Source organism: Pseudomonas sp. P2S-1, assembly GCF_057197725.1.
In genome coordinates this window covers 2567545-2623907 of sequence record NZ_CM170068.1, presented here as the reverse complement: position 1 = coordinate 2623907, position 56363 = coordinate 2567545, and the positions used below count along the sequence as shown (strand labels likewise).

The 56363-nt window shown below is 64.1% G+C and carries 48 protein-coding genes, 1 tRNA gene and 1 pseudogene (1 of these 50 running past the window's edge); 29 read left to right on the top strand and 21 right to left on the bottom strand.

What is annotated here, in order from left to right:
* Positions 1-1329, bottom strand: partial view of an MATE family efflux transporter gene (locus AC2CQI_RS11590; RefSeq protein WP_484580234.1) — the 5' portion only. It extends 39 nt beyond the left edge of the window; the window shows 1329 of its 1368 coding nt (coding positions 1-1329); it begins with the start codon at positions 1327-1329; its stop codon lies beyond the left edge, outside the window.
* A gap of 228 nt (positions 1330-1557) precedes the next feature.
* Here AC2CQI_RS11590 and pdxB point away from each other — a divergent pair, with 228 nt between their 5' ends.
* Positions 1558-2697, top strand: a complete 1140-nt coding sequence (gene pdxB / locus AC2CQI_RS11585) for a 4-phosphoerythronate dehydrogenase PdxB (protein ID WP_484580233.1) — start codon at positions 1558-1560, stop codon at positions 2695-2697.
* A gap of 181 nt (positions 2698-2878) precedes the next feature.
* Here pdxB and AC2CQI_RS11580 read toward each other — a convergent pair whose 3' ends face one another.
* Positions 2879-3049, bottom strand: a complete 171-nt coding sequence (locus AC2CQI_RS11580) for a PA1571 family protein (protein WP_178391987.1) — start codon at positions 3047-3049, stop codon at positions 2879-2881.
* A gap of 191 nt (positions 3050-3240) precedes the next feature.
* Here AC2CQI_RS11580 and AC2CQI_RS11575 point away from each other — a divergent pair, with 191 nt between their 5' ends.
* The 4 genes and pseudogenes from AC2CQI_RS11575 (at position 3241) to AC2CQI_RS11560 (ending at position 8790) form a co-directional block, all read left to right on the top strand.
* Positions 3241-5004, top strand: a complete 1764-nt coding sequence (locus tag AC2CQI_RS11575; RefSeq protein ID WP_484580232.1) for an ABC transporter transmembrane domain-containing protein — start codon at positions 3241-3243, stop codon at positions 5002-5004.
* 100 nt (positions 5005-5104) lie between these two features.
* Positions 5105-5932, top strand: a pseudogene (locus AC2CQI_RS11570) (hypothetical protein); the annotation flags it as partial.
* 159 nt (positions 5933-6091) lie between these two features.
* Positions 6092-6859 (top strand): methyl-accepting chemotaxis protein, encoded by a 768-nt coding sequence (locus AC2CQI_RS11565; protein ID WP_484580607.1) that lies wholly within the window; start codon positions 6092-6094, stop codon positions 6857-6859.
* Positions 6860-7203: 344 nt separating this feature from the next.
* Positions 7204-8790, top strand: coding sequence for a malate:quinone oxidoreductase (locus tag AC2CQI_RS11560; RefSeq protein WP_484580231.1), 1587 nt, complete (start codon positions 7204-7206; stop codon positions 8788-8790).
* A 166-nt stretch (positions 8791-8956) separates the two neighbouring features.
* On the opposite strand, the gene AC2CQI_RS11555 is transcribed toward AC2CQI_RS11560, so the two are convergent.
* Together AC2CQI_RS11555 and AC2CQI_RS11550 are read right to left on the bottom strand one after the other, a co-directional pair.
* Positions 8957-9033 (bottom strand) — tRNA-Pro (locus tag AC2CQI_RS11555).
* A 79-nt stretch (positions 9034-9112) separates the two neighbouring features.
* Positions 9113-9334: a YgdI/YgdR family lipoprotein gene (locus tag AC2CQI_RS11550; protein WP_484580230.1), complete on the bottom strand. Its 222-nt coding sequence runs from the start codon at positions 9332-9334 to the stop codon at positions 9113-9115.
* 193 nt (positions 9335-9527) lie between these two features.
* Here AC2CQI_RS11550 and moaB point away from each other — a divergent pair, with 193 nt between their 5' ends.
* Together moaB and AC2CQI_RS11540 are read left to right on the top strand one after the other, a co-directional pair.
* Positions 9528-10067 (top strand): molybdenum cofactor biosynthesis protein B, encoded by a 540-nt coding sequence (gene moaB / locus AC2CQI_RS11545; RefSeq protein WP_484580229.1) that lies wholly within the window; start codon positions 9528-9530, stop codon positions 10065-10067.
* Positions 10060-11277 (top strand): molybdopterin molybdotransferase MoeA, encoded by a 1218-nt coding sequence (locus tag AC2CQI_RS11540; protein ID WP_484580228.1) that lies wholly within the window; start codon positions 10060-10062, stop codon positions 11275-11277. Before moaB ends, AC2CQI_RS11540 begins: the two co-directional genes overlap by 8 nt.
* A gap of 93 nt (positions 11278-11370) precedes the next feature.
* Here the strand turns inward: AC2CQI_RS11540 and AC2CQI_RS11535 are convergent, their stop codons facing one another.
* The gene (locus AC2CQI_RS11535) at positions 11371-12606 is read right to left on the bottom strand and encodes a glycosyltransferase family 4 protein (RefSeq protein WP_484580227.1); all 1236 of its coding nucleotides are present in this window, start codon (positions 12604-12606) and stop codon (positions 11371-11373) included.
* A 192-nt stretch (positions 12607-12798) separates the two neighbouring features.
* Here AC2CQI_RS11535 and yegS point away from each other — a divergent pair, with 192 nt between their 5' ends.
* Complete coding sequence (yegS, locus tag AC2CQI_RS11530) at positions 12799-13698, top strand: lipid kinase YegS (protein WP_075803054.1); 900 nt, start codon at positions 12799-12801, stop codon at positions 13696-13698.
* On the opposite strand, the gene AC2CQI_RS11525 is transcribed toward yegS, so the two are convergent.
* The 3 genes from AC2CQI_RS11525 to AC2CQI_RS11515 all read right to left on the bottom strand — a co-directional run bounded on the left by AC2CQI_RS11525 (position 13682) and on the right by AC2CQI_RS11515 (position 16149).
* Positions 13682-14335 (bottom strand): response regulator, encoded by a 654-nt coding sequence (locus tag AC2CQI_RS11525; protein WP_075803055.1) that lies wholly within the window; start codon positions 14333-14335, stop codon positions 13682-13684. The two genes, yegS and AC2CQI_RS11525, sit on opposite strands and share 17 nt — an antisense overlap.
* Positions 14332-15222: a sensor histidine kinase gene (locus AC2CQI_RS11520; RefSeq protein WP_484580606.1), complete on the bottom strand. Its 891-nt coding sequence runs from the start codon at positions 15220-15222 to the stop codon at positions 14332-14334. Before AC2CQI_RS11520 ends, AC2CQI_RS11525 begins: the two co-directional genes overlap by 4 nt.
* Before the next feature lie 510 nt (positions 15223-15732).
* Complete coding sequence (locus AC2CQI_RS11515) at positions 15733-16149, bottom strand: hypothetical protein (protein WP_075803057.1); 417 nt, start codon at positions 16147-16149, stop codon at positions 15733-15735.
* A gap of 367 nt (positions 16150-16516) precedes the next feature.
* On the opposite strand from AC2CQI_RS11515, the gene AC2CQI_RS11510 reads away from it, so the two are divergent.
* Both AC2CQI_RS11510 and AC2CQI_RS11505 read left to right on the top strand, forming a co-directional pair.
* Entirely contained in the window at positions 16517-17452 is a 936-nt protein-coding gene (locus tag AC2CQI_RS11510; RefSeq protein WP_075803058.1) for a chemotaxis protein CheV, read from the top strand.
* 48 nt (positions 17453-17500) lie between these two features.
* Positions 17501-18304 (top strand): MOSC domain-containing protein, encoded by an 804-nt coding sequence (locus tag AC2CQI_RS11505; protein ID WP_484580226.1) that lies wholly within the window; start codon positions 17501-17503, stop codon positions 18302-18304.
* Positions 18305-18417: 113 nt separating this feature from the next.
* Here AC2CQI_RS11505 and AC2CQI_RS11500 read toward each other — a convergent pair whose 3' ends face one another.
* Positions 18418-20343 (bottom strand): transglycosylase SLT domain-containing protein, encoded by a 1926-nt coding sequence (locus AC2CQI_RS11500; RefSeq protein WP_075803060.1) that lies wholly within the window; start codon positions 20341-20343, stop codon positions 18418-18420.
* Positions 20344-20516: 173 nt separating this feature from the next.
* Between AC2CQI_RS11500 and AC2CQI_RS11495 the strand changes: the two genes are divergently transcribed.
* Positions 20517-22439, top strand: coding sequence for an ATP-binding cassette domain-containing protein (locus AC2CQI_RS11495; RefSeq protein ID WP_075803061.1), 1923 nt, complete (start codon positions 20517-20519; stop codon positions 22437-22439).
* A gap of 36 nt (positions 22440-22475) precedes the next feature.
* On the opposite strand, the gene AC2CQI_RS11490 is transcribed toward AC2CQI_RS11495, so the two are convergent.
* Positions 22476-22919 (bottom strand): universal stress protein, encoded by a 444-nt coding sequence (locus AC2CQI_RS11490; protein ID WP_075803062.1) that lies wholly within the window; start codon positions 22917-22919, stop codon positions 22476-22478.
* Positions 22920-23029: 110 nt separating this feature from the next.
* Between AC2CQI_RS11490 and AC2CQI_RS11485 the strand changes: the two genes are divergently transcribed.
* The 7 genes from AC2CQI_RS11485 (at position 23030) to AC2CQI_RS11455 (ending at position 31405) form a co-directional block, all read left to right on the top strand.
* Positions 23030-23467, top strand: a complete 438-nt coding sequence (locus AC2CQI_RS11485; RefSeq protein ID WP_484580225.1) for a hypothetical protein — start codon at positions 23030-23032, stop codon at positions 23465-23467.
* 477 nt (positions 23468-23944) lie between these two features.
* Entirely contained in the window at positions 23945-26092 is a 2148-nt protein-coding gene (gene fadB, locus AC2CQI_RS11480; protein ID WP_484580224.1) for a fatty acid oxidation complex subunit alpha FadB, read from the top strand.
* A 31-nt stretch (positions 26093-26123) separates the two neighbouring features.
* Complete coding sequence (gene fadA, locus AC2CQI_RS11475; protein WP_075803065.1) at positions 26124-27299, top strand: acetyl-CoA C-acyltransferase FadA; 1176 nt, start codon at positions 26124-26126, stop codon at positions 27297-27299.
* A 76-nt stretch (positions 27300-27375) separates the two neighbouring features.
* Positions 27376-27627: a DUF1653 domain-containing protein gene (locus AC2CQI_RS11470; RefSeq protein WP_009404614.1), complete on the top strand. Its 252-nt coding sequence runs from the start codon at positions 27376-27378 to the stop codon at positions 27625-27627.
* Between the two features lie 100 nt (positions 27628-27727).
* Entirely contained in the window at positions 27728-30337 is a 2610-nt protein-coding gene (gene topA / locus AC2CQI_RS11465; RefSeq protein WP_075803066.1) for a type I DNA topoisomerase, read from the top strand.
* Positions 30338-30595: 258 nt separating this feature from the next.
* The gene (locus tag AC2CQI_RS11460) at positions 30596-31117 is read left to right on the top strand and encodes a DUF6586 family protein (RefSeq protein ID WP_075803067.1); all 522 of its coding nucleotides are present in this window, start codon (positions 30596-30598) and stop codon (positions 31115-31117) included.
* Between the two features lie 51 nt (positions 31118-31168).
* Positions 31169-31405: a hypothetical protein gene (locus AC2CQI_RS11455; protein WP_009404620.1), complete on the top strand. Its 237-nt coding sequence runs from the start codon at positions 31169-31171 to the stop codon at positions 31403-31405.
* A gap of 67 nt (positions 31406-31472) precedes the next feature.
* Here AC2CQI_RS11455 and sulA read toward each other — a convergent pair whose 3' ends face one another.
* Together sulA and lexA are read right to left on the bottom strand one after the other, a co-directional pair.
* A complete protein-coding gene (sulA, locus tag AC2CQI_RS11450) occupies positions 31473-31946 on the bottom strand; it encodes an SOS-induced cell division inhibitor SulA (protein ID WP_484580223.1) in 474 nt (157 codons plus the stop codon).
* A gap of 12 nt (positions 31947-31958) precedes the next feature.
* Positions 31959-32573 (bottom strand): transcriptional repressor LexA, encoded by a 615-nt coding sequence (lexA, locus tag AC2CQI_RS11445; RefSeq protein WP_075803069.1) that lies wholly within the window; start codon positions 32571-32573, stop codon positions 31959-31961.
* Between the two features lie 217 nt (positions 32574-32790).
* Here lexA and AC2CQI_RS11440 point away from each other — a divergent pair, with 217 nt between their 5' ends.
* Genes AC2CQI_RS11440 through nagZ form a run of 3 tightly spaced genes read left to right on the top strand, consistent with a single transcriptional unit; the run spans position 32791 to position 35097 of the window.
* Positions 32791-33504, top strand: coding sequence for a TetR/AcrR family transcriptional regulator (locus AC2CQI_RS11440; protein ID WP_075803070.1), 714 nt, complete (start codon positions 32791-32793; stop codon positions 33502-33504).
* Between the two features lie 44 nt (positions 33505-33548).
* The gene (locus AC2CQI_RS11435; RefSeq protein ID WP_075803071.1) at positions 33549-34073 is read left to right on the top strand and encodes a L,D-transpeptidase; all 525 of its coding nucleotides are present in this window, start codon (positions 33549-33551) and stop codon (positions 34071-34073) included.
* 25 nt (positions 34074-34098) lie between these two features.
* Positions 34099-35097, top strand: coding sequence for a beta-N-acetylhexosaminidase (gene nagZ, locus AC2CQI_RS11430; RefSeq protein ID WP_178391989.1), 999 nt, complete (start codon positions 34099-34101; stop codon positions 35095-35097).
* A gap of 105 nt (positions 35098-35202) precedes the next feature.
* Here nagZ and AC2CQI_RS11425 read toward each other — a convergent pair whose 3' ends face one another.
* The 3 genes from AC2CQI_RS11425 to mfd are packed head-to-tail and all read right to left on the bottom strand — an operon-like array spanning position 35203 to position 42532.
* On the bottom strand, positions 35203-38496 hold the full coding sequence (locus AC2CQI_RS11425) for a DEAD/DEAH box helicase (protein ID WP_484580222.1): 3294 nt from the start codon (positions 38494-38496) through the stop codon (positions 35203-35205).
* Positions 38497-38499: 3 nt separating this feature from the next.
* Positions 38500-39072, bottom strand: a complete 573-nt coding sequence (locus AC2CQI_RS11420; RefSeq protein WP_484580221.1) for a CsiV family protein — start codon at positions 39070-39072, stop codon at positions 38500-38502.
* Positions 39073-39082: 10 nt separating this feature from the next.
* Complete coding sequence (mfd, locus tag AC2CQI_RS11415; protein WP_075803075.1) at positions 39083-42532, bottom strand: transcription-repair coupling factor; 3450 nt, start codon at positions 42530-42532, stop codon at positions 39083-39085.
* 169 nt (positions 42533-42701) lie between these two features.
* Between mfd and AC2CQI_RS11410 the strand changes: the two genes are divergently transcribed.
* The 3 genes from AC2CQI_RS11410 to sthA all read left to right on the top strand — a co-directional run bounded on the left by AC2CQI_RS11410 (position 42702) and on the right by sthA (position 46936).
* The gene (locus AC2CQI_RS11410; protein ID WP_075803076.1) at positions 42702-44165 is read left to right on the top strand and encodes a glyceraldehyde-3-phosphate dehydrogenase; all 1464 of its coding nucleotides are present in this window, start codon (positions 42702-42704) and stop codon (positions 44163-44165) included.
* A gap of 183 nt (positions 44166-44348) precedes the next feature.
* On the top strand, positions 44349-45371 hold the full coding sequence (locus AC2CQI_RS11405; RefSeq protein WP_484580220.1) for an FAD:protein FMN transferase: 1023 nt from the start codon (positions 44349-44351) through the stop codon (positions 45369-45371).
* Positions 45372-45541: 170 nt separating this feature from the next.
* On the top strand, positions 45542-46936 hold the full coding sequence (gene sthA / locus AC2CQI_RS11400; protein WP_075803078.1) for a Si-specific NAD(P)(+) transhydrogenase: 1395 nt from the start codon (positions 45542-45544) through the stop codon (positions 46934-46936).
* Between the two features lie 42 nt (positions 46937-46978).
* Here the strand turns inward: sthA and AC2CQI_RS11395 are convergent, their stop codons facing one another.
* Positions 46979-47701: a glycerophosphodiester phosphodiesterase gene (locus tag AC2CQI_RS11395; RefSeq protein WP_484580219.1), complete on the bottom strand. Its 723-nt coding sequence runs from the start codon at positions 47699-47701 to the stop codon at positions 46979-46981.
* 37 nt (positions 47702-47738) lie between these two features.
* Positions 47739-48326 (bottom strand): PilZ domain-containing protein, encoded by a 588-nt coding sequence (locus AC2CQI_RS11390; protein ID WP_075803080.1) that lies wholly within the window; start codon positions 48324-48326, stop codon positions 47739-47741.
* 94 nt (positions 48327-48420) lie between these two features.
* Here AC2CQI_RS11390 and AC2CQI_RS11385 point away from each other — a divergent pair, with 94 nt between their 5' ends.
* From AC2CQI_RS11385 to AC2CQI_RS11375, 3 genes are all read left to right on the top strand, one after another.
* A complete protein-coding gene (locus AC2CQI_RS11385) occupies positions 48421-49671 on the top strand; it encodes a lipoprotein-releasing ABC transporter permease subunit (protein ID WP_484580218.1) in 1251 nt (416 codons plus the stop codon).
* Between the two features lie 7 nt (positions 49672-49678).
* Positions 49679-50362, top strand: coding sequence for a lipoprotein-releasing ABC transporter ATP-binding protein LolD (gene lolD / locus AC2CQI_RS11380; protein ID WP_178391988.1), 684 nt, complete (start codon positions 49679-49681; stop codon positions 50360-50362).
* A gap of 80 nt (positions 50363-50442) precedes the next feature.
* Positions 50443-51687 (top strand): lipoprotein-releasing ABC transporter permease subunit, encoded by a 1245-nt coding sequence (locus AC2CQI_RS11375; protein ID WP_484580217.1) that lies wholly within the window; start codon positions 50443-50445, stop codon positions 51685-51687.
* Positions 51688-51693: 6 nt separating this feature from the next.
* Here the strand turns inward: AC2CQI_RS11375 and AC2CQI_RS11370 are convergent, their stop codons facing one another.
* Positions 51694-53037: a heavy metal sensor histidine kinase gene (locus tag AC2CQI_RS11370; RefSeq protein WP_075803111.1), complete on the bottom strand. Its 1344-nt coding sequence runs from the start codon at positions 53035-53037 to the stop codon at positions 51694-51696.
* Positions 53034-53714 carry a heavy metal response regulator transcription factor gene (locus AC2CQI_RS11365; RefSeq protein WP_075803084.1) on the bottom strand — a complete coding sequence of 227 codons (681 nt, stop codon included), beginning with the start codon at positions 53712-53714 and terminating at the stop codon, positions 53034-53036. Before AC2CQI_RS11365 ends, AC2CQI_RS11370 begins: the two co-directional genes overlap by 4 nt.
* A 149-nt stretch (positions 53715-53863) precedes the next feature.
* Between AC2CQI_RS11365 and AC2CQI_RS11360 the strand changes: the two genes are divergently transcribed.
* Together AC2CQI_RS11360 and queF are read left to right on the top strand one after the other, a co-directional pair.
* Positions 53864-54349 (top strand): cupredoxin domain-containing protein, encoded by a 486-nt coding sequence (locus AC2CQI_RS11360; RefSeq protein WP_075803085.1) that lies wholly within the window; start codon positions 53864-53866, stop codon positions 54347-54349.
* 57 nt (positions 54350-54406) lie between these two features.
* The gene (queF, locus tag AC2CQI_RS11355; RefSeq protein ID WP_484580216.1) at positions 54407-55237 is read left to right on the top strand and encodes an NADPH-dependent 7-cyano-7-deazaguanine reductase QueF; all 831 of its coding nucleotides are present in this window, start codon (positions 54407-54409) and stop codon (positions 55235-55237) included.
* Positions 55238-55356: 119 nt separating this feature from the next.
* Here the strand turns inward: queF and AC2CQI_RS11350 are convergent, their stop codons facing one another.
* Both AC2CQI_RS11350 and pcrP read right to left on the bottom strand, forming a co-directional pair.
* Positions 55357-55620: a DUF4404 family protein gene (locus AC2CQI_RS11350; protein ID WP_075803087.1), complete on the bottom strand. Its 264-nt coding sequence runs from the start codon at positions 55618-55620 to the stop codon at positions 55357-55359.
* A gap of 110 nt (positions 55621-55730) precedes the next feature.
* On the bottom strand, positions 55731-56315 hold the full coding sequence (pcrP, locus tag AC2CQI_RS11345) for an HAD superfamily inactivated hydrolase PcrP (RefSeq protein WP_075803088.1): 585 nt from the start codon (positions 56313-56315) through the stop codon (positions 55731-55733).
* Between the last annotated feature and the right edge of the window lie 48 nt (positions 56316-56363).

The following is a 56363-nucleotide window of genomic DNA, read 5'->3' as shown; positions in this document are numbered from 1 at the left end:
GGTGCAGCGCAGCAGGCGGATCGAGAGCATGATCGCTGCGCAGGTCAGGCCGGCGATCAGGCCTTGCCACAGGCCGCTCGGGCCGCTGGCGGGGCTGAGGTAGTCGGTCAGGCCGAGCAGGTAGCCCACCGGCAAACCGATGCCCCAGTAGGCGAACAGGGTCAGGATCATCGTCACCCGGGTGTCCTGGTAACCCCGCAGGGCACCGGCGCAGATCACCTGGATGGCGTCGGAGAACTGGTACAGCGCAGCGAACACGATAAGCATCGCGGCGATCTGGATCACCGCGGTGTCCGGCGTGTAGATCGAGGCGATCTGCTCGCGCAGCAGCAGGATCAGTGACGCCGAGAACGCCGCGAACACCAGCGCCGTGCCCAGCCCGACCTGGGCGGCGAAACGCGCCTGGTGCGGATCGCCGGCACCCACCGCCTGGCCTACGCGCACGGTCACCGCCATCCCCAGCGAATACGGAATCATGAACAGCAGCGAGCTGATGTTCAGGGCGATCTGGTGCCCGGCGACCACGGTCGGGCCGAGGCTGCCGATCAGCAGGGCGATCACCGCGAAGATGCTCGATTCGGCGAACACCGCGATGCCGATCGGCAGGCCGATCCCGAGCAGGCGCTTGATGGTCGTCCACTGCGGTTTGTCGAGGCGCACCAGCACCCGGCTGCTGGCGTAGGCCGGGGCCCAGCGGCTCCAGGCGGCCATGCTCAGGGCCATGAACCAGCCGACGATGCCGGTGGCCCAGCCGCAACCGACGCCGCCGAGCGCCGGCAGGCCGAAATGGCCGTAGATCAGCACCCAGTTCAGCGGGATGTTCAGCAGCAGGCCGCACAGGCCGATGACCATGCTCGGACGGGTGCGCCCGAGGCCGTCGCTGTAGCAGCGCAGCACGTAGTACAGGGCGATGCCGGGGAAGCCGAAGGCGATACCGTGCAGGTAGCCCATGCTCGGGCCGATCAACTGTGGGTCGACCTTCATCAGGTGCAGGATGGGTTCGGCGCCGAGGAGCAGGGCGCTGGACAGCAGGCCCACCACCAGCGCCAGCCACAGGGCCTGGCGCACCAGCGGGGCGATCTCGCCGTGCTGGTTGGCGCCGAAGCGCTGCGCCACCTTGGGCGTGGTAGCGAGGAGGATGCCGGTCATCAGCAGGTACACCGGGATCCAGATCGAGTTGCCCAGGGCCACGGCGGCCAGGTCCTCGGGGCTGACCCGGCCGGCCATCACGGCATCGACGAAGCCCATGGCGGTGGTCGCCAGCTGGGCGACGATGATCGGGGTGGCAAGGCGCAGCAGGCTGCGGACTTCGGTGCGGATGGCGGGCATGGTGGTCGTGGGGCTGGCAGGGAAAGCGACGTAGTCTACGCGTTGATCGGTTGGTCAGGAAATGTTGGTGTCTGGACGGGCCTCATCGCTGGCAAGCCAGCTCCCACAGGTCCGGTGCATGCAGTCCCTGTGGGAGCTGGCTTGCCAGCGATGAGGCCGGTGCAGACACCACTTTGTTATTGCCCCATCCACCCCCTACACTGCCAACCCCTCACAGGAGTCCCGCCCATGCTGATCGTTGCCGACGAAAACATCCCCCTGCTCGATGCCTTCTTTGCCGGCTTCGGCGAGATTCGCCGCTATCCGGGCCGGGCCATCGATGCGGACTGCGTGCGCGACGCCGATGTGCTGCTGGTGCGGTCGGTGACCAAGGTCGATCGCGCCCTGCTCGAAGGCAGCCAGGTGCGCTTCGTCGGCACCTGCACAATCGGCACCGATCACCTTGACCTGGGCTACTTCGCCGAAGCCGGCATCCACTGGTCCAGCGCCCCTGGCTGCAATGCCCGCGGTGTTGTCGATTATGTGCTGGGCAGCCTGCTGACCCTGGCAGAACTGGATGGCGCTGATCTCTCGCAGCGCACCTATGGCGTGGTCGGCGCCGGCCAGGTCGGTGGCCGCCTGGTCCAGGTGCTGCGCGGGCTGGGCTGGAAGGTGCTGGTCTGCGATCCGCCCCGGCAGGCGGCGGAGGGCGGCGACTATGTCGGGCTGGAGCAGATCCTCGCCGAGTGCGATGTGATCAGCCTGCATACCCCGCTGACCCGCACGGGTGAGCAACCGACCTGGCACCTGCTCGACGGCGAGCGCCTGGCCCGCCTGCGCCCCGGCGCCTGGCTGATCAATGCGGCTCGCGGCCCGGTGATCGACAACTCCGCCCTGCGCGAACTGCTGCTGGCACGCGAGGATGTGCTGGCGGTGCTGGACGTGTGGGAAGAGGAGCCGCTGGTGGATGTGGAACTGGCCGACCTGTGCGTGATTGCCACCCCGCATATCGCCGGCTACAGCCTCGACGGCAAGCAGCGTGGTACGGCGCAGATCTACCAGGCGTATTGTGCCTGGCGTGGGGAAACGGAGCAGGTGCAGCTTGCCGATCTGCTGCCCAAGCCCTGGCTGGCGCGGGTCGAACTGCAGGCCGAGACCGATCCGGCCTGGGCCCTGGCGACTCTGTGCCGTGCGGTGTACGACCCGCGCCGCGATGATGCGGATTTGCGCCGCAGCCTGGGGGATGACCCGGTGGCGCAGAAGGTAGCGTTCGATCTGTTGCGCAAGGGGTATCCGGTAAGGCGGGAGATCGAGGGGTTGAAGGTCAAGGCTGAGGGTGAAGAGGTGAGGCGGATTGCGGCGGCGCTGGGCTGTGTGATCGAGGGCTGATAGTTCTATTGGCTTTCAGGGCCTCATCGCTGGCAAGCCAGCTCCCACAGTGTCCGCGGTGATCACAAATCTGTGGTCAACACAAAACCCTGTGGGAGCTGGCTTGCCAGCGATGAGGCCCTCAGGAACAACACAAATAAAAAACCCGGCACCAGGGCCGGGTCTTGAATAGGTCAGGGTCTCAGCCCTTCTTCGCCGGGTTGGCCCGGCTGTTTTCCAGCTCGCGGCACGCCTGCTGGATCATGTGCTCGGTGATCGGGATCTCGCGCCCTTGCGCGTCGATGATCGAGCCGCACGCCGGCACAGGTTGGGCCGGGCGCTGTTGCGGGGTGCTGCTATGCTGCAAGCTCATTTCCTGTCTCCTCTTCAGGTGGCTAGCCTAGATTAATCGCGCGTGATGACCAGGCTGTGACAACTCCCTACGCTGTCTCATCATGCGAACTACCAGTCCAACAGAAAGTTCACTCAAGAACCAGAGGGACTTTAGACCGATACGGTCTAACGTCCTTATCGACTCGTTGAAATCAGCCACGGCAGCCGTCCATGTTCAATCCGCTTTCCTCCCGGCAACGCCAGGCCCTGCGCCTGGCCTGGCGTTTCGTGCGCCCCTATCGCAAGCAATCCCTGCTGGCCTTGCTGGCCCTGGTGGTCACCGCCGGCATCACCCTGTCCATGGGACAAGGCATCCGCCTGCTGGTGGACCAGGGCTTCGTCACCCGTTCACCTGACCTGCTCGGCCAGTCCATCGCGCTGTTCATGGCCCTGGTGCTGGCCCTGGCCGTCGGCACCTTCAGCCGCTTCTACCTGGTCTCGTGGATCGGCGAGCGGGTGGTGGCCGATATCCGCCAGCAGGTGTTCGACCACCTGATCAGCCTGCATCCGGGCTTTTTCGAGAACAATCGCAGCTCCGAGATCCAGTCGCGGCTGACTGCCGATACTACGCTGCTGCAATCGGTGATCGGCTCGTCGCTGTCGCTGTTCCTGCGCAATGTGCTGATGGTGCTGGGCGGGATCATCCTGCTGTTCGTCACCAACCCCAAGCTGACCAGCATCGTGGTCCTGGCCCTGCCGCTGGTGCTGGCGCCGATCCTGATCTTCGGTCGGCGGGTGCGCAGCCTGTCGCGGCAGAGCCAGGACCGCATTGCCGATGTCGGCAGCTATGTCGCCGAGACCCTCGGCCAGATCAAGACGGTGCAGGCCTACAACCACCAGCCCCGCGACCGCCAGCGCTTCGGCGAGACGGTCGAGGCGGCTTTTGCCACGGCGCGCAAGCGCATCGTCCAGCGCGCCTGGCTGATCACCCTGGTGATCGTCCTGGTGCTGGGCGCGGTAGGGGTGATGCTCTGGGTCGGTGGCATGGACGTGATTGCCGGGCGCATCTCCGGCGGTGACCTGGCGGCCTTCGTGTTCTACAGCCTGATCGTCGGCAGCGCCTTTGGCACCGTCAGCGAGGTGATCGGCGAGTTGCAGCGCGCGGCCGGGGCGGCCGAGCGGATTGCCGAATTGCTCGCGGCGCGCAGCGAGATCGTGGCACCGGCCGGAGGAGGGGTGCAGTTGCCCGAGCGGGTCCGCGGCGAGCTACAACTGCAGGGCGTGCGCTTCGCCTATCCCTCGCGACCCAACCGCCCGGCCATCGATGGCCTGGACCTGCAGGTGGAACCGGGGCAGACCCTGGCCCTGGTCGGGCCGTCGGGAGCGGGCAAGTCGACCCTGTTCGACCTGCTCCTGCGGTTCTATGACCCGCAGGAGGGCCGGATTCTCCTCGATGGCCAGCCGCTGACCGATCTCGATCCCCAGGACCTGCGCCGCCATTTCGCCCTGGTGGCGCAGAACCCGGCGCTGTTCTTCGGCACGGTCGAGGACAACATCCGCTACGGCCGCGCCGATGCCAGCTTCGCCGAGGTCGAGGCGGCCGCCCGCAGCGCCCACGCCCATGAGTTCATCCTGCAACTGCCCGAGGGTTACCAGACCCATCTGGGTGATGCCGGCCTCGGCCTGTCCGGCGGCCAGCGCCAGCGCCTGGCAATCGCCCGGGCCCTGCTGGTGGATGCACCGATCCTGCTGCTGGACGAAGCCACCAGCGCTCTCGATGCACAGAGCGAGCACCTGATCCAGCAGGCACTGCCGACCTTGATGGCGGGCCGCACCACCCTGGTCATCGCCCACCGCCTGGCCACCGTCCAGCACGCCGACCGCATCGCGGTGATCGATGACGGACGAATGGTAGCAATTGGCAATCATCGGCAACTGATCGCTGAAAACCCGCTCTACGCCCGGCTGGCCGCGCTGCAGTTCGGCCCGGAGTAGAGCGGCAGGCGGCTTTTTTACAGTTATGTGACAGGCAAGGGCGAAATTGTCACATTTCTGTAGCAATGCCCTGAGAGTATCCACCTCAGCTGTTGCGTAAATGCTCGATGCAGTTGGCTGCCTTCGCTTGATGGCAGCTTTTTTTTGCCTGCGAATCGACGACATGGATGTCTTTGGTTGGCTCCTTTTTAAGCCGCCGTTTCTTATCCCTTGTTCCGAGATCCTGCCGATGCCCTTGCGTACTTCCCTGCGACTGCAAATCCTCGCCCTGCTCGCCGGCAGCCTGCTGGCGATGCTGCTGATTGCCCTGGTCTGTTTCCGCCTGCTGTCGGCCAGCGTCGATGGCTACAGCCAACTGGTCGATGGCCCGCTGCGGGCGTCGCAACAGATCGATGAAGCCAACCTGCAATTCAAGATCCAGGTCCAGGAGTGGAAGAACGTGCTCCTGCGTGGCAAGAAACCCGATGACCTGAGCAAGTACTGGCAGCAGTTCCAGGCCCAGGAACGCATGGTCCAGGACATCCTCGGGCGTCTGGTCCAGGAAAACGCCGGGGATGCGGCGCTGCATGCGCGCCTTGTCGAACTCAAGGACAGCCATCGCCAATTGGGTGAAGCCTATGGCCGTGGGCGTGAAGCCTTCCTCGCCGCTGGCGCTGACCCGGCGGCCGGGGATCTGGCGGTCAAGGGCGTGGACCGTGCCGCCAGCGAGCAGATGAGCGCGCTGGTCACCCAACTGCGCGGCGCCTCGGCGGACCAGGCCAAGGCGATCAGCGCTGAAGCACAGCGGACCGTCTGGCTCGGCCTGCTGATCATGCTCGGTTCGGCCCTGGCCATCGGCGTGTTCAGCCTGTGGCGAGTGGATCGCGGTCTGATCGAGCCGATCCGTCGCCTGATCGAGTACGTCGCCCACCTCAGCCAGGGCCGCTTCGACGCCCGTGTCGCCAGCGACCGCCAGGATGAACTGGGTCGCCTCGCCGTTGCCGCCAACACCCTGCGCGACTTCCTCTCCGAGACCGTCGGCCGCTTGCAGGACAACGCCGGTGAACTGGAAAACGCCAGCGGCGACCTGCGCAAGCTGGCCGGCGGCATGGCCCGCGGTACCGACGACCAGTTCCAGCGCACCGACCAGGTGGCCACGGCGATGCACGAGATGTCCGCCACCGCCCAGGAAGTCGCCCGGCATGCCGCCGAGGCGGCCAAGGCCGCGGACGATGCCGACCACAGCGCCCAGGCTGGCGAGCAGGTGATGCAGGCAACCATCGACACCATCGCCCGGGTCAACCAGGAAATCACCGGCACCGCTGAAGTTATCCGCCATCTGGAGCAGGACAGCGGGCGTATCGGCAAGGTCCTGGAGGTGATCCGCGGGATCGCCGAGCAGACCAACCTGCTGGCCCTCAACGCCGCCATCGAGGCCGCGCGGGCAGGGGAGGCGGGACGTGGTTTCGCTGTGGTCGCCGACGAGGTGCGCAACCTGGCCCAGCGCACCGCTTCGTCCATCGCCGAGATCAACCAGATCATCAGCGCCGTGCAGTCCGGAGCGGTGGAAGCGGTGAAAGCCATCGAAACCGGCCAGGCACGCAGTGAAGAGGGTGCCGAGCAGGTCCAGCGTGCTGGCGAGATGCTGCAGCGCATCACCCTGGCGGTGGAGGCGATCCGCGACATGAACCGGCAGATCGCCACGGCGGCCGAGGAGCAAACCAGCGTCGCCGAGGACATCTCGCGCAACCTGGTGGAGATCACCCGCATCGCCACCGACAACCAGGACGCGGTGCAGCGCACCGAGCGGGCCGGGCATCGCCTGCACGAACTGTCGGGCCAGTTGGGCGAGGTGACGGCGCGCCTCAGCGCCTGATTCTTCCGCCAAAAGCCGGGGGAAATCCGCCACCTTGCGGCCAAACGGTCGTTGCGAGTGGCGGAATCCCGCCAGAAAAACCCGCGAATATGGGGTGCGACCATGCGCCTCGCCTATTAGCCGTTGGTCGCTGGAAAGTTGGCCCGCTTCGTGCTTTGTGAGGCGCCGGCAGGGGCCAAGTCCCCGCTTTACAAGACCATGGGCTGCCACGGCAGCCACGGCATCAGACCGCACCCCGCTTCTCCGATACCCCAGCCACCAGCCAGGTGAGCAGAACGATAAAACGAGGGCGTGCACCCGGGCGCGGCGGTCCAGCCAATACCTTCACTTCAATTGGATGAATTATGAAAAAAGTCCTTTTGGCGCTCCTGTGCCTGAGCGTCATTGGTTGCTCCAAGCCCAGTGAACCGGAAAAGACCGTCGACGTACTGCTGATTGGCGGGGGCATCATGAGTGCCAGCCTCGGTACTTACCTGCACGAGCTGCAACCTGACTGGTCGATCAATATCTACGAGCGAATGGACCAGGTCGCCGAAGAAAGTTCCAACGCCTGGAACAACGCCGGTACCGGTCACTCCGCCTTCTGCGAGCTGAACTACACCAGCGAAGCCGCCGACGGCAGCATGGATATCAGCAAGGCCGTGGGCATCAACGAGCAGTTCGAGATTTCCAAGCAGTTCTGGTCCTACCAGGTCGAGCAGAAAGTCCTGAACAACCCGAGCTCGTTCATCAACAATGTGCCGCACATGAGCTTCGTCTGGGGCGACAAGAACGTCGAGTTCCTGCGCAAGCGCCACGCCGCCCTGCAGCACAGCTCGCTGTTCCGTGGCATGGAATACTCCGAAGACCACGCGCAGATCGCCCAGTGGGTACCGATCGTCATGGAAGGCCGCGCCGCCGACCAGAAGATCGCCGCCACCCGCATGAACATCGGTACCGACGTCAACTTCGGCGAAATCACCCGCCAGCTGGTGGGCTCGCTGACCAAGAGCGACAAGGTCAGCCTGAACCTGCGCCACGAAGTGCGTGACATCAAGCGCAACGCCGACAACACCTGGACCGTCGTGGTCGCCGACCTCGGCAACAACGGCGTGGAAACCAGCGTCAAGGCCAGGTTCGTGTTCATCGGTGCCGGTGGTGGTGCCCTGAAACTGCTGCAGAAGTCCGGCATTCCGGAAGCCGAAGGCTATGCCGGCTTCCCGGTGGGCGGCCAGTTCCTGATGACCGACAACCAGGACATCGTTTCCCGCCACAAGGCCAAGCTGTATGGCAAGGCCTCGGTTGGTGCGCCACCGATGTCGGTTCCGCACCTCGACACCCGCATCATCGACGGCAAGGAAGTGCTGCTGTTCGGTCCGTTCGCGACCTTCTCCACCAAGTTCCTGAAAAACGGTTCGCTGCTGGACATGTTCGCTGCGCTGAACACCCACAACATCATGCCGATGACCCACGCCGGCATCGACAACATCGACCTCAGCACCTACCTGATGGGCCAGCTGATGTTGAGCTTCGACGACCGCATGGCCGCGCTGCGCGAGTACTTCCCGAACGCGAAGAACGAAGACTGGAAACTGCTGCAGGCTGGCCAGCGCGTACAGATCATCAAGAAAGATGCTGTACATGGCGGCATCCTGCAGTTCGGTACCGAAGTCGTGGCTTCGCAGGACGGCACTATCGCCGCGCTGTTGGGCGCTTCGCCAGGTGCTTCGACTGCTGCGCCGATCATGCTGAGCGTGCTGGAGAAGACCTTCAAGGACCGTATCCAGAGCCCAGAGTGGCAGGCCAAGCTGAAGGAAATCGTGCCGACCTACGGCCAGAAGCTGAACAACAACCTCGAGCTGACCAACAAGACCCGTGAGTGGACCAGCTCGCGCCTGGGCCTGTTGTTCGTTCCGGTGTTGCCGGAAGAGCAGCCGGTGGCTGTTCAGTAAGGCTGTTCAAGGGGCAGGGATCTTCCTTGCCCCTTCTGGCCTCATCGCTGGCAAGCCAGCTCCCACAGGGATCGCGCAGGTCTTGAGATTTGTGCTGACCCTGTGGGAAATAAAGGGGGCAAGCACGACAAAGCCCGCGCTAGGCGGGCTTTGGCGGAGAGCGATCTGGTCGGAGAGACAGGATTCGAACCTGCGGCCTTCTCGTCCCGAACGAGACGCGCTACCTGGCTGCGCTACACTCCGATGACGAAAATTCTACTCAGAAATTTCGCTTCGACAAGCCCCCAATTCGTATGGATTCGGGGGCTTTTTTTCGTGGGTCCTACAGTTCTTTCACGGTGCGGATCTGGTCCTTGTTGACCCGGGTGCGCTTGCCGTCGAGTTGCTCGATTTCGTAGAAACCGGAGTCATCATCGTATTTCGGCGTATCGACGGCCTGGATCTCACGGCCATCGTTCAGGGTAATCACGGTTGGCGTGGAGCAACCGGCCAGTGCGCCAAGGCCAAGGGCGAGCAGGAATGCGGGAAGGGTCCGTTGAATCATGGTCAATCTCCAATAAATGAGGCCGTATCGTTCGTTAAGACGCAAACAGTTACAGCAAGTTCAGTGCGAAGTTGAGCCTAGTGCGGAATCGGCTTATTGACCGGCAGCAATGCCATGCCCGGTTGCTCGCGCGGGGCAGCGTTGCCCTGTGATATAACTCCGGCCATTCCCTTCGTTCTACGGACCCCATGCCATGAAAGCCAAGGCAGACGCGCCCTTCGTGCCGCTCAATATCGCCGTGCTGACCGTCAGCGACACCCGCACTTTCGAAACCGACACCTCCGGCCAGGTCTTCGTCGACCGCCTCACCGAGGCCGGGCACAACCTCGCCGAGCGCGTGCTGCTCAAGGACGACCTGTACAAGATCCGCGCCCAGGTCGCGACCTGGATCGCCGAGGAAACCGTGCAGGTGGTGCTGATCACCGGCGGCACCGGCTTCACCGGGCGCGACAGTACGCCGGAAGCCGTGGCCTGCCTGCTGGACAAGCAAGTGGACGGTTTCGGCGAGCTGTTCCGGCAGATTTCCCTGGCCGATATCGGCACCTCCACCGTGCAGTCCCGTGCCTTGGCCGGGCTGGCCAACGGCACCCTGGTCTGCTGCCTGCCGGGCTCGACCAATGCCGTGCGCACCGGTTGGGACGGCATCCTCGCCGAGCAACTGGACAACCGTCATCGCCCCTGCAACTTCGTCCCGCACCTGAAGCAGGCCGCGCCCTGCGAAAGCCGTGGCTGAGGCGCCGGCGGCCAAGCCGCTGATCCCGGTCGAGGCGGCCCTGGAGCGTCTGCTGGCGCTGGCCGAGGCGGCGCCGATCAGGGACGTGGAAGAGGTAACCCTGGCCGCAGCCGAGGGCCGTGTGCTGGCGGCGGATCTGCATGCCACGCTTGACCTGCCGCCCTGGCCGAACAGCGCCATGGATGGTTACGCCCTGCGCGTTGCCGACTGGACGGGCGAGCCCCTGCCGGTCAGCCAGCGCATCTTCGCCGGGCAGGCGCCGGAGCCGCTGCAACCCGGGACCTGTGCGCGGATCTTTACCGGCGCGCCGGTACCGGCAGGTGCTGATTGCGTCGAGATGCAGGAAAACGCCGAAGTCCTCTCGGACCAGCGCGTGCGCTTTACCGAGGCGCTGCGCGCGGGCCAGAACATTCGTCCGCAAGGCCAGGAAACCCGCGCCGGCGAGTTGGTCCTGGCGGCCGGCACCCGGCTGGGTCCGATCGAACTGGGCCTGGCGGCGACCCTGGGTTATGCACAGGTCAGCGTGGTGCGCCGGGTAAAGGTCGCGGTGTTGTCCACAGGTGATGAGCTGGTCGAGCCAGGCTTGCCGCTGGGGCCGGGGCAGATCTACAACAGCAACCGACGCCTGCTGTGCAGCTGGCTGCAGCGTCTGGGCTGCGAAGTGGTGGATGCCGGCATTCTCCCGGATAACCTGGAACTGACCCGGCAGCGCCTGCGCGAGCTGGGGGCGGTGGATCTGATCCTCTCGACCGGCGGGGTGTCGGTGGGCGAGGCGGACTATCTCGGTATCGCCTTGCGCGAAGCCGGCGAGCTGGACTTGTGGAAACTGGCGATCAAGCCGGGCAAGCCGCTGACCGTCGGGGCCTATAACGGCGTGCCGGTGATCGGGCTGCCGGGCAATCCGGCGTCGACGCTGGTCACCTTTGGCTTGCTGACCCGGCCGTACCTGCTGCGCCGCCAGGGTGTGCAGGAGGTGAAGCCCCTGCAGTTCGCCGTGCCGGCCGGGTTCGACTGGCCGAAGGCGGGCAATCGCCGCGAGTACCTGCGGGCGCGGATCGAGCAGGGCAGGGCGCTGATCTATCGCAACCAGAGTTCCGGCGTGCTGCGTAGCGCGGCCTGGGCCGAGGGGTTGGTGGAAGTGTTGGAAGGCAGTACGCCGATGCAGGGGGATGTGGTGCAGTTCATTCCTCTGAGTGAATTGCTCGGCTGAGGATCTTCAGGGCTTTTGAGGGCCTCATCGCTGGCAAGCCAGCCCACAGGTTACGCGGTGCCTGTGGGAGCTGGCTTGCCAGCGATGGGGCCCTCAAGAACAACCCAAAGCACCAGGAATATCCCCCACCCCAACCGGCCTGCTCATCAACCGCTGATGCACCCCCTCCAACTGCATCGCCGCCACACTCCAGTCATGCCGTTCCCGCACAAACGCCCGCCCGGCCTCCGACAACTGGCGCATCCTGTGCGGCTGATTCAACAACCGGGTCAAGGTCAACGCCAGATCCCCCGCATCATCCCCATCCAGATAATGTTCCCCGCGCTTCACCTGCAAACCCGACACCCCCTCCCGCGTCGTCACCACCGGCAACCCCGCCGCCATCGCCTCCAGCAGCTTGACCTTGCACCCGCCTCCCTGGCGCAACGGTGCGAAGAACACCGCCGACAAGCGTTGCAGTTCGCGCAGGTCCGGCAGGTACCCGACCCATTCGACCCGCGGATCATTCCAGTGCAAACGCCATTGCGCCGGCAGTGCGTGCCCGACAATGGCCAGGCGGACCGCCGGATTGCTTTGCCAGACCTGCGGCATGATCTCTTCCAGCGCCCATTCGATGGCCTGGCGGTTGGCGCAGTGCTCGAAATTGCCGACGAACAGCAGGCGCTGGCTGTGGGGCGCGAAATCGATGTGCTGGTAATGCGCGCAATCGACGCCATTGACCACCACTTCGGTCAGTTTCCCGGTCATCCGGCTGATCTGCTCGGCATCCCAGGGGCTGACCGCCACCACTTCGCTTGCCTGTTTCAAGACCCGGGTTTCCCAGCGCCGGTAGCGCCAGCCATCGAAGCTGTTGAACGGCCGCAGCCACAGCGGCAGACGGTCCTGGCAGGCGGCGCCCTTGCACCATTCCACCTGGTGCTCGCTGACGATGAAGGGCAGGCCGCTGGCCTGCAGGGCGCGTTCGAAAGGCTGGAAGCCGTAGCTGTGCTCGATCTGGATCACGTCCCAGTGTTCTTGCAGGAGCTTTTCGAACTCATGGCGCAAGTGGGGCGCCAGGCCGTTGATGCAGGCGCGCATCGGATAGCCGGCGGAGATCGCCGCCAGCAGGTTCAGCGGGCTGTGCAGGGCGCGTCGCGGCAGCACGATCAGACGCTCCAGCAGCGGTGCCAGGGCTTCTCGCGCGGCGTCGCCGAGGGGGACCTTGGATTGGCTCAGCAGGGTGATGCGATGACCTCGCTCTGCCATGCCGCGCAACAGGTGGAACTGACGGGATTTGCTGCCGCTGGTGAGGGGCCAGGGCAGGTAGGGCAAGGTCCAGAGTACGCGCATGACACGTCCTCGCTACAGGGTTGTCGTCAATTAAATGGCTTTTTTGATTTAGGTGTCACTATTGGCCAATTATTTGTCGAAGCATGGTCGCGCCTGCAGGATTTTTCCACGCCGTTCGTAAGACGGCACAACTTTTCCCTGTCGCCGATGGTCGAGATAGGCAATCGATAATCCGCCGGGGAGGGCGATCCAATGAGCGAACGCAAGGCACTGCTGATCCTGCATGGCAAGCAGGCACTGAACGAGGAGGTGCGCGCGGCGGTACAGGCCATGCGCGAGCGCGGCTGGCAACTGGATGTGCGCCTGACCTGGGAGGGCGGTGATGCCCAGCGCCTGGTCAAGGAAGCCCTGGACGCCGGTTATCCACAACTGATTGCCGGCGGTGGCGATGGCACTCTGCGGGATGTCACGCACGCCATGGTCAAGGCCGAGAGCAAGGCCAGCCTGGTCCTGCTGCCCCTGGGCACGGCCAATGACTTCGCCCGCGCCGCAGGTATCCCGCTGGAACCGGCCGCCGCGCTGGAACTGCTGGAAAGCGCAGCGCGACCTGTCGACCTGGGCGAAGTGGATGGCGAGGTGTTTCTCAATATGGGCACCGGCGGCTTCGGCAGCCAGGTGACCGCGCAGACCTCTGAAGACCTGAAGAAGGTGCTCGGCGCTGCGGCCTATCTGTTTACCGGTCTGACCCGCTTTACCGAACTGGGCGCGGCCTCGGTGAGCCTGGAGGGTCCGGATTTCCACTGGGAGGGCGAGCTGCTGGCGCTGGGCATCGGCAACGGGCGCCAGGCCGGTGGCGGGCATGTGCTATGCCCGGAGGCGGTGGTGGACGACGGCTTGCTGGATATCAGCATCCTGCCGGCGCCACAGGAAGTGGTCGGTACCCTGCGTGATCTGCTGGCGGGCGGCCTGGGGCTGGACAGCATGTTCGTCCGTGCGCGCTTGCCGTGGGTGGACGTGAAGTGCTCGCAGGGGCTGGACATCAACCTCGACGGCGAACCCCTGCAGGGCGACAACCTGCGTTTCCGCGTGTTGCCCGGGGCGCTGCGCCTGCATCTGCCGGCACAGTCGCCGCTGCTCAGTCGTCGAGGCTGATGATCTGCTCGCGCACGGCAAACAGCACCAGGCCCGCCACGTCGTAGATCTGCAGGCGTTTCATGATCTGCGAGCGGTGGGTTTCCACGGTCTTCACGCTCAGGCCGAGGCCGTTGGCAATTTCCCGGGTGGATTTGCCGCGCACGATCAGGCGCAGGATTTCCAGCTGGCGCGCAGTGAGGTTGTGGTTTTCCACCGGCTCGGGCTTCTGCCCGCGCAGCAGCGCCTGGTTGATCACCGTGTGGGCGATGGCCGGGCTCAGGTAGCGCTCGTCGTTGCTCAGGGCGGCCAGGGCCTGCTCCAGCTCGGTGGCCGTGGTGTCCTTGAGCAGATAGCCGTGGGCACCGCTTTCCAGGGCCTGCATGATCAGGTGCGGGTCGGTGTGCATGGACAGGATCAGCACCTTGCAGCGCGTGCCTTCGGCCTGCAACTGGCTGAGGGCATCCAGCCCGCCCATGGCGCGCATCGACAGGTCGAGGAGGACGATATCCGGATCGAGCTGGCGCACCAGGTCCACCAGTTGGCTGCCGTCGCAGGCTTCGCCCACCACGGTATAGCCGGGGATGTCGGAAACCAGGGCGCGTACGCCGGCGCGGATCAGGGAGTGGTCGTCCACCAGCAGCAATTTACAGGTCATGAAGTCTTACTTGAGTGGGCGCGCTCGCGCGTGCGGGGAGGCCAGGGGAAGAGCGCATCGATCCGCGTGCCCTTGCCTGGGTCGCTGTGCACCGTGAGGCTGCCGTTGAGCAGGTGTGCGCGTTCGGCCATGCCGGCCATGCCGCACTGGCCTTCCCCGCCAGGATCGGAAGAGGGCAGGAAACCCTGGCCATCGTCGCTGATCGACAGCGCCAGGCCCTCGGGCTGGCGCTGGAAGCTGACGATCAGGTTGTGCGCACGGGCATGGCGCAACACGTTGGTCACCGCTTCCTGGGTGATGCGGAACGCGGCCATGGCCATGTCTTCCGGGATGCCCTCCAGGCGACTCTTGCATTCCAGGCTCCAGCGCAGCTCGGTGTTTTCCAGAGTGCGCAGCAGGTGCGCACGCAGGCTGGCTTCCAGGCCGAGGCTGTTGAGCTGGCGCGGGGCGAGGCTGGTGGCGAGGTTGCGCACGTTGGACAGGGTGTCGTCGAGGGTGCTGCGCAGCGTGCTGCAGTGTTCCTGCAGGGTTTCCGGGATGCGCCGGTGCAGCCAGTCGGCCTGGAGCTTGGCGGCGGTCAGCAACTGGCCGATGTCGTCGTGCAGTTCGCGGCTGAGGCGCTGACGCTCGCCTTCCTGGACCTTGAGCAGGCGGTCGGCCAGCTCCTGCGGCGACATCAGCAAGGTGTTCTTGCGCTGCTGGCCTGTCCACAGCACGCCCAGCAGGCTGACGATCTGCAGCAGCACCAGGAACAGCGGTACTGGCGTAGCGTTCAGGTAGCAGAGCAGCCCGGCCAGCAGCGATGCCAGGCACGACAGTGCGACGGCCCGATGCAGCAGGGCCGCGCCACGCGGGCAGCAGGTCAAGGTCTTGAGGCTTGAATACACGGGAAATGAAGCCACTGAAAGATCACTTTTCAAAGCCAGTCCGGGGTTGATTGAAAGGCTTTTGGGGAAGGCCTTCAACAACTTTCATCATCATGTTGCAACAGGGCGGCCAGGCACTTTTTCAGTGCGCTGAAAGCGCCATGTTCCAGCATGGCCAACAGTAGGCTAACGGCTCGGGTGGCGCATGTTATCACTTCGCACCCAATTGGTCGTCGGGTCTGTGATTGGCCGATGAGTCAGGTTTTACGGGCTGGTACGGTCGTTCCATCGAATGCCGATTCTAGCACTTTGCCACTACCGTTGGCGAATTCGAACTTTGCGTGAAAGCGGGCATGTGCTGTTTCCGTATTGGTGGAGTTGTATGGAAAGAGGCGGCTTAGTTGACGTTTAGTGTGCGGGCAAAACAGTGCGATATGTATGCCAGATATGTTTTCCGGAGCCGCTTAGTTGGACTTTGGTTGTATACGATCGTCTGCCAGGATGGCCGTGCCAGAGGGCCTGGCGCTTCGCTCAGGCCGTTTGCGCCGTGGCCCGCAGCGTGGTTTCCAGGCTATCGAGCAATTCCTGCTGCTCTTCGGCGTCCAGGTTCAGCGCGCCGCTGTGGGGGTCGATCAACTCCACCTGCCAGGCCAGCAGGCACAGGCAGGCTTCGAGGATGCCCAGGGCCGCTCCATGTAACCGGTTGCGGTGCTCGACCGGGGCGAGCGCCGCGCACAGCGCTGCGCAGAAATCGGCGATCTGCAACTGTTCCACGGACTGCGCCTTATCCCTAAGGGAAGCGAGGGTATGGATCAGGCAATGGCTGGCATCGGCATCCTCGCCGATCAGGCGAAAATGTTGCAGGCACTCCTGCCCGCGGCTGAGCAGCAGATGAGCGTCACCCAGGAAATCCTGCAGGGCGCTCAGGTCCGGTGTGTCGTTGCGCATCAGTCCGCTCCCGCCAAAGCGCCGGGGCAGACGGACGAAGGCTCAGGAAGGGAGGCTGGCCACAGCAGTTGGATCGCGAACACAGGCCTGACTCCATTCATGCATTGAGAATGGCGTCACATTAATGGCTAACGGATATCACGAATATCAGGTCCAGCCCGATTGTTGATAAGGGTTTCCCTGATGAGGTTTTTCGGGTGTCACCCCGTTGCGGGGCAGGGCCGGAAAGCCCGTGAGCAAAGTAAAGCATGATGCTAAAGTGACATCAATGCCCCGCGCGCTTTTTCTTCAAGGGGTCAAGATGGCTCGCACGCGGCCGATATAAGGCCAATGCTTTTTACTTTTTGCAACAAGCTTGGGGGATTCAATGGCTGGCATTCTCGACACGGTAGACCAAAGGACACAGCTGGTAGGCGAGAACCGCCTGGAAATCCTCATGTTCCGCCTCGCGGGCCGGCAGTTGTTCGCGATCAACGTCTTCAAGGTGCAGGAGGTCCTGCAACTGCCCAAGCTGACCCTGATGCCGCAGCGCCATAGCTACGTGTGCGGCGTGGTCAACCTGCGCGGCCAGACCCTGCCGGTGATCGACCTGTCCCAGGCGATCGGCATGCGTCCGCTGGAGCCGGGGCCGAACAGTACCATCATCGTCACCGAGTACAACCGCTCGGTGCAGGCCTTCCTGGTGGGCGGCGTGGACCGCATCGTCAACATGAACTGGGAAGCCATCATGCCGCCGCCGACCAGCGCCGGTCGCCAGCACTACCTCACGGCCATCAGCAAGGTCGACGAGCAACTGGTCGAGATCATCGATGTCGAGAAGGTCCTGGCGGAAATCGTTCCGTACAACGCCAAGGTGTCCCGGGACAAGCTGGAGGATCCGGTGCTGCAGCGTGCCTATGGCCGCGAAATCCTCCTGGTGGACGACTCCACCGTGGCCCTGGCGCAACTGCGGGAAACCCTGTCGCAACTAGGGGTGAAACTGCATGTGGCCAGTGATGGCCTGAAGGCTCTGAAGATGCTCAAGGGCTGGGCGGACAGCGGTGTGGATGTCTGCGAGAAACTGCTGATGGTCTTCACCGATGCGGAAATGCCGGAAATGGACGGCTATCGCCTGACCACCGAGATCCGCAGCGATGCCCGCCTGCGTGGTCTGTACGTGGTGCTGCATACCTCGCTGTCCGGCAGTTTCAACGAATCCATGGTGAAGAAGGTCGGCTGCGACAACTTCCTCTCCAAGTTCCAGCCGGATCGCCTGGTGGAAGTGGTGCGCCAGCGCCTGCAGATGGACGAAGCCACCGCCTGATCCCTTGCCGGGTGTAAGCTGCTCTCTTTTCCTTGGGGAGCAGGTCCAATGCATCTGAGTGCGCTTTATCGTTACCCGCTCAAGTCGGGGCGGCCCGAGGCCTTGCAACAGTCGCCGTCGGGCCTGCTCGGCCTGGCCGGCGATCGTCGCTGGATGCTGGTGGATGCCGGCAACAACCGCTTCCTGACCCAGCGCGCCTTTCCGCAGATGAGCCAGTTGTCGGCGTTGTATGCCGCCCATGGCGGGCTTCTGCTCGATGCTCCCGGCTTGCCCACTTTGCAGGTTGCCGTGCCGCCAGCGGATGACGATCTGCGTGGCGTGACCATCTGGCGCGACACGCTGCGCGTGCCGGATGCCGGTGATGCGGCCGCCGAGTGGCTGAGCGAGTTCATGGGGCGTCCCGTACGCCTGGTGCATGTGCCCGAGCAGCGTACCCGCTACCTGCCTTCGGGTTATGGCGAGAACAGTGACCGGGTGGCGTTCGCCGATGGTTTTCCGCTGCTGCTGATCGGGCAGGCATCGCTCGATGACCTGAGCCAGAAGGTCGGGCGGGAGATGGAGATGCTGCGGTTCCGGCCGAACCTGGTGATCGAGGGTGCGGCGCCGTTTGCCGAGGATGGCTGGAAGCGCATTCGGATTGGTCAGCAGACGTTCCGGGTGGTCAAGCCTTGCGGGCGTTGCATCCTGACCACCATCGACCCGGCCACGGGCGAGCGCAGCGCGGACCGCGAGCCGTTCGCGACCCTGATGAATTATCGGCAGAAGGAAGGGGAGGCCATGTTCGGGCAGAACCTGGTGGCCGATGGGGAGAGTGTGCTGGAGGTGGGGATGGAAGTGGAGATTCTGGAGTAGACCTTCTTTGTTCTTGAGGGCCCTATCGCTGGCAAGCCAGCTCCCACAGGTCCGGTGTATGCAGTACCTGTGGGAGCTGGCTTGCCAGCGATGAGGCCCTCAAAAATCACACATCACTGATCGTCGAAATACCGCTCATGCCAATCCACCAACGGCTGTGGTGAATTGAGCTTCTGCCCGTAGATCACTGCATAAGACAGCACGTTCTGCACATACTGCCGGGTTTCATCGAATGGAATCGACTCGACCCACACATCGAAGCTCAGGTGGTCGGCCCCGCGCAGCCACTGCCTAACCCTACCAGGCCCGGCGTTGTACGCCGCCGAAGCCAGTACCCGGTTGCCATTGAACTGCCCATGCACCTGGCTCAGGTACGCCGCGCCCAGCTGGATGTTCTTGTCCGGATCCAGCACCTGGCTCTGCGACGCCAGCGGAATGCTGAACTTGCGTGCAGTCTCCTTGGCCGTCGCCGGCATGAGTTGCATCAGGCCGCTGGCGCCGACGCTGGAACGGGCGTCGTCCATGAAGGCGCTTTCCTGGCGGGTAATGGCGAATACCCAGCTCGAATGCAGGCCGCGTACCTTGGCCTCGCGCACCAGCGTGTCGCGGTGGGCCATCGGGAAACGGATATCCAGGTCGTCCCAGTACTGCGCCTGGCTAATGGTGCGGATCGCCGGGAAGTACCAGCGCAGGTCATAGGCGATGCGCGCCTGGGCGACCATTTCGTCGCGGTTGAAGTGACGGCTGACGTGGTACCACTCGCGACGGCCATCGACGATCTGCCCGCGGGCATGGAATTCCAGGGCGCGGCGGATACCCGGGGTGTTGCGCACCTTGTTCATCAGTTGCTGGCTGATCACCAGCGGCTTGTTGTTCAACTGGTAAGGCGTCTGCGTACGGTCGGCGGCGAGGAAGCCATAGAAATCACGTTCACGGGCCACGGTCTTGTACAGCAGCGGGATCTGCGGGTTCTGCGGCTGTGCCAGCTCCAGGCTGCGGGCCTGCCAGTAGCGCCAGCGGTTGGTGGTGGCGAGGTCCTGGGGCAGGCGCTTGCTCAGGTCGTAGGCGTCTTCCCAGCGCCCGAGGCGCAGGAGCAGGCGCATGCGCCATTCGCTGACGGTGTTGTCGCGCAGTTGCGGGTCGTAGCGGGTCATCAGGTCCAGGGCCCGCGGGTCGTAGCGGCGGGCCAGGGTCAGGCCGATCTCGCGGGCGATGGCGACTTTTTCCTCGACCGAGAAGTGCATGCGGTTGGCGTAGTCGTCGAGCAGGGCCATGGCCCGCTCCGGGTCCTGGCGGGCCAGGCGGCGCAGGCCGAGGCTGACCACGTCGGACATGGCTTCGTTGGCCGGGGTGAAGCGCGAAGGCTGGTTGAGCAGCTCCGGCTTCTGTGCCACATCCACCAGCAGCCGGCCTTCGTTGCCGAGGGTCGGCAAGGTCTTCACCAGGCTGTTGGCCAGGGCGTAGTTGCGCGCCTGGGCCGCCAGCTTGGTGCGCAACCAGCGTTTCTGTTCGGTCAGTTGGCCTTCTGCGGCCCAGCGTTCGAACAGCGCATCGCAGGCGGCAGGTTGCGATTTGCCTACCGACCAGAGTTTCTCGGCCGTGGCATAGCCCTCGGCGCGCAAGCCGTGGCCCAACTGGTACTGGCCGTTGAGGCAGTCCAGTTCGGTGAAATTCAGCTTCGGGTCGTAGTACTTGACGAAGGGCTGCCAGTCGCCGCGCTCGGCCAGCCAGCGCAACCAGCGCAGTTTCATCCAGTTGGCCTGGGGCAGGTCGCCGTTCTTGGCGAGAAAGCCTTCGATTTCCGCATTACTCGCGCTTTTCAGGCGCGCGGTCAGCTCGTCGTAGGCCAGGTAGGGTTCCAGCGGGTAGTCGTGCAAGGCAGCGGCATAACGCTGGTACGGACCGCTGTCGCCCTTGGCCAGCGCACGCTTGGCTTCGTCGTACATCTGGCGTTGCTGGGCGAGATCGGCGGCTTGCGCGATACCGGCCACCGAGGCGGAGAGAAGCAGGCAGGAAACGAGGTTGAGCAGGCGGCGCATGAGACTTCCAGACAGTTGACCAAAACGAGTGACGGCGTCGCCAGCACTGTGGGTTCACACGCCTTAGCTTAGCCGTTTGCCCGCAGTCGATGAAAGCATTGTGCTTGTATCGGGGCAGGCTGTGCCGGGCGGTCAAGTCGGGTAGAATGCGCGCCCGCTTTCTGGAGAACAACATGACCCTGCTCAAATTCAGCGATGTGTCCCTCGCGTTTGGCACCATGCCCTTGCTGGACAAGGTGTCCTGGCAGATCGCCCGTGGTGAGCGGGTCTGCATCATCGGCCGCAACGGCACCGGCAAGTCGAGCATGCTGCGTCTGGTCAAGGACGAACAGAAGCCCGACGACGGCGAAATCTGGCGTGCCCCCGGTCTGAAGATCGGCGAGTTGCCCCAGGAACTGCCGGTGGCCGATGGCCGTACCGTGTTCGACGTGGTTGCCGAGGGCCTGCAAGGCGTTGGTGCGCTGCTCGCCGAGTACCACCACCTGAGCCAGAACATCCACAGCGATGCCGATCTGGAAAAGCTCATGCACGTCCAGCAGGACCTCGAGGCCCGTGACGGTTGGCGCCTGCAACAGCTGGTGGACAGCACCCTGAGCCGCCTGCAACTGCCGGCCGACAAGACCCTCGCCGAACTGTCCGGTGGCTGGCGTCGTCGTGTGTTGCTGGCCCAGGCGCTGGTGTCCGAGCCGGACCTGCTGCTGCTCGACGAGCCGACCAACCACCTGGATATCGGCGCCATCGCCTGGCTGGAAGATGCCCTGAGCAGCTTCCCCGGCGCCGTGCTGTTCATCACCCACGACCGTTCCTTCCTGCAGAACCTGGCCACGCGCATCCTTGAACTGGACCGCGGCGGCCTGATCGACTGGAATGGCGACTACGCCAGCTTCCTGGTGCACAAGGAGGCCGCGCTGGCCGCCGAGGAAACCGCCAACGCGCTGTTCGACAAGCGCCTGGCCCAGGAAGAAGTGTGGATCCGCCAGGGCATCAAGGCCCGGCGTACCCGTAACGAAGGCCGCGTGCGCGCACTGAAGGCCCTGCGCGTCGAGCGCAGCGAGCGTCGCGAGCGCCAGGGCAAGGCGAACATCCAGATCGAATCCGCGGAGAAATCCGGCAAGCAGGTGATGGTCCTTGAGAACGTCAGCTTCGCCCACCCGGGCGGCCCGACCCTGGTCAAGGACTTCTCCATGGTCCTGCAGCGCGAGGATCGCATCGGCCTGCTCGGCGCCAACGGTACCGGCAAGACCACCCTGCTCAAGCTGATGCTCGGCGACCTGCAGCCGACCGGCGGCAAGGTCGAGGCGGGTACCCGTATCGAAGTCGCGTACTTCGACCAGTTGCGCAACCAGCTGGAACTGGAAAAGACCGTGATCGACAACCTGGCCGAAGGCCGGGACTTCATCGAGATCGATGGCCAGAGCCGCCATGTGCTGAGCTACCTCGGCGACTTCCTGTTCAGCCCGCAGCGTGCACGGACTCCGGTCAAGGCGCTGTCCGGTGGCGAGCGTGCGCGGCTGCTGCTGGCCAAGCTGTTCAGCAAGCCGGCCAACCTGCTGGTCCTCGACGAACCGACCAACGACCTCGACGTGGAAACCCTGGAATTGCTGGAAGAAGTCCTGGCCGGCTACAAGGGCACCGTGCTGATGGTCAGCCACGACCGGGCATTCCTGGACAACGTGGTGACCAGCACCCTGGTCTTCGAAGGCGAAGGGCGCGTGCGTGAGTACGTTGGTGGCTATCAGGACTGGATCCGCCAGGGCGGTTCGCCGCGCCTGCTGGGCGTCAGCGAGAGCAAGTCGGGCAAGTCCGAGCTGAACAGTGCCGTGGTTGCGGCGCCGGTGGCCGAGGCTGCGCCGGTGGCTGCCGCTGCCCCGGAGGCGAAGAAGAAGCTCAGCTACAAGCTGCAGCGCGAACTGGAAGCCCTGCCGGGCCAGATCGAGGAAATGGAAGAGAAGATCGCTGCGGTGCAGCAGGAAATCTCCGATCCGGCCTTCTACCAGAAGCCGATCGACCACACCGCCAAGGTGCTGGCCAGCCTGGAGACCATGCAGGCGGAGCTGGATGTGCTGGTGGAGCGTTGGGCCGAGCTGGACAGCTGATAAAGGAAGGGGCCCGTTGCGGGCCCCTTTGTTCGATCAGTCAGCTTTCTTCTGCAGGCGAACCGCCAATACATCGCACGGCGCACCATGCAGCACATCGTTGGCAGTCGAACCCAGCAGCAGCGCCAGGCCATGACGGCCATGGCTGCCCACCACGATCAGGTCGCAATGCTGGTCCTTGGCCAACTGGTGGATTTCCTGGCGAGGCTGCCCGTAGGTCAGGTGCGAATCGCCGCGGTTGATCTCCGGATATTTGTTGAACAGACGATCCATGCGCTCCTTGGCCTGGTCGAACTGCTGCTGTTGCAGTTGCGACAGGTCCATCGGCACATCGCCGCCAAAGGCCATGGCCATCGGTTCGACGATATGCACCAGCGACACCTTGGCATTGCTCGGGCCCGCCAGCTCGCGGGCGCGCTTGATCACCGGATCGCATTCTTCGGTCAGGTCGACGGCAACCAGTATGTGTTCGTAGGGCATGAGAGGTTCTCCTGACAATCGTAATAAAGAAAGTATGGTCCGTTTCGGGCTGATCGCATCCAGTTGCGGCTGATCCGCTCATCGGTAACGTCTTGATAGGAATAACAGATATGACGGTCTGGGTAGTTGTGTCAATCCTCGCGCTGATTCTCAGCCCCCTGGCGTGGCTGTTGCCGTCGCGGCGCATGAGCGGGCGCATGGCCCTGCGCCTGGAGGCGCGGCGCATGGGTTTGCACATGCAACTGGCGCCGCAGACCTGGCCGCACTGGCTGCCGCACGAGCCTCCGGCGACCTGTGCGCAGTACCACCAGGCGCGGCGCAAGGGCAGTACGGATACCTGGAGTTATTGGCAGACCGAGCCGGGCGTCTGGCTCAACCAATGGCGCGAGCCGTGCGAGAACGAGCGGGTGCTGGAGCAACTCAAGCGCCTGCCGCCGAGTGTCTATAAAGCCGAGGCGGGCACGCAGATGATCGCCCTGTGCTGGGGTGAGCGTGAGGATGCCGCTGTATTGCAGGATGTTGCTCAGGTGCTCGAGAACCTGGCATGAAAAAAGCCCGCCCGGTGACCCGGGCGGGCTGCAATGCACTGTAGACACTGGAAAAAAAAGGCCAGGCAGGCCGGGAAAGTGTTTCAGTAGCCCGCAGTGTAGTGGGCAAATCATTTCTGCGCGCGTCAAATCCCCTTCTTTTTTCTCCTTCACGATGTTTACCCGGCCGGATCGATTTCCCGGCCGTGGCGTCTATCGCTTACGTGAATGATCGTCGATCACCGTCATGCCCTGTTGCTCAAAAGCCGTACAGAACTGACTGCAAAGTCGCTTTTTTCCTGTGCTTCTGGGGGTTTGACAAAGGTCATCTTTTGGTTGAATGTGTGCACACCCCAATCAAACGGGCGTATGAATTGAGCGTTTGTATTGTCAGAAAGCTCGTACAGAATCCCGACTATCATGCTGACGGTCTGGTCTGAAACAACAACGACAACAGCGGTCAGCGTGTCCCAGCTTCCATATCGTGGAGATCAGTTGATGATTTACGAAGGTAAAGCCATCACGGTTAAGGCTCTTGAAAGCGGCATCGTCGAACTGAAGTTCGACCTCAAGGGTGAGTCCGTCAACAAATTCAACCGTCTTACCCTGAACGAACTGCGTCAGGCGGTGGATACCATCAAGGCCGACGCTTCGATCAAGGGCGTGATTGTCAGCAGTGGCAAGGACGTGTTCATCGTCGGCGCGGACATCACCGAATTCGTCGACAACTTCAAGCTGCCCGAGGCCGAGCTGATTGCCGGCAACCTGGAAGCCAACCGCATTTTCAGCGACTTCGAAGACCTCGACGTGCCGACTGTCGTCGCCATCAACGGCATCGCCCTCGGTGGCGGCCTGGAGATGTGCCTGGCGGCCGACTTCCGCGTGATGTCCACCAGCGCCAAGATCGGCCTGCCTGAAGTCAAGCTGGGGATCTACCCGGGCTTCGGCGGTACCGTGCGCCTGCCGCGCCTGATCGGTGCCGACAATGCGGTCGAGTGGATCGCCTCCGGCAAGGAAAACCGCGCCGAAGACGCCCTGAAAGTGGGCGCGGTCGATGCCGTGGTCGCGCCTGAAAAACTCGGCGAAGCGGCCCTGGACCTGATCAAGCGCGCCATCAGCGGCGAGTTCGATCACAAGGCCAAGCGCCAGCCGAAGCTGGAAAAGCTCAAGCTCAACGCCATCGAGCAGATGATGGCCTTCGAAACCGCCAAGGGCTTCGTCGCTGGCCAGGCTGGCCCGAACTACCCGGCCCCGGTCGAAGCGATCAAGACCATCCAGAAAGCCGCCAACTTCGGCCGCGACAAGGCCATCGAAGTGGAAGCCGCAGGCTTCGCCAAGCTGGCCAAGACCTCGGTCGCCGAAAGCCTGATCGGCCTGTTCCTGAATGACCAGGAGCTCAAGCGCAAGGCCAAGGCCCACGACGAGATCGCCCACGACGTGAAGCAGGCCGCCGTTCTCGGCGCCGGCATCATGGGTGGCGGCATCGCCTACCAGTCCGCGGTCAAGGGCACGCCGATCCTGATGAAGGACATCCGCGAGGAAGCCATCCAGCTCGGCCTGAACGAAGCTTCCAAGCTGCTCGGCAAGCGCGTCGAGAAAGGTCGCCTGACCCCGGCGAAGATGGCTGAAGCCCTCAACGCGATCCGTCCGACCCTGTCCTACGGCGACTTCGCCAATGTCGACATCGTCGTCGAAGCCGTGGTCGAGAACCCGAAGGTCAAGCAGGCGGTGCTGGCTGAAGTAGAAGGCCAGGTCAAGGAAGACGCGATCCTCGCCTCGAACACCTCGACCATCTCCATCAACCTGCTGGCCAAGGCCCTCAAACGTCCGGAAAACTTCGTCGGCATGCACTTCTTCAACCCGGTGCACATGATGCCGCTGGTGGAGGTGATCCGTGGCGAGAAGTCCAGCGAAGTGGCGGTGGCCACCACCGTTGCCTACGCCAAGAAAATGGGCAAGAACCCGATCGTGGTCAACGACTGCCCGGGCTTCCTGGTCAACCGTGTGCTGTTCCCGTACTTCGGCGGCTTCGCCAAGCTGGTCAGTGCTGGCGTCGACTTCGTGCGCATCGACAAGGTCATGGAGAAGTTCGGCTGGCCGATGGGCCCGGCCTACCTGATGGACGTGGTCGGCATCGACACCGGCCACCATGGCCGCGACGTGATGGCCGAAGGCTTCCCGGATCGCATGAAGGACGATCGCCGCTCCGCCGTCGACGCCCTGTATGAAGCCAACCGCCTGGGCCAGAAGAACGGCAAGGGCTTCTATGCCTACGAAACCGACAAGCGCGGCAAGCCGAAGAAAGTCGCCGACGCCTCGGTGCTGGAAGTGCTCAAGCCGATCGTCTTCGAACAACGTGAAGTCAGCGACGAAGACATCATCAACTGGATGATGGTCCCGCTGTGCCTGGAAACCGTGCGCTGCCTCGAAGACGGCATCGTCGAGACCGCAGCCGAGGCCGACATGGGCCTGGTCTACGGCATCGGTTTCCCTCCCTTCCGCGGCGGCGCGCTGCGCTACATCGACTCCATCGGTGTGGCCGAGTTCGTAGCCCTGGCAGACAAGTACGCCGATCTGGGTCCGCTGTACCACCCCACCGCGAAGCTGCGTGAAATGGCCAAGAACGGCCAGCGTTTCTTCGGTTAAGCGCCCAACGGTATAGAGCGAGAGTGAATTTATGAGCCTGAATCCAAGAGACGTGGTGATTGTCGACTTCGGTCGCACGCCCATGGGCCGCTCCAAGGGTGGCATGCACCGCAATACCCGCGCCGAAGACATGTCCGCGCACCTGATCAGCAAAGTGCTGGAACGCAACGCCAAGATCGACCCGGCCGAAGTCGAGGACGTGATCTGGGGCTGCGTCAACCAGACGCTGGAGCAGGGCTGGAACATCGCGCGCATGGCGTCGCTGATGACCCAGATCCCGCACACCGCCGCCGGCCAGACCGTCAGCCGCCTGTGCGGCTCGTCGATGAGCGCGCTGCACACCGCCGCCCAGGCGATCATGACCGGCAACGGTGATGTGTTCGTCGTCGGTGGCGTCGAGCACATGGGCCACGTCAGCATGATGCACGGCGTCGACCCGAACCCGCATATGTCCCTGTACGCCGCCAAGGCGTCGGGCATGATGGGCCTGACCGCCGAGATGCTCGGCAAGATGCACGGCATCAGCCGTGAACAACAGGACCTGTTCGGCCTGCGCTCGCACCAGCTCGCCCACAAGGCGACCGTGGAAGGCAAGTTCAAGGACGAGATCATCCCGATGCAGGGCTACGACGAGAACGGCTTCCTCAAGGTCTTCGACTACGACGAAACCATTCGCCCGGACACCACCCTGGAAAGCCTCGCGGCGCTGAAGCCTGCCTTCAACCCGAAAGGCGGCACCGTGACTGCCGGTACTTCCTCGCAGATCACCGACGGCGCCTCGTGCATGATCGTCATGTCGGCCCAGCGCGCCCAGGACCTGGGCATCCAGCCGCTGGCCGTGATCCGCTCCATGGCGGTGGCCGGCGTGGACCCGGCGATCATGGGCTACGGCCCGGTCCCGGCGACCCAGAAAGCGCTCAAGCGCGCAGGTCTGAGCATTGCCGACATCGACTTCTTCGAGCTCAACGAAGCCTTCGCCGCACAGGCCCTGCCGGTGCTGAAGGATCTGAAAGTGCTCGACAAGATGGACGAGAAGGTTAACCTGCACGGCGGCGCGATCGCCCTGGGTCACCCGTTCGGCTGCTCGGGGGCGCGTATCTCGGGTACCCTGCTCAACGTCATGAAGCAGAACGGCGGTACTTTCGGCGTGTCGACCATGTGCGTCGGCCTCGGCCAGGGTATCACCACGGTCTTCGAACGCGTCTGATCGCGTGGTTGACCAAACCGGGGCCTGGTGCCCCGGTTTTTGTTTTTCCGAAAATTTTTTCAAGAGGATCCGCAGCATGCAGATACAACCAGGCGTCTACCGGCATTACAAAGGGCCTGAGTACCGTGTCTTCGGCACTGCGCGGCATTCCGAGAGCGAGGAATGGGTGGTCTTCTATCAGGCCCTGTACGGCGAATTCGGCCTGTGGGTGCGGCCGTTGTCGATGTTCCTGGAGTCGGTGGAAGTTGACGGCGAGCAAGTCCCACGCTTTGCTTTGGTCGAGGCCGAAGCGACGCTGTTTTCGCGACCGGATGGCGCAGGCGGCTGAACTCCCGCGCTTGACCTCATTCTATAGCCACTATATATAGCGGTGCCGCGTCAGGTGCCTGACGTGTTTTTTATTTCGATATTCAGGAATTTTCCGATCCATGGGCAAATCGCTGGTCATTGTGGAATCCCCGGCCAAGGCCAAGACCATCAACAAGTACCTGGGCAACCAGTACGTGGTGAAGTCGAGTATCGGCCATATCCGCGACCTGCCCACCAGTGGTTCGGCCAGTGCCACCAAGGAACCTGCCGCCAAGCGCGGCAAGACCGCCGGTGAAGCGCCGGCGCTGTCGCCCAAGGAAAAGGCGCGCAAGCAGCTGGTAGCGCGCATGGGCGTGGACCCGGATCACGGCTGGAAAGCCAAGTACGAAATCCTCCCGGGCAAGGAGAAGGTCATCGACGAATTGCGTCGACTGGCCAAGGATGCCGACACCATCTATCTCGCTACCGACTTGGACCGCGAAGGGGAAGCCATTGCCTGGCACCTGCGCGAAGCCATCGGGGGTGACGACAGCCGCTACAAGCGCGTGGTGTTCAACGAAATCACCAAGAAGGCCATCCAGGAGGCCTTCTCGCAGCCGGGCGATCTCGATATCGATCGGGTCAACGCCCAGCAGGCGCGGCGCTTCCTCGACCGCGTGGTGGGCTACATGGTCTCGCCGCTGCTCTGGTCGAAGATCGCCCGCGGCCTGTCCGCTGGCCGGGTGCAATCGGTGGCAGTGAAGCTGGTGGTCGAGCGCGAGCGCGAGATCCGTGCCTTCATCCCCGAGGAATACTGGGAGATCCACGCTGACCTCGGGACCGCGAAGAACGCCAAGGTGCGCTTCGACGTGGCCCGGGAGAAGGGCGAGGCCTTCAAGCCGCTGAACGAAGCCCAGGCCATGGCCGCGCTGGAGAAGCTCAAGGCGTCCAGCTACACCGTGGCCAAGCGCGAAGACCGCCCGACCAGCTCCAAGCCGTCGGCGCCGTTCATCACTTCGACCCTGCAGCAGGCGGCGAGCAACCGTCTCGGCTTCGGCGTGAAGAAGACCATGATGATGGCCCAGCGTCTCTACGAGGCCGGCTACATCACCTACATGCGTACCGACTCGACCAACCTTTCGACCGACGCCGTGGAAATGGCGCGCAGCTACATCGAGAGCGAGTTCGGCAAGAAGTACCTGCCGGAAGCGCCGATCGTCTACGGCAGCAAGGAAGGCGCCCAGGAAGCGCACGAAGCGATCCGTCCTTCCGACGTCAACACCCACCCGAGCAAGCTCAGCGGCATGGAGCGTGATGCCGAGCGGCTGTACGAGCTGATCTGGCGCCAGTTCCTGGCCTGCCAGATGCCGGCCGCGCAATACCTGTCGACCACCGTCAGCGTCAACGCTGGCGACTTCGAGCTGCGTGCCAAGGGCCGCATCCTCAAGTTCGACGGTTACACCCGCGTGCTGCCGCAGCAGAGCAAGCCGGGCGAGGACGATGTCCTGCCGGAAATGACCCAAGGCGAAGTGCTCAAGCTGGTCCAGCTGGATCCGAGCCAGCACTTCACCAAGCCGCCGGCGCGTTACTCCGAAGCCAGCCTGGTCAAGGAAATGGAAAAACGCGGTATCGGTCGTCCGTCGACCTACGCCGCGATCATTTCCACCATCCAGGACCGCGGCTATGTGACGTTGCACAACCGCCGCTTCTACTCCGAGAAGATGGGCGACATCGTCACCGAGCGCCTCTCCGAGAGCTTCTCCAACCTGATGGACTACGGCTTCACCGCCGGCATGGAAGAGAACCTCGACGACGTCGCCCAGGGCGAGCGTGACTGGAAGAATGTACTGGACGAGTTCTATGGCGACTTCAGCAAGAAGCTGCAGGCCGCCGAGTCCAGCGAAGACGGCATGCGTGCCAACCAGCCGACCCCGACCGACATTCCGTGCAAGGAATGTGGCCGGCACATGATGATCCGTACCGCCTCCACCGGCGTGTTCCTCGGCTGCTCGGGCTACAGCCTGCCGCCGAAGGAGCGTTGCAAGGCCACGGTCAACCTGGTGCCGGGCGATGAGATCGCCGCGGACGACGAGGGCGAGTCCGAATCCCGCGTGCTGCTGGGCAAGCATCGCTGCCCGATCTGCGCGACGGCGATGGATGCCTACCTGCTGGACGAGAAGCACAAGCTGCATATCTGCGGCAACAACCCGGATTGCGTCGGCTACGAGATCGAGGAAGGCAACTACCGGATCAAGGGCTACGAAGGGCCGAGCCTGGAGTGCGACAAGTGCGGCAGCGAGATGCAGCTCAAGACCGGCCGCTTCGGCAAGTTCTTCGGCTGCACCAACCCCGAGTGCAAGAACACCCGCAAGCTGCTCAAGAGCGGCGAGGCGGCGCCACCAAAGATGGACAAGGTGGACATGCCGGAGCTCAAGTGCGAGAAGGTCAACGACACCTATGTGCTGCGTGATGGTGCTTCGGGTCTGTTCCTGGCCGCCAGCCAGTTCCCGAAAAACCGCGAGACCCGTGCGCCGCTGGTGCTGGAAATCATCCCGCACAAGCATGAGATCGATCCGAAGTACCACTTCCTCTGTGATGCGCCGCAGAAGGATCCTGAAGGTCGTCCGGCAGTGATTCGCTACAGCCGCAAGACCAAGGAGCAGTATGTGCAGACCGAAGTGGACGGCAAGCCGACAGGCTGGCGTGCGTTCTACGACGGCAAGGCGTGGAAGGTCGAAGACAAGCGCTAAGCGCTTCGGCGGGTAGTTCAGGGGCCGCGGCTGACGATGTCAGGCGCGGCCTTTTTGTTTGTTCTCTCGGGCCCTATCGCTGGCAAGCCAGCTCCCACAGGTACCGCGTCGCTCTTGAGGGCGCTGGAGAACCTGTGGGAGCTGGCTTGCCAGCGATGAGGCCCGAAAGTACGAAAAAGCTTACAGATCCTTGCACAGGGCAGAAGCTTCCCCGAAACTGACAGACCCCGCCCCGCAGCCCTATCGGAGAGCGCCTCAATGGCCCAGGAACTCTACACCCGCACCAATCAGAAAATTTTCTTCGCCGGCCTGGCCCTTGAAGGTCTTGGCAAGGCGCAGGAAAGCCGGGCGATGAATGCCCAGGCGCTGGTCCAGGCCGAGCGGGAGTCGGCGCTGTTCCATCTGTACGGTGCGCTGCTGGGGCTGTGCCATGAGATCGCCGGTTTCTACCGCCTGCCGCAGGCCAATGCTTCCCGCGCCGAGCAATTGCTGACCCCTGAGGTGCTGGAAAGCATCGCCATCCCGGAAATGGCCGAACTGGTCGAGCTGGCCCAGCAACCGGAGACCTGGCTGGCGCGTTTGTTGAGAGCTTATTCCGATTTGTTCAAACCGCCGGTCGCCCACAAGGCGCCCAAGGGCGATGTCACCCAGCCGCTGATTCAGGCTGTGAGCCTCGACGAACCCGCTGTAGCCCCGCTGTCCCGGGAAGAACTGGAAGAATGGCGGCAGAATCTGAAGAAACTGACCGTGCGTTTCCGCGAGGGCCTCAGTGAGTGCTGATTGTGACCGGCACTGTTACAATATCGCCCTTTCCTGGAGACCTGTTCTGATATGCCCACGTCCTTTCTAGAAATTGTCGAATTGCCAGACGGCCGCATCGAACTGCGCCGTGCCGAGGACGAGGGTTCCCTGGTCACCTTGAGTTTTTCCGAAGACGCCAAGGCGTTCCTGCAGGGCCAGCATGTCGAGGTGGCCAAGGCCATGCTGAGCGTTGGTGTGCAGATGGCGGGGCGTCTGGTGGAAGGTGAGATCGAGCGGGAAGACGAAGGACCACGCGTCCTTCACTGAGACTGGCCGGGCTTCCTCGCAATGAGGAAGCCGGATGTTCGGCGGGTGCTTGCGGTTAAATCGAGTATCAACCCAAACGGATATTGAGGCTCTGCGCGCTGCCGGCGTTGCCAGCACGGGTCAGTTGTTGCCGTGCTGCGCTGCCCAGCGGAGTCAGCCAGCTCACCACGGTGTGGCTGCGGCCCAGGCGCAGGGCGTCGCAGGCCAGTTGCAAGGCGCTCTGGTTGCCCCGCGGCTGCAGGATCAGGATGCGCTCGCGGTTCAGTCCCGCGTCCCGCAGCCAGGCCTGGGTCAGGCTGGCCGGCGGGGCGATCAGGGTCAGCCAGCGGTTATCGTCTTCTTCGCTCAGTTCGCGCAGGACCGGCGCCAGCAGGTTCTGGCAGTGCTCCAGCGCACCACGGAAAGACAACTCGCTGAAGACCTGCGGCTCATTACTGACGCGCGCGGGTTTTTCCGCTTTCAGTCCGGGCAGGGCTGGCTGGGCCAGGAATGCCTCGAACAGGGGTAACTGTGCTTGCTGTGGTGTGTGGGTAAACTGCATGACGCCTCCTGGTTACCGGCGAATGACGCCGACGCTCAACCCCTCGATCACCAGGTCCTGTTCCTTCAGGTTGACCTCGATGGGGGCGAATTCGGGATTTTCCGCGATCAGCCAAACCTTGCTGCCTTCACGTTTGAAGCGCTTGACCGTGACCTCGTCACCCAGGCGGGCTACGACGATCTGCCCATTGCGTGCTTCGCGGGCGGTGTGTACGGCGAGCAGGTCGCCGTCGTAGATGCCGACGTCCTTCATGCTCATGCCGTGCACGCGCAACAGGTAGTCGGCGCGGGGATGGAAGAAGGACGGGTTGATGGCGCAGGATTCCTCGATGTGCTGCTCGGCGAGGATCGGTGCACCGGCGGCGACGCGACCGATGATCGGCAGGGTGCTTTCATCCTGCTGTGGTCGGGCTTCGAAGCCGGGAATGCGGATGCCGCGGGAGGCACCCGGAGTCATCTCGATGGCGCCCTTGCGGGCCAGGGCCTTGAGGTGCTCCTCGGCGGCGTTGGGGGACTTGAAGCCCAGTTCCTGGGCGATCTCCGCGCGGGTTGGCGGGAAGCCGTTGGCTTCGAGGCAGCGCTTGATAAAAGCCAGAATCTCAGCTTGGCGGGGCGTCAGTTTTAGCATGTCGATGGCTCTGTCTTTTTATACAGTGACTGGGATTATATACAGTAGGTTGGCAGCTGCAAGCTTCAAGCTTCAAGCGGCAAGAAAAAGCACGCCGCGCACGTCTTGCAGCTTGCAGCTTGCGGCTTGAAGCTGTGATCTAATAACGCCCCTGACTTGACAGTCACGCCGATGAAACGTATGTTTCAAACAACTGTTTGTCAGGTAGATCATTTTCATGGCCCAATCGGAAACCGTCGAACGCATCCTCGATGCTGCCGAGCAGCTGTTCGCGGAAAAAGGCTTCGCCGAAACCTCGCTGCGCCTGATCACCAGCAAGGCCGGGGTCAACCTGGCGGCGGTCAACTATCACTTCGGTTCGAAGAAGGCGCTGATCCAGGCGGTCTTCTCGCGTTTCCTCGGGCCGTTCTGCCAGAGCCTCGAGCGTGAGCTGGACCGGCGCCAGGCGCGGCCCGAGCAGAAGCCGAGCCTCGAGGAACTCCTCGAGATGCTGGTGGAGCAAGCCCTGGTGGTGCAGCCGCGCAGCGGCAACGACCTGTCCATCTTCATGCGCCTGCTGGGCCTGGCCTTCAGCGAGAGCCAGGGCCACCTGCGGCGCTATCTGGAAGACATGTACGGCAAGGTATTCCGCCGCTACATGCTGTTGGTCAACGAAGCGGCCCCGCGTATTCCCCCGATCGAACTGTTCTGGCGCGTGCACTTCATGCTCGGTGCCGCGGCGTTCAGCATGTCCGGGATCAAGGCGTTGCGGGCGATCGCCGAGACCGATTTCGGCATCAACACCTCCATCGAACAGGTCATGCGCCTGATGGTGCCGTTCCTCGCCGCCGGCATGCGTGCCGACAGCGGGGTCACCGACGAGGCCATGGCGGCCGCGCAACTGCGTCCGCGCAGCAAGTCGGGCAGCGCGCCGGCGCCTGCCAAGGCCTGATCGCGACTGGGCGCGACGCCTGGCTTCGGCTAAGCTAGCGCCCCATGTCTACTCTCGATCTGCTGCATATTTCCCTTGCCGATCAATGCCTTTACGGGTTCGCCCAAGGGCGTCTGGTCGTGCGTCTGCCGGTGTCAACGGCGCTCAATGGTCCGGGTGAACGCAACGGTTCCGGCTGCACGCCGCGTGGCCTGCACCAGGTCCGCGCGAAGATCGGTGCGGGCCTGCCGCAAGGTGCGGTGCTGCGCGGGCGGCGCTGGACCGGCGAGACCTGGACCACCGAACTCCACGCACAATTTCCCGGTCGTGACTGGATCCTGACGCGCATACTCTGGCTCAGCGGTTGCGAGCCCGGCCACAATCGCCTGGGGCCGGTCGATACCTTCCGCCGCTACATCTATCTGCACGGCACGCCGGACACGGAACCCATGGGCGTGCCGTTGTCCCATGGCTGCATTCGCCTGCGCAATGCCGACCTGATGGACCTGTTCGACCGGGTCCCGGCGCATTGCCCGGTTCGTATCGAAGAAGCCGCCTGCCCGCAGTGGGCCGGCGCGCCCCTGACTTGAAGGATCGTTTATGACTGCCTGTCGCCTGCAAGGCTCCCTGATGGTGGATATCGCCGGTACCCGGCTGACCGCCGAAGACCGCCATCTCCTGCGCCAGCCCGAAGTGGCCGGCCTGATCATCTTCGCCCGCAATATCGACAGCCCGCGCCAGGTGCGCGAGCTGAGCGCGTCCATTCGCGCCATCCGCCCGGACCTGATTCTCGCCGTAGACCAGGAAGGCGGTCGCGTCCAGCGCCTGCGCCAGGGCTTCGTGCGCCTGCCGGCGATGCGCGCCATTGCCGACAATGACAACGCCGAATATCTGGCCGAACAGTGCGGCTGGCTGATGGCGACCGAAGTGCTGGCCGTGGGCCTGGACCTCAGTTTCGCCCCGGTGCTGGACCTGGATCACCAGCGCAGCGCCGTGGTCGGCAGCCGCGCCTTCGAGGGCGATCCGCAGCGCGCCACGGCGCTGGCGGGTGCCTTTATTCGCGGCATGAACGCCGCCGGCATGGCGGCGTGCGGCAAGCACTTCCCCGGTCACGGCTGGGCCGAGGCCGACTCCCATGTCGCCATTCCCACCGACGAGCGCAGCCTGGAGCAGATCCGTGCTGCCGACCTGGTGCCGTTCACCCGCCTCAGTGGGCAGCTCGCGGCGGTCATGCCTGCCCACGTCATTTATCCACAGATCGACAATCAACCCGCCGGCTTCTCCCGCCGTTGGTTGCAGGAAATCCTGCGCGGTGAACTGGGCTTCGACGGGGTGATCTTCAGTGATGACCTGTCCATGGCCGGGGCCCATGTGGTGGGCGATGCGGCTAGCCGGATCGAGGCGGCGCTGAGTGCCGGTTGCGATATGGGACTGGTGTGCAACGATCGCGCCGCGGCCGAGCTGGCGTTGAGTGCCGCGCAGCGGATGAACGTCAGGCCGTCGCCGCGGATTGCGCGGATGCGCGGGCAGGGCTTCGCCCGCACCGATTATCGTGAGCAACCGCGCTGGCTGGAGGCGCTGGGGGCTTTGAAGCAGGCGCAACTGGTCGATTGATGCATTGAGTTTCAGGGCCTCATCGCTGGCAAGCCAGCTCCCACAGTGTCCGCGGCGCCGCCGAACCTTGTGGGAGCTGGCTTGCCAGCGATGAGGCCTTCGAAATCAACGGGTTTTCTGCTGCTCCGGCAACGGCGAGAACAACGCCTCGATATCATCCGCCGCCAGCTTCCACTGGCCCGCCTCGTTGCCCTCCAGCAGCCCCGCCGCCAGCGCGGCCTTGTCCTTCTGCAACTGCTGGATCTTTTCTTCCACCGTGCCCCGGGTGATCAGCTTGTAGACGAATACCGGCTTGTCCTGGCCGATGCGATACGCACGGTCGGTGGCCTGGTTTTCCGTGGCCGGGTTCCACCAGGGGTCGTAGTGGATCACGGTATCGGCGGCGGTCAGGTTGAGCCCGGTGCCGCCGGCCTTGAGGCTGATCAGGAACAGCGGGGTATCGCCGTTCTGGAACTGTTGCACCGGTGTGCGCCGGTCCTTGGTGTCGCCGGTCAGCAGGCTGTAACGGATCTTGCGTTTCGCCAGCTCTTCCTCGATCAGCGCGAGCATCGAGGTGAACTGGGAGAACAGGAGGATCTTGCGGCCTTCCTTGAGCAGGTCGTCGAGCATGTCCATCAGGCTGCCGAGCTTGCCTTTGTCCGACTGCGGGCCCTTGACCACGGCATTGGCCACCAGGCGCAGGTCGCAGCAGACCTGGCGCAGCTTGAGCAGCGCTTCGAGGATGACGATCTGGCTGCGCGCCGCGCCGTTGCGGGTGATCTCGGCGCGGACCTTGCTGTCCATCGCCACCCGCACGGTTTCGTAGGTGTCGCGCTGGGCGTCGCTGAGATCGACCCAGTGGGTGATCTCGCTCTTGGCCGGCAGTTCGGTGGCGACCTGTTCCTTGGTCCGGCGCAGGAGGAACGGGCGGATCCGCGCCGCCAGGTGGCTCATGCGCTCGCCATCGCCATGCTTCTCGATGGGCGTGCGGTAGTCGCGGGCGAAGGTCTTGCTGTCGCCCAGCCAGCCGGGCAGGAGGAAGTGGAAGATCGACCACAGCTCGCCGAGGTTGTTTTCCATCGGCGTGCCGGTCAGGCACAGCCGCTGGTTGGCCTTCAGTTCGCGCGCCGCCTGGGCGGCCTTGCTGCTGGCGTTCTTGATGTTCTGCGCTTCGTCGAGGATCAGCAGATGCCAGTCGATCGGGGTGAAGTTGGCGAGATCCCGCGGCAGCAGGGCATAGGTGGTGAGGACCAGGTCGTAGTCGCGCAGGTCGGAAAAATACCGGTTGCGCCCGGCGCCGTGCAGGGCGATGACCTTGAGCTGCGGGGTGAAGCGCGCGGCTTCGTCCTGCCAGTTGGGGATCAGGCTGGTGGGCATCACTGCCAGCGCCGGGCTTTTCAGGCGGCCGGCGTTCTTTTCCGCCAGCACATGGCTGAGGGTCTGAAGGGTCTTGCCCAGGCCCATGTCGTCGCCGAGCAGGCCGCCGACTTCCAGGTCGCGCAGGGTCTGCAACCAGCTCAGGCCTTCCAGTTGGTAAGGCCGCAGCGTTGCGTTCAGGCCGTCCGGCGCCTGGACTTCGGTATAGGGCGCGCTTTTCAGGCGCGAGGCGAAGTCACGCAGGCGCTCGCCGCCCTGCCAGCTCAGGGAGATATCGGAAAGGTTGCTTAGGCGCGCCGCGTCCGGGGCGGCCAGGCGCAGGCTGGGGCCGTCGTGTTCGGTGAGGTAGAGCTCGCCGAGGGTCGCCATCAGCGTCTTGATCCGCCCATAGGGCAGGGCGACCCGGGCGGCGGTGGCGCCCAGGCGATGGCGGTTGAGGTCGATCAGCAGGAATTCGTGGTCGCCGCGCTTGGCCAGCTCGCTGGCGCGCAGCAGTTCCGGATTGCTGCGCAGCAGGTGCAGGAGGATCGGCAACAGGCTGTGGCGCTCGCCATTGACCACGATGCCCAGCTCCAGGTCGAACCACTGGTGCCCGGCGTTTTCCTCGATATCGGCGTACCAGTCGTCCACTTCCTGCAGGTTGAAGGCGAAGTCGGCGTGGATCTCCAGCTCCCAGCCGGCCTTGCGCAGGGCCGGCAGGCCCTCGCGGGAGAAGTCCAGCCATTGCTGGTCGGTGTCGAGCAGCAGGAGCTCGCCGGCGCTTTCCGGGAGGGCCTTGCTTTGCCGGGTGGCGACCTTGAAGCCCCAGTCCTTCAAGACCTTGCGCAACGCTTGCTCGGCCTGCGGGTCGCGCTGGATATGCTGGGTGACGCCGTCGATGAAACGGCTCAGCGGCTTGTTGCTGCTGGTGCGCAGGCCGTCGTAATTGAACGACAGTGCGGCGCGGTGTTGCAGTTGGCGCTGCATGCGCCCGCTCTTCGGCGCATACGCACTGAATTCGTGGCTGCCGAGGATCAGGTGGGCGACGGGCGGGATGTCGTCCAGGGTTTCCTCGCGCAGCTTGGCGGGTGTCGGCAGCGCCTTGTTAAGGGCGGCGAGGCGATGGCTAAGCTGGGCTACCAGGGGTTCCGGTACGTCCGGGGCCTCGGTCAGTTGCTGAGCAACGTAGGGGTCCAGGTTGTGCCGCAGCAGGCCGGCCTGCATGATGGTGATATCGAACCAGTACAGCGGTTGCAGTGGCAGGACCCTGCGGACGGGTTCATCGCCGTGATGCCAGACGCCCCAGTAGTGGCCGTTCTTCTGGCGTACCCAGCGGAACTCGGCGTCGAGGATCGGGCCTTGGGTCACCGGGCGCATGCCTTCGTCGAACATCAGGCGCCCGGTGTCCAGCGCTTGCTGGAACACCTCGCTGTCGTGCTTCTCGTCGAGGGGGAAGGTCATGCTCCAGAATCGCTGCTTGCGGTTGAGGTGCAGGAGAATCTGCCGGTCTTCGGGGGTGACGTATTTGGGCGGCTGGAACAGCAGTTCGGGGATCGAGCGCAGGTTGGCGAACTGCAGGTGCCCATTGGGCTGGCGCGTACCTTTGCGGATCTTCAGGCAGAAGATCTCTTCATCGAAGTGGATGAAGTAGTAGAGCCCGCGGCCCTGGCTGTCTGGCCGCTGCTGATCGGTGCTGCCCGGCGCGGGCTTTTCCAGCTTGCCCAGCCAGGATTCGAGGTCTGCGGTCAGCCTCTCGCCCGAGGGTTCGAGGTGATCCTGGGCCCAGAAGATCACCGCCGCGCAATGCTTGCAGTCGTAGCCCACCGGGCAGGTGCACTCGCTATCCAGCCTGTATCCGTCGGCGCCCATCGGTTTGATGGCGATCGTCTGCCGGTAGCGGTTGTCGCCCGAGCCCTCGCAGGTCGCGTGGATCGTGCCGTCCTCGACCTTGACGATGCGTACGCGTTGTTGCCTGGCGTAATCGAGCCCGCGTTGCAGTACCCGGGGGCTGAATTCGCCCTCCCACGTCCTGCTTCCGAGCAGCAGGTCGAGCAGATGGGCCATGCCTTATTGCTCCATCATTTCAGGATCAGGCGGAGGGCTGGCCGGCGCGCCCACCTTGCGGATCTTCACCAGCAGCGCCAGGTGCCCGCCATCGAGGAAGGTCAGCTCCGCGCTCTTCACGTTCCTGTTGACCTGGCGGAAGGCTTCGCTCTGAAGCACGCCGCCGTTGGCGTCGAACTGGTTGACCCAGAAATTCGCCTCGACATTGATGAAGCGCGCTTCGCTCAGGCTCAGGTTGCCCTCGATGGGGAAATGCCCGAACTGCTCCTGGCCGTCACTGATGGCGACCTTCGATTCGCCGCTGCCAACGCTCTGCTGCCAGGCTTTGTGCGCGAGCACGGTGTACTGGCTGTCGGCGGACAGGGCGGCCACTTCCTTGTCGAGGATCGGCTGGCGCACATCGTATTGCGCAATCGGCGCAGCGCCGTTGCGCCAGTCTTCCGGAGCGAACTGGCTGGTGATGGCCGGCACGGCGTTCTGCCGTACCAGGATCATTTCCACCAGGTACTGGCTGTCGGCGAAGGCCGCCGGCGCGACCAGCGCCAGCAGCAGGGTGAGGTTGCGAATGGCACGCATGGATCTTCCTTTACGCGGTTTGCGGTGTCAGGCGCTCGAACAGCGCTTCCAGTGTCGAGAATCGTTCATCGGCGCGCTCCATGGGCACCATGAACCTGAATTGCGTGGCGCCTTCGAACTTGTAGCGCTTGGGCTGGCCCTGGATCAGCTTGATCAGCACCAGCGGATCGACCGGGGTCTCGCTTTCGAATTCGATCTTGCCGCCTTGCGGGCCGGCATCGACCTTCTTGATCCCGAGTTTTTCCGCCTGCAACTTGAGCAGGGTCAGGCGGATCAGGTTCTTGGTCGGCTCGGGGAGCAGGCCGAAACGGTCGATCATTTCCACTTGCAGGTCGTTGAGGCCGTCTTCGTCCACCGCCGAGGCGATGCGCTTGTAGAGGATCAGGCGCGCATGCACGTCGGGCAGGTAGTCTTCGGGAATCAGTGCCGGCAGGCGCAGGTTGATCTCCGGACCACCGCCCAGCGGCTGGTCGAGGTTCGGCTGGGTGCCCTTGCGAATCGCCTTGACCGCCCGCTCGAGCATTTCCATGTAGAGGGTGAAGCCGACCGCCTGGATCTGCCCGCTCTGGCCTTCGCCGAGCAGCTCGCCGGCGCCGCGGATCTCCAGGTCGTTGGTGGCGAGGACAAAGCCGGCGCCGAGGTCCTGGGTGTTGGCGATGGCTTCCAGGCGCTTCTCCGCATCGGCGCTGATCTGCTGGCGCGGCGGCGTCAGCAGGTAGGCGTAGGCCTGGTGGTGGCTGCGTCCGACCCGGCCGCGCAACTGGTGCAACTGGGCCAGGCCGAACTTGTCGGCGCGCTCGATGATGATGGTGTTGGCGCTCGGCACGTCGATGCCGGTCTCGATGATGGTCGAGGCGATCAGCACGTTGAAGCGCTTGTGGTAGAAATCGCTCATCACCTGCTCGAGTTCACGCTCGCGCATCTGCCCGTGGCCGATGCCGATCCGCGCCTCGGGCACCAGTTCGGCGAGGTCGGCGGCGCATTTCTCGATGCTCTTCACATCGTTGTGCAGGTAGTAGACCTGGCCGCCGCGCAACAGCTCGCGCAGCAGCGCCTCCTTGATGGTGCTCTTGTTCTGCTCCATGACGAAGGTGCGCACCGACAGCCGGCGCGCCGGCGGGGTGGCGATGATCGACAGGTCGCGCATGCCCGACACCGCCATGTTCAGGGTGCGCGGGATCGGCGTGGCGGTCAGGGTGAGGATGTCGACTTCGCTGCGCAGGGCCTTAAGCTGCTCCTTCTGGCGCACGCCGAAACGGTGTTCCTCGTCGATGATGACCAGGCCCAGGTCCTTGAACTTGACGTCGTCCTGCAGCAGCTTGTGGGTGCCGATGACGATATCGATCTTGCCCTCGGCCAGCTCGACCATGGCGCTGCTGACTTCCTTGGCCGACTTGAAGCGGCTCATCACTTCGACGCTCACCGGCCAGTCGGCGAAGCGGTCGCGGAAGCTGTTGTAGTGCTGCTGGGCGAGCAGGGTGGTGGGCACCAGGATGGCCACCTGGCGCCCGCTGTGCACGGCGATGAAGGCGGCGCGCATGGCCACTTCGGTCTTGCCGAAGCCGACGTCGCCGCAGACCAGGCGGTCCATCGGCTTGGCCGCGAGCATGTCTTCGCGCACGGCTTCGATGGCGTTCTGCTGGTCCGGGGTTTCCTCGAAGGGGAAGCCGGCGCTGAAGGCGGCGTAGTCGGCGCTCGGGTCGGCAAAGGCGTAGCCCTTGCGCGCGGCGCGGCGGGCGTAGATGTCGAGGAGTTCGGCGGCCACGTCGCGAACCTGCTCGGCGGCCTTGCGCTTGGCCTTCTGCCAGGTCTCGGAGCCGAGGCGGTGCAGCGGGGCGAGGGCATCGTCGCTGCCGGTGTAGCGGGCGATCAGGTGCAGGTTGGCCACCGGCACGTAGAGCTTGGCGCCCTCGGCGTATTCCAGGGTGAGGAATTCGGCGGCCTGGTTGTCGATCTCCAGGGTCGCCAGGCCCAGGTAACGGCCGACACCGTGGTCGATATGCACCACCGGGGCGCCTTCGCGCAGCTCGGTGAGGTTCTTGATCACCGCGTCGTTGCTGGCATCGCTGCGCTTCTCGCGGCGCCGGCGCTGCATCACGCGCTGGCCGAACAGCGGGCTTTCGGCGACCAGGGCCAGGGCCGGGTCTTCCAGGACCAGGCCGTCGTCCAGCGGGGCGATGGTGATCGCCAGGCGGTCCTTGCCGGTGACGAAGTCGAGCCAGCTTTCCACGGTCTGCGGGCGCAGTTTCAGGCGTTCCAGCAGCTCCAGCAGGACTTCGCGGCGCCCCGCCGATTCAGCGGTGAACAGCACGCGGCCGGGGAACTGGTCGAGGAACGCCGAGAGCGCGGCCAGCGGCTGGCTGGCCTTGGCCTCGATGGCCAGGTTCGGCAGTTTCTGCGCGGCGAAGCGCTCGCGGCCGGCGCCGGCTTCCACGTCATCGGCGCTGACCACGATACGCGGCCAGCCCTTGAGCCTGGCGAAGCAGTCCTCCACCGGCAGGAACAGCTCGGCCGGCGGCAGCAGCGGCCGGTTCGGGTCGATGCGGCGCTCGTCGTAGCGCCCGCGCACGTCGTTCCAGAAGTGCTCGGCGGCCTGCTCCACGCCCGGCAGGGAAAACACCTGGGTGTCCTGGGGCAGGTAGTCGAACAGGGTCGAGGTATCTTCGAAGAACAGCGGCAGGTAGTACTCGATGCCGGCGGGGATGATGCCGCTGGTGAGGTCCTGGAAGATCGGGCTGCGGCGGAAGTCGACGTCGAAGCGTTCGCGGAAGCGTGCCTTGAAGCGGGTCACGGCCTCCTTCTGCAAGGGGAATTCCCGCGCCGGCAGCAGGCGCACCGATTCGACCTTGTCGATGGAGCGCTGGGTTTCCGGGTCGAAGGTGCGCAGGGTCTCGATCTCGTCGTCGAACAGATCGATGCGGTAGGGCAGCTTGCTGCCCATGGGGAACAGGTCGATCAGGGCGCCGCGCACGGCGAACTCGCCATGCTCGTAGACGGTGTCGACGCAGCGGTAGCCGCTGGCCTCCAGGCGCGTGCGCATCTGCTCGACGTCGAGCTTCTGGCCGATATCCAGGACCAGGCTGCTGCCCAGCAGGAAACTGGTCGGCGCCAGGCGGTGCAGGGCCGTGGTGATCGGCACCACGAGGATGCCGTGGTTCAGCTCCGGCAGGCGATACAGGCTGGCGATCCGCTGCGAGATGATGTCCTGGTGTGGCGAGAACAGGTCGTAGGGCAGGGTTTCCCAGTCGGGGAAGGGCAACACCGCCAGCTCCGGCGCGAAGAAGCGCAGCTCCTGCTCCAGCCGGTCGGCGCTCTGGCTGTCGGCGGTGAGCAGCAGGGTGAAGCGTTTGGCGGCGCTGGCAGCCTCGGCGATGGCCAGGCTCAGGGCGGCGCCGGGCAGGTTGCCCCAGGTTTGTTTGCCGGCGGTGGCCGGAAGGTGCGGTAGACGCAGAACTGGCACGGGAGGTCGAGCTCCAAGCGTTGCGACAAAGAGACCGATTGTACCGGTCCGACGCCCGTGGGGTAAGGCTTGTGGCGCGCAAATTGGCACGTTGGGGCAGGGGCGACAGGCGCTCATTGCTCCAAGCGCGGCACGGCGGCATAATGTAGCCCCTTTTTTCTGTCCCTACATGTGGAAGGTTCCCGTGACTCAGAAGCCCGACCAGTGTCTTGGTGAGTGGATCGATCGTGAAGCGCTTGCAGAAGCGATGATCCCGCTTATCGGTCAGCTCTACCGCAATAACAACGTGGTGAGCTCGATCTATGGCCGCAGCCTGATCAACCGTTCGGTGATCTCGATCCTCAAAGCGCACCGCTTTGCCCGTCATCGCCAGAGCGACGAAACCGAACTGTCCGTCCACGAGACATTCCCCCTGCTCAAGGCCATGAGCGAGCTGAAACTGGGCGCCGCTTCGGTCGACCTGGGCAAGCTGGCCAACAAGTTCAAGCTCGAAGGCAACGGCCGCAGCGCCGAGCAGTTCGTGCGTGAAGAGCTGGCCGAAGTGGTCGGTCAGCAGAACGCTTCCGCACGCAAGGGCACCGATGTCGTCCTGTACGGTTTCGGCCGCATCGGCCGCCTGCTGGCGCGCATCCTGATCGAGAAGACCGGTGGGGGCGACGGCCTGCGCCTGCGCGCCATCGTCGTGCGCAAGGGCGCGACCAACGACCTGATCAAGCGTGCCAGCCTGCTGCGTCGTGACTCGGTTCACGGCCCGTTCGACGGCACCATCACCGTCGATGAAGAGAACAACACCATCACCGCCAACGGCAACCTGATCCAGGTGATCTACGCCAAGGCGCCGAGCGAAGTCGACTACACCCAGTACGGCATCGACAACGCCCTGATCGTCGACAACACCGGCGTATGGCGTGACGCCGAGGGCCTGGGCCAGCACCTGGCCTGCCCGGGCGCTGCCCGCGTGATCCTCACCGCACCTGGCAAGGGCGCGCTGAAGAACATCGTGCACGGTATCAACCACGGTGAAATCACCGCTGACGACAAGATCATCTCCGCCGCTTCCTGCACCACCAACGCCATCGTGCCGGTGCTGAAGGCGCTGAATGACCAGTACGGCATCGTCAACGGCCACGTCGAAACCGTTCACTCGTTCACCAACGACCAGAACCTGATCGACAACTTCCACAAGGGCAGCCGTCGCGGCCGTGCCGCGCCGCTGAACATGGTCATCACCGAGACCGGCGCCGCCACCGCAGCCGCCAAGGCACTGCCAGTGCTGAAGGGCAAGCTGACCGGCAACGCCATCCGCGTTCCGACGCCGAACGTCTCCATGGCGATCCTCAACCTGAACCTGGAAAAGGCCACTACTCGCGAAGAGCTGAACGAGTACCTGCGCCAGACCGCCATGCATTCCGACCTGCACAAGCAGATCGACTACGTGAGCAGCCAGGAAGTGGTATCGACCGACTTCGTCGGTTCGCGCCACGCCGGTGTGGTTGACGCCGAAGCCACCATCTGCAACGAAAACCGTGTTGTCCTGTACGTCTGGTACGACAACGAATTCGGTTACAGCTGCCAGGTAGTGCGCGTGATGGAAGACATGGCTGGTGTGAACCCGCCTGCGTTCCCGCGCTAAGCTTGCGGGTGCGTTGAGAAAGAACGGGAGCCTCAGGGTTCCCGTTTTTTTTGGAGTTTTGTTTTGTTCTTTCGGGCCTCATCGCTGGCAAGCCAGCTCCCACAGGTATCGTGTGCACCGCTGGACCTGTGGGAGCTGGCTTGCCAGCGATAGGGCCCTGAAGACCGCTACAGGAGGAGCAGTTTGAAACCAATCCTGAGCACCCTCTGTGCCCTGTTCATCCTGACCGGCTGCAGCAAGCCCGACCCGGTCGAGCGCCTCACCGGCCCTACCATGGGCAGCACCTGGACAGTGCAATACGTCCCGCCCGCCTCCGGCCCGGACGCCAGCCAGGTCAAGCAAGAGATCGAAAGCATCCTCGCCGGGATCGACCAGCACTTCTCCACCTACCGCAACGACTCCAAGGTCGCCCGTTTCAACCGCCTGCCCGCCAACAGCTGCCAGCCCATGCCCGCTGACGTGCTCAAGCTGGTGCGCCTGGGCGAAACCCTCTGGCGCGAAAGCGGTGGCGCCTACGACCTCAGCGTCGAACCGCTGATGGACCTCTGGGGCTTCGGCCCGCAGTCCCGTGAAGAAAAAGTCCCCAGTGCCGAGCGCCTGGCCGAAGTCCGCCAGCGCGTCGGCCAGGGCCACCTGCGCATCGAAGGCGAGCAACTGTGCAAGGACATCGCCCTGGAGCTGGACTTCGACAGCATCGCCGCCGGCTACAGCGTCGACCGCATCGTCGAGCGCCTGCGCGGCCTGGGTATCGACAGCCTGCTGGTGGAAGTCACCGGCGAACTCAAGGCGCTCGGCCGCAAACCCGATGGCAGCGCCTGGCGCGTAGCCCTGGAATGGCCGCGGGAAGACCGCCAGATCGCCGAGCAGATCCTCAGTATCGACGGGCTGGGCATCTCGACGTCGGGTGACTACCGCAACTATTTCGAGGAAAATGGCCAGCGCTTTTCCCATACCTTCGATGCTCGTCTCGGCCGGCCAATCGCTCATGCCCTGGCGGCGGTGACGGTATTCGATGCCTCGGCACTGGTGGCCGATGGTTACTCCACCCTGTTGCTGATCCTCGGGCCGGAGCAGGGCTGGGAATTCGCCGTGACGCAGAATCTGCCTGCGGTTTTCGTGATCCGTGCCGATAGTGGTTTTGTCGCCCGTGTGACCCCGGCCTTCGAGCGGATCGTCGGTAAGGGCGCAGGTAAAAACGAAGAATGAATGTCTTGCATGTAGTGCAGAGAAAAATAGCCTACGACGCGACCAAGGGTTAATGTGCGCGCCGTTCAAGCTTGATTAGACTGCACCCGAATTTTTTCATGGCGTCCAACCGTGCGCCATGATGCCCCGGTCGCCGATGTGGCGCCCGGGCCTGTTCTGAAGGAGTACGCATGGCTGTCTACAACTACGACGTAGTGGTGCTGGGTTCCGGCCCGGCAGGAGAAGGGGCGGCAATGAATGCTGCCAAAGCAGGACGCAAGGTCGCGATGGTCGATAGCCGTCGCCAGGTCGGCGGCAACTGCACCCATCTGGGCACCATCCCGTCCAAGGCCCTGCGTCACTCGGTGCGCCAGATCATGCAGTTCAACACCAACCCGATGTTCCGGGCCATTGGTGAGCCGCGCTGGTTCTCCTTCCCCGACGTGCTGAAAAGCGCCGAGAAGGTCATCTCCAAGCAGGTCGCTTCGCGCACCGGCTACTACGCCCGTAACCGCGTCGACGTGTTCGTCGGCACCGGCAGCTTCGCCGACGAGCAGACCGTGGAAGTGGTCTGCGCCAACGGCGTGGTCGAGAAGCTGGTGGCCAAGCACATCATCATCGCCACCGGTTCGCGTCCGTATCGCCCGGCCGATATCGATTTCCACCACCCGCGTATCTACGATAGCGACACCATCCTCAGCCTCGGCCACACCCCGCGCAAGCTGATCATCTACGGCGCCGGGGTGATCGGTTGCGAATACGCGTCGATCTTCAGCGGCCTGGGTGTGCTGGTGGAACTGGTGGACAACCGCGGCCAGCTGCTGAGCTTCCTCGACTCGGAAATCTCCCAGGCCCTGAGCTACCACTTCAGCAACAACAACATCACCGTGCGCCACAACGAAGAGTACGAGCGCGTCGAGGGTGTGGACAACGGTGTGATCCTGCACCTGAAGTCGGGCAAGAAGATCAAGGCCGACGCCTTGCTGTGGTGCAACGGCCGCACCGGCAACACCGACAAGCTGGGCCTGGAGAACATCGGCATCAAGGTCAACAGCCGTGGCCAGATCGAGGTCGACGAGGCCTACCGCACCCAGGTGCCGAACATCTACGGTGCCGGTGACGTGATCGGCTGGCCGAGCCTGGCCAGTGCCGCCCACGACCAGGGTCGCTCCGCCGCCGGCAGCATCGTCGACAACGGCAGCTGGCGCTTCGTCAACGACGTGCCGACCGGGATCTACACCATTCCGGAGATCAGCTCGATCGGCAAGAACGAGCAGGAACTGACCCAGGCCAAGGTGCCGTATGAAGTGGGCAAGGCCTTCTTCAAGAGCATGGCCCGGGCGCAGATCGCCGGCGAGCCGCAAGGCATGCTGAAGATCCTGTTCCACCGCGAAACCCTGGAGATCCTCGGCGTGCACTGCTTCGGCTACCAGGCTTCGGAGATCGTGCATATCGGCCAGGCGATCATGGACCAGCCGGGTGAGCGCAATACCCTCAAGTATTTCGTCAACACCACCTTCAACTACCCGACCATGGCCGAAGCCTATCGGGTAGCGGCCTATGACGGCCTGAACCGGCTTTTTTGAGCGGCTCCGGCCGGTGGCCTGAGCCGGCCGGGGAGATCGATTTCAGCGATTCCCGAGGGTGGCAGTGGCCAAACCGGGAAAGTCTGTAATCAGGCTGTCTACGCCGAAGTCGGCGAGCCGGCGCATCAGCGCCGGTTCGTTGACCGTCCACACCGACACATGCAGCCCCTGGCGCTGAGCTTTCATCAGGCGCTCGGGGCTGCAGTGCGTCCAGTTCAGCGCAAGCAATTCACAGCCATAGTTCTGCGCGACCTTCAGCGGGTCGAGCCAGGCATATTCCGCCACCAGGCCGCGGGAAATGTCCGGTACCAGTTCCTGGGCGGCGCCCAGCACTTCGCGGGAACTGGAGGTGATGGTGACCTTGTCCAGCAGGCCGAAACGCTGGGCCATTTCGCGAATCGCCAGCACGGTGGTCGCCGCACGGGTCCGCGAGGCGCTCTTGACCTCCAGTTGCCAGTGCTCGAACGGGCATTTCTCGAACAGCTCTTCAAGCCGCGGGATAGGGCAGGGCTGCACCCAGCCCGGGCCACCCTTGCGCGCGTCGTAGGTCACCAGGTCGGCGGCCGGATGTTCCACCACCTTGCCACGGCGGCCGGTGGTGCGTTTCAGGGTCGGGTCATGGATCACCATCAGCTCGTTGTCGGCCGACAGGTGCAGGTCGAGTTCGCAGCGTCGCACGCCGTGCTGCAGGCACTGCTGGAAGCTGGTCAGGGTGTTTTCCGGGGCTTCGCCCTTGGCGCCGCGATGGCCGTAGATCTGCGTCACGTTTGTTCCTTCAATGATAAAAACGGAGAACCGGGATTCAGGAGGCCGGCGGGTCAGTCTGTTCCAGGGCCTGGCGGCGTTGCTGTTGCTGCCGTTGCAGGATGTAGCGGGCCAGCAACTGGCGCTGCGCATCGCTCATGTCGGTGAATTCGGTGCCGATCTCGTAGCTGCCGTCGGCCTGTTTATCGCAGTGGGTGACCTTGCCGCGCAGGAGCAGGCCGGAGGCACGCGGCATCAGCACCATCTTCAGGGCGACGCGGCTGCCGGGGTCGAAGGCCGCGGCACTGTTGAACTCGACGCCGCCCTCGGACAGCTTCACCGGCTGCGGCGCGCCGACCTCGCCGATCAGGGTTTGCGCGAGCACCGCGCTAAGCAGGTCGATGCGTTTGTTCTGGGCCTTGAGGAAGGCGGCGAGGGTACGGTCCTTCTCGCTCAGCTGGCGCAGCAGGTGCTGGGATTCGAACTCGCTCAGGTGCAGTTCACTGAGCAGATTGAAGAGCGGTGAATCATCCTGCAACAAGTCTGTGCCAAGGGCGTCCGCCGCGCTCAGCGGGCTAATTTCCAGTGCGATCCTATCCTCGATACGGTAGTATTCGCGGCGATCTTCTTCATCTAATGTCGACATGGCGAACCCATGGTTACGGCGGTGGTCTGAGTGTAAATCCGCTGTCCTGACCCCGCCACAAGGACGTTCCTCTTTCATCCGAACAAGCCCCGACATGTTCAGACCTCTTTTCGTCTACATCGGCACGCGCTACACCCGTGCCAAGCGTCGCAACCACTTCGTCTCGTTCATTTCCCTGACCTCGATGATCGGCCTCGCCCTTGGCGTGGTGGTGATGATCGTGGTGCTCTCGGTCATGAACGGCTTCGACCACGAGATGCGTACCCGCGTCCTCGGCATGGTCCCTCACGCCACCCTCGAGACCGGGCAGCCGCTGGGCGACTGGCCGGCCCTTGCCGACAAAGTAAAGCAGAATCCCTCGGTGCTCGATGTCGCGCCCTTTACCCAGATGCAGGGCCTGCTGACCCACGACGGCAAGGTACAGAAGGTCCTGCTCAACGGTATTGACCCGGCGCAGGAGCGCAAGGTTTCGATTATCGGCGACTTCATCCAGCAGGGTCGCCTCGAGGACCTGGCGCCGGGCGATTTCGGCATCATGATCGGCGACAAGGCAGCGACCAAGCTCGGCGTGGGCATCGGCGACAAGCTGACCTTCGTCGCCCCCGAGGTCACCGTGACCCCCGCCGGCATGTTCCCGCGCATGAAGCGCTTCACCGTGGTCGGCACCTTCCATGTCGGCGCCGGGGAAATCGACGGCTACCTGGGCCTGACCAACATCGCCGACCTGTCGCGCCTGCACCGCTGGAAGCCGGACCAGGTCCAGGGCCTGCGCCTGAAGTTCGACGACCTGTTCCAGGCCCCGCGCAATGCCTACAACATTGCCCGCCAGCTGGGCGACCAGGAGTTCTACGCCCGCGACTGGACCCGCAGCTACGGCAACCTGTACCAGGCGATCCGCATGGAAAAGGCGATGATCGGCCTGCTTCTGCTGCTGATCGTCGCGGTCGCGGCGTTCAACATCATTTCCACCCTGGTCATGGTGGTGAACGACAAGCGCGGCGATATCGCCATCCTGCGCACCCTGGGTTCCACACCACGGCAGATCATGGCGATCTTCATGGTCCAGGGCACCATCATCGGCGTGCTTGGCACAGCCATCGGCGCCGTGGTCGGCATCCTCGCGGCCCTGAACGTCAGCGCCGCCATCGCCGGTCTGGAAACCCTGATCGGCCACAAATTCCTCAACGCCGACGTCTACTTCATCGACTACTTGCCGTCCCGGATCATGGCCGAGGACGTGTGGATGGTCTGCGGCGCGGCGCTGGTCCTGAGTTTCCTCGCCACCCTGTATCCGGCCTGGCGTGCGGCACGCACCCAGCCTGCGGAGGCGCTTCGTTATGAGTGAGTTGGGCATGAGTGATAAAGCCGTACTGAGTTGCCGCAACCTGGGCAAATCCTATGAGGAAGGCCCGGAGTCGGTGCAGGTGCTGTCGAACCTGCAACTGGAACTGTTCCCCGGCGAGCGCGTGGCCATCGTCGGCAGCTCGGGTTCGGGCAAGAGTACCTTGCTCAACCTGCTGGGCGGCCTGGACACCCCGAGCCAGGGCAGCGTGTGGCTGGCCGGCGAGGAGCTGTCGGCCCTCGGCGAGCGTGCCCGCGGCCTGCTGCGCAACCGCGCGCTGGGCTTCGTCTACCAGTTCCACCACCTGCTGCCGGAGTTTACTGCCCTGGAGAACGTGTGCATGCCGCTGCTGATCGGCCGCACCGCGATCCCGGAAGCCCGCGAGCGTGCCGAGGCCCTGCTCAAGCGCGTCGGCCTCGGCCACCGCCTGAGTCACAAGCCGGCCGAGCTGTCCGGCGGCGAACGCCAGCGCGTGGCGATCGCCCGGGCGCTGGTCAACCGTCCCGGCCTGGTGATGCTCGACGAGCCCACCGGCAACCTCGACCAGCACACCGCCCAGGGCATCCAGGACCTGATGCGCGAGCTGAGCACCTCGTCGCAGACCGCCTTCCTGGTGGTGACCCATGACCTCAACCTGGCCCGCCAGATGGACCGTGTGCTGCGCCTGGAAGAGGGGCGCCTGGTTTCAATCTGAAGCGTCGATCTGACTCGTGGCGGGCGCCCGTGCCATAGCCGGGCGCCCTGGTCGTTTTCCTTGCCTGGGTGCATCACTTCATGTTCAGACCCTTGTCCATTTTCATCGGCGCCCGCTACACCCGCGCCAAGCGCCGCAACCACTTCATCTCGTTCATCTCCATGACCTCGATGATCGGCCTGTCCCTGGGCGTGCTGGCGATGATCACCGTGCTCTCGGTGATGAACGGCTTCCAGCGCGAAATGAGCTCGCGCATCCTCGGCATGGTGCCCCACGCCATGATCGTCGGGGTCAAGCCCCTGGACGACTGGCAGCCGGTGGCCGCCGCCGCCCTGAAGAACCCCGAGGTGCTGGCTGCGGTGCCCTTCACCGAAATGGAGGGCATGCTCTCCTACAAGGGGTCGATGCAGCCGATCCAGATCAGCGGCATCGACCCGGCCCAGGAAGGCAAGGTCTCGATCGTCACCCAGCATATCGTCCAGGGCAGCCTGGAAGACCTGAAGCCCGGCGAGTTTGGCGTGGTCATCGGCGAGATCACCGCGCGGCGCTTCCGCCTGAATGTCGGTGACAAGCTGACCCTGATCGTCCCGGAAGTGAGCAACGAGCCGGGCGGCATCACCCCGCGCATGCAGCGTTTGAACGTGGTCGGGATCTTCAAGGTCGGCGCCGAGCTGGACGGCTCCATGGCCATGATCCATGTGGCCGATGCCGCGCAGATGCAGCGCTGGGAGCCAAACCAGGTGCAGAGCGTGCGCCTGAAGATCAAGGACCTGTACGCCGCGCCGACGGTCTCCGGCGCCATCGCCGGCAGCCTCGGCGACGGCTACCGCGCCGATGACTGGACCCACACCCAGGGCAGCCTGTTCAGCGCGATGAAGATGGAAAAGACCATGATCGGCCTGTTGCTGCTGATGATCATCGCGGTGGCGGCGTTCAATATCATCGCCACCCTGATCATGGTGGTGAACGACAAGGGCGCGGATATCGCCATCCTGCGCACCATCGGCGCCACGCCAGGGCAGATCATGGGCACCTTCATGGTCCAGGGCTCGCTGATCGGCGTGGTCGGAACCCTGATCGGCGGTGTGCTGGGCGTGCTGCTGGCGCTCAATGTCAGTGATGTGGTGGGCTGGATCGAGCGGGTCAGCGGCCAGCATATCTTCACCTCCGACGTGTACTTCATCAGCTCGCTGCCGTCGGAACTGCAATGGGGCGATGTGGCGCTGATCTGTACGGCAGGCCTGGTGATGAGCTTCCTCGCTACCATCTACCCGGCCTGGCGTGCCTCGCAGGTCGAGCCGGCGATGGCCCTGCGTTACGAGTAAGCCCGATCAGGCGGTGGGCAGTTCGATGATGAATCGGGTCCAGCCCGCCGCCGATTCCGCGCGGATGCTGCCGCCATGGGCGTGGACGATGGAGCGGGTGATCGCCAGGCCCAGGCCGGCATGTTCGCTGCTCCCGGCCCGACGCGCCGGGTCGGCACGGTAGAAGCGGTCGAACAGGCGCGGCAACTGCGCCGCATCGATCGGCTCGCCGCGATTGGCCACTTCCAGGCGGATTTCCCCGCCGCTTTCCTCGATACCGACCCTGATCTCCCCGTTCGCCGGGGTGAAGCGCAGGGCGTTGTCCAGCAGGTTGGACAGTGCCCGCCGCAGCATATGGCGGTCACCGGCAAGGGTCGCTATGCCGCTGCGGCTCAAGCCGACGCCCGTCTCCTCGGCCAGCGCGCCGTAGTACTCCAGCAAGGCATCCACTTCCCCGTGCAGCGCCAGCGGCTCGCGATTGGGCATTAGCAGGCCGTGGTCGGCCTTGGCCAGGTAAAGCATGTCGTTGACCATCTGCGCCATCCATTGCAGCTCTTCCAGGTTGCCGTGCAGCGCCTCGCGGTACTCGTCGAGACTGCGCGGGCGGGTCAGGGTGACCTGGGTGTGGGTCAGCAGGTTGGACAGTGGTGTGCGCAGTTCATGGGCGATATCCGCCGAGAACGCCGAAAGCCGTTGGAAGGCGTCGTCCAGGCGTTCCAGCATGGCGTTCATGCTGGCGGCCAGTTCCGCCAGTTCCACGGGCATCTGTTCGACGGGCAGGCGCGTGGTCAGGGAGCGTGCGGACACGCCGGCGGCCACTTCGCCCATGCGCCGCAGCGGACGCAAGCCACTGCGCGCGGCCCAGGCGCCGAGCAGCGCGGTAGCCAGGGCGCTGAGGCTGACGGTCAGCCAGATCAGGTGCTGCATACGCTGGAGGAAATGCTGGTGGTGGGTGATATCGAGGAACAGGGTCAGTTGTACGCCCGGCAGCGGCACTCCAAGAGCGCGATAGTCGGCATGTTCGGCGTGCAGGGTGCTCAGGCCCGGTTGGGCGCTGCTGTCCGGCAGGTTGTTGCGGCTGGCGAACCAGAGGCTGCCATCGGGGCCGCGCAGGCGCAGGGCAAGGTCGGTCTGGTGGGCCAGTTCGTCCTTCAGCTCGGCAAGGCGGGGTTCGAGGCTCGCCGGGCTGTCGACACCGTCGAGGAGGCGTTGCAGCACCGGCAGGCGGCTGCTCAGCAGTTGCTGGTCCAGCTCGACGAAATGCGCCTCGCTGGCGCGGCTGAAGAGAATCCCGGCGATCAGCGAGACTACGGCAGTGCAGGCGGCGAAGAGCAGGGCGAGGCGAACGCCGAGGGACAGGCGCGGCATCAGGCCTGGCGCTCTTCGAGGACGTAGCCCATGCCGCGCACGGTATGGATCAGCTTGTTGTCGTGGGCATCGTCGATCTTCAGGCGCAGGCGGCGGATCGCCACTTCGATGACATTGGTGTCGCTGTCGAAATTCATGTCCCAGACCTGCGAGGCGATCAGCGACTTGGGCAGCACCTCGCCCTGGCGGCGCAGCAACAGTTCGAGCAGGGCGAACTCCTTGGCGGTCAGGTCCAGGCGCTGCCCGGCGCGTTCGACCCGGCGGCGGATCAGGTCGAGGCGCAGGTCGGCCAGGCCCAGGGTGGTGTCCTGCGCCGGATTGCTGCCGCGACGCAGCAGGGTACGGACCCGGGCCAGCAGTTCGGAGAAGGCGAAGGGCTTGACCAGGTAATCGTCGGCGCCCAGTTCCAGGCCGTGGACCCGGTCCTCGACGGCATCGCGGGCAGTGAGGAACAGCACCGGCACGCCATTCCCGGACTCGCGCACCGCCTGGAGAATCTGCCAGCCGTCGCGGCCGGGCAGCATCACATCGAGGATCAGCAGGTCGTGGTCGCCGGTCAGGGCCATAAACTGGCCGGTCTCGCCGTCGCTGGCCAGTTCGGTACTGAACCCGGCTTCGCTGAGGCCCTGGCGCAGGTACTGGCCGGTCTTGGCCTGGTCTTCGACTATCAGCAGTTTCATGGGTTTCTCGGCTTGGGGTGACGCTAACGTTATACCTGTCCGGTGCGAGGGCAGGGCGAAGCTGACAAAGTTGTAATCTGTTTGTCAGGTCCGCGCCAGCGCGATCCTCGCACACTGGCGGCATGAATCGATCGCTACGAGGTACCCCGATGAAACTTGCACTCACAGCTGCTGTTCTTGCCTTGTTCAGCCTGCCGGTGATGGCCGCGCCAGACCACGGTTTCGCCTTCGGCCAGCCGGCAGCGGCGGCCAAGGCTACGCGCACGGTCGAAGTGACCCTGGGCGACATGTATTTCGAACCCCGCAGCCTTGACGTCAAGGCCGGTGAAACCGTGCGTTTCGTGGTGATCAACAAGGGCCAGGTGGCCCACGAGTTCAATCTCGGCGATGCTGCGATGCATGCGGCGCATCAGAAAGAGATGCTGGAAATGGCGCAGATGGACCATTCGAAGATGGGCCATGGCGGCATGGAACATGGCATGCAGCACAACGACCCGAACATGGTCATGGTCCAGCCCGGCCAGCGTGGCGAGCTGACCTGGACCTTCAGCCAGTCCGCGCCCATCGAGTTCGCCTGCAACGTGCCCGGGCACTACCAGGCGGGCATGGTCGGCAAGCTGAATATCGCCCAGTGAGCCATCCATGGCTCAAACCCGATAAACTAGGGCAATTTCGTCCTTCAGGTTTGAGCCATGCACCCCGCTGCAGAACACTCCCCGCTGGGTAAATCCAGCGAATACGTCTCCACCTACACCCCGTCCCTGCTGTTCCCCATCCCGCGCCTGGCGAAATGGGCGGAGCTGGGCGTCAGCGGCGACAGCCTGCCGTGGCAGGGCGTCGATTTCTGGAACTGCTTCGAGCTGTCGTGGTTGTTGCCGTCGGGCAAGCCGGTGGTGGCCATCGGCGAGTTCGCCATTCCCGCCGACTCGCCGAACATCATCGAATCCAAGTCGTTCAAGCTTTATCTCAACTCGCTGAACCAGACGCCGTTCGGCTCGGTTTCGGAGCTTCAGGCCTGCCTGGTCAAAGACCTCAGTGCCGCTGCCGGCAAGCCGGTGGGCGTGCGTATTCGCAGCCTCGGTGAGGTGTCGGCGGAGGGCGTGGTGAGCCTGCCGGGGCAGTGCATCGACGAGCTCGACGTCAGCATCAGCAACTACGAGCAGCCGCAGCCGGAACTGTTGCGTTGCAACAAGGACAAGGTGGTCGAGCAGGTGTTGCACAGTCATCTGCTGAAATCCAACTGCCCGGTCACCGGCCAGCCGGACTGGGGCAGCGTGGTGGTGGAGTATCGCGGGCCGGAACTGGATGCGGCGAGCCTGCTGACCTACCTGATCAGCTTCCGCCAGCATGCGGACTTCCATGAGCAGTGTGTGGAGCGAATCTGGCTGGACCTCAAGCGCTTGCTCGATCCGGAGCACCTGACGGTGTATGCGCGCTATGTGCGGCGGGGTGGGCTGGATATCAATCCGTACCGGAGCCTGGGTGCGGTCGAGGTGGATAACCGGCGGTTGGCAAGACAGTAACAATTATCTGAAGAGCCCCGCGAACCCTGTGGGAGCTGGCTTGCCAGCGATTGCTATGGTGAATGCACTGCAGCAATCGCTGGCAAGCCAGCTCCCACAGGGTTCGCGGGGCGCTTTAATTAGATTCCCATGCTCTGCAGGCTCTGCACGATATTGCGCAGCGTCGCCGTAAGCCCCGGATGGTCAACCTCGAAGCGTTCCACCGCCAGGTTCACCCCGTCCACCAGGTTGTTGTCCTGGGTCGCGGCCTCGAGCTTGATCTGGGCGTCGATCTGCTGCATCAGTTCATGCAGGTGGATGCGCTCTTCTTCAGAGAGCGGCGGGTCCTGCTCCAGTTGCTGGCGCAGGGTGTCGAGCTGGTGTTGCAGATCGCTGTTGGACATGGCGATTTCCCTTCTATCAATAGGCACAGCCATGGACCTTCAGCGCTGACGAAAGGTCCATGCGACGTTTGACAGATTAATCCACGGCGCCGCGAATTGCATGATCCCGATCAGGGCTTCTCGCCCTTGAGCCGGCGCTGGCTGATATCCGCCAGGCAGTCCTCCAGTTCCTGGAGGTGGTCGATCACCGAATGCACCCCCAGCCCGAACAACTGCAAGGTGGCCTTGCCACGCTTGTGTTCGCGCTGCTTGTCGTCCAGTGCCTGCCACTCGTCTTCCGGCAACCCGCATAACGGTCCGCAGGCCGCCAGGCCAATGGTCCACAGCCCGGCGTTGAGGCCGGCCTGGAGCAGGCGCGGCTCGCCGCTGATCAGCACGCAGCCATCGAGCTGGCCGGCTTCGATCTGCATCAGCGCCTTCCAGCAGGAATCGGGGGCGGGCCACGGCTTGGCGTCGCCGTGATGGATCGCCTGCAGCCAGGCGGGCAGGGCATGGCTGAGGCGCTTGCCATGATCCGGCGCGACATCGTCGAGCCAGGCGCAGGGCACCTCATGCCGACGCAGCCAGGCAAGCACATCGAGAGCGCCGGGGGTGGGCTGAACATCCCGGGCCGCCTCCTGGCTGCTCCCGCCGAAATCGACCAGGCAGCCACGGAGTCCGAACAACAGCGCAGTGAAGGCGGGGGCGTGAGGCATGGCAACATCCCTGAAATAGCGGGACGTTACCCGGTACGAGTGACGGTT

Bases quoted from the DNA above. Each gene is read 5' to 3' on its own strand.
- pcrP (WP_075803088.1), bottom strand. From the start codon at position 56,315: ATGCCTCACGCCCCCGCCTTCACTGCGCTGTTGTTCGGACTCCGTGGC.
- lexA (WP_075803069.1), bottom strand. From the start codon at position 32,573: ATGCTAAAACTGACGCCCCGCCAAGCTGAGATTCTGGCTTTTATCAAG.
- AC2CQI_RS11390 (WP_075803080.1), bottom strand. From the start codon at position 48,326: ATGTCGACATTAGATGAAGAAGATCGCCGCGAATACTACCGTATCGAG.
- AC2CQI_RS11470 (WP_009404614.1), top strand. From the start codon at position 27,376: ATGCAGATACAACCAGGCGTCTACCGGCATTACAAAGGGCCTGAGTAC.
- AC2CQI_RS11350 (WP_075803087.1), bottom strand. From the start codon at position 55,620: ATGTCCAACAGCGATCTGCAACACCAGCTCGACACCCTGCGCCAGCAA.
- AC2CQI_RS11565 (WP_484580607.1), top strand. From the start codon at position 6,092: ATGGCCCGCGGTACCGACGACCAGTTCCAGCGCACCGACCAGGTGGCC.
- queF (WP_484580216.1), top strand. From the start codon at position 54,407: ATGCACCCCGCTGCAGAACACTCCCCGCTGGGTAAATCCAGCGAATAC.
- moaB (WP_484580229.1), top strand. From the start codon at position 9,528: ATGAAAGCCAAGGCAGACGCGCCCTTCGTGCCGCTCAATATCGCCGTG.
- AC2CQI_RS11420 (WP_484580221.1), bottom strand. From the start codon at position 39,072: ATGCGTGCCATTCGCAACCTCACCCTGCTGCTGGCGCTGGTCGCGCCG.
- AC2CQI_RS11460 (WP_075803067.1), top strand. From the start codon at position 30,596: ATGGCCCAGGAACTCTACACCCGCACCAATCAGAAAATTTTCTTCGCC.
- AC2CQI_RS11560 (WP_484580231.1), top strand. From the start codon at position 7,204: ATGAAAAAAGTCCTTTTGGCGCTCCTGTGCCTGAGCGTCATTGGTTGC.
- AC2CQI_RS11500 (WP_075803060.1), bottom strand. From the start codon at position 20,343: ATGCGCCGCCTGCTCAACCTCGTTTCCTGCCTGCTTCTCTCCGCCTCG.
- sulA (WP_484580223.1), bottom strand. From the start codon at position 31,946: ATGCAGTTTACCCACACACCACAGCAAGCACAGTTACCCCTGTTCGAG.
- topA (WP_075803066.1), top strand. From the start codon at position 27,728: ATGGGCAAATCGCTGGTCATTGTGGAATCCCCGGCCAAGGCCAAGACC.
- AC2CQI_RS11435 (WP_075803071.1), top strand. From the start codon at position 33,549: ATGTCTACTCTCGATCTGCTGCATATTTCCCTTGCCGATCAATGCCTT.
- yegS (WP_075803054.1), top strand. From the start codon at position 12,799: ATGAGCGAACGCAAGGCACTGCTGATCCTGCATGGCAAGCAGGCACTG.
- AC2CQI_RS11485 (WP_484580225.1), top strand. From the start codon at position 23,030: ATGACGGTCTGGGTAGTTGTGTCAATCCTCGCGCTGATTCTCAGCCCC.
- sthA (WP_075803078.1), top strand. From the start codon at position 45,542: ATGGCTGTCTACAACTACGACGTAGTGGTGCTGGGTTCCGGCCCGGCA.
- AC2CQI_RS11365 (WP_075803084.1), bottom strand. From the start codon at position 53,714: ATGAAACTGCTGATAGTCGAAGACCAGGCCAAGACCGGCCAGTACCTG.
- AC2CQI_RS11495 (WP_075803061.1), top strand. From the start codon at position 20,517: ATGACCCTGCTCAAATTCAGCGATGTGTCCCTCGCGTTTGGCACCATG.
- AC2CQI_RS11425 (WP_484580222.1), bottom strand. From the start codon at position 38,496: ATGGCCCATCTGCTCGACCTGCTGCTCGGAAGCAGGACGTGGGAGGGC.
- AC2CQI_RS11525 (WP_075803055.1), bottom strand. From the start codon at position 14,335: ATGACCTGTAAATTGCTGCTGGTGGACGACCACTCCCTGATCCGCGCC.
- AC2CQI_RS11505 (WP_484580226.1), top strand. From the start codon at position 17,501: ATGCATCTGAGTGCGCTTTATCGTTACCCGCTCAAGTCGGGGCGGCCC.
- AC2CQI_RS11580 (WP_178391987.1), bottom strand. From the start codon at position 3,049: ATGAGCTTGCAGCATAGCAGCACCCCGCAACAGCGCCCGGCCCAACCT.
- AC2CQI_RS11375 (WP_484580217.1), top strand. From the start codon at position 50,443: ATGTTCAGACCCTTGTCCATTTTCATCGGCGCCCGCTACACCCGCGCC.
- pdxB (WP_484580233.1), top strand. From the start codon at position 1,558: ATGCTGATCGTTGCCGACGAAAACATCCCCCTGCTCGATGCCTTCTTT.
- fadB (WP_484580224.1), top strand. From the start codon at position 23,945: ATGATTTACGAAGGTAAAGCCATCACGGTTAAGGCTCTTGAAAGCGGC.
- AC2CQI_RS11510 (WP_075803058.1), top strand. From the start codon at position 16,517: ATGGCTGGCATTCTCGACACGGTAGACCAAAGGACACAGCTGGTAGGC.
- AC2CQI_RS11360 (WP_075803085.1), top strand. From the start codon at position 53,864: ATGAAACTTGCACTCACAGCTGCTGTTCTTGCCTTGTTCAGCCTGCCG.
- AC2CQI_RS11385 (WP_484580218.1), top strand. From the start codon at position 48,421: ATGTTCAGACCTCTTTTCGTCTACATCGGCACGCGCTACACCCGTGCC.
- AC2CQI_RS11490 (WP_075803062.1), bottom strand. From the start codon at position 22,919: ATGCCCTACGAACACATACTGGTTGCCGTCGACCTGACCGAAGAATGC.
- AC2CQI_RS11535 (WP_484580227.1), bottom strand. From the start codon at position 12,606: ATGCGCGTACTCTGGACCTTGCCCTACCTGCCCTGGCCCCTCACCAGC.
- lolD (WP_178391988.1), top strand. From the start codon at position 49,679: ATGAGTGATAAAGCCGTACTGAGTTGCCGCAACCTGGGCAAATCCTAT.
- AC2CQI_RS11515 (WP_075803057.1), bottom strand. From the start codon at position 16,149: ATGCGCAACGACACACCGGACCTGAGCGCCCTGCAGGATTTCCTGGGT.
- AC2CQI_RS11550 (WP_484580230.1), bottom strand. From the start codon at position 9,334: ATGATTCAACGGACCCTTCCCGCATTCCTGCTCGCCCTTGGCCTTGGC.
- AC2CQI_RS11440 (WP_075803070.1), top strand. From the start codon at position 32,791: ATGGCCCAATCGGAAACCGTCGAACGCATCCTCGATGCTGCCGAGCAG.
- AC2CQI_RS11410 (WP_075803076.1), top strand. From the start codon at position 42,702: ATGTGGAAGGTTCCCGTGACTCAGAAGCCCGACCAGTGTCTTGGTGAG.
- AC2CQI_RS11575 (WP_484580232.1), top strand. From the start codon at position 3,241: ATGTTCAATCCGCTTTCCTCCCGGCAACGCCAGGCCCTGCGCCTGGCC.
- fadA (WP_075803065.1), top strand. From the start codon at position 26,124: ATGAGCCTGAATCCAAGAGACGTGGTGATTGTCGACTTCGGTCGCACG.
- AC2CQI_RS11455 (WP_009404620.1), top strand. From the start codon at position 31,169: ATGCCCACGTCCTTTCTAGAAATTGTCGAATTGCCAGACGGCCGCATC.